Annotated in this window: 56 protein-coding genes and 1 tRNA gene (1 of these 57 only partly in view); 31 read left to right on the top strand and 26 right to left on the bottom strand. The window is 71.3% G+C overall.

Features of this window, described 5'->3' with window-relative positions:
- Positions 1-169: the 3' portion of an RrF2 family transcriptional regulator gene (locus tag ABD086_RS01615; RefSeq protein WP_343905038.1), read on the top strand. The gene continues 290 nt to the left of window position 1, outside the view; only the last 169 of its 459 coding nucleotides appear in the window; its start codon lies beyond the left edge, outside the window; its stop codon occupies positions 167-169.
- A 1-nt stretch (position 170) separates the two neighbouring features.
- Here the strand turns inward: ABD086_RS01615 and ABD086_RS01620 are convergent, their stop codons facing one another.
- A complete protein-coding gene (locus tag ABD086_RS01620; protein ID WP_343905040.1) occupies positions 171-1,019 on the bottom strand; it encodes a hypothetical protein in 849 nt (282 codons plus the stop codon).
- Between the two features lie 83 nt (positions 1,020-1,102).
- Here ABD086_RS01620 and ABD086_RS01625 point away from each other — a divergent pair, with 83 nt between their 5' ends.
- Positions 1,103-1,555 carry a nuclear transport factor 2 family protein gene (locus ABD086_RS01625; protein WP_343905042.1) on the top strand — a complete coding sequence of 151 codons (453 nt, stop codon included), beginning with the start codon at positions 1,103-1,105 and terminating at the stop codon, positions 1,553-1,555.
- A 1-nt stretch (position 1,556) separates the two neighbouring features.
- On the opposite strand, the gene ABD086_RS01630 is transcribed toward ABD086_RS01625, so the two are convergent.
- The 5 genes from ABD086_RS01630 to ABD086_RS01650 form a co-directional block, all read right to left on the bottom strand.
- A complete protein-coding gene (locus ABD086_RS01630; RefSeq protein WP_343905044.1) occupies positions 1,557-2,204 on the bottom strand; it encodes a DUF2461 domain-containing protein in 648 nt (215 codons plus the stop codon).
- A 111-nt stretch (positions 2,205-2,315) separates the two neighbouring features.
- Positions 2,316-3,404, bottom strand: coding sequence for a hypothetical protein (locus ABD086_RS01635; protein WP_343905046.1), 1,089 nt, complete (start codon positions 3,402-3,404; stop codon positions 2,316-2,318).
- Positions 3,404-4,735 carry a hypothetical protein gene (locus ABD086_RS01640; RefSeq protein WP_343905048.1) on the bottom strand — a complete coding sequence of 444 codons (1,332 nt, stop codon included), beginning with the start codon at positions 4,733-4,735 and terminating at the stop codon, positions 3,404-3,406. Before ABD086_RS01640 ends, ABD086_RS01635 begins: the two co-directional genes overlap by 1 nt.
- Positions 4,736-4,934: 199 nt before the next feature.
- A tRNA-Gly gene (locus tag ABD086_RS01645) sits at positions 4,935-5,007 on the bottom strand.
- A 25-nt stretch (positions 5,008-5,032) separates the two neighbouring features.
- On the bottom strand, positions 5,033-5,794 hold the full coding sequence (locus ABD086_RS01650; protein WP_343905050.1) for an SGNH/GDSL hydrolase family protein: 762 nt from the start codon (positions 5,792-5,794) through the stop codon (positions 5,033-5,035).
- 49 nt (positions 5,795-5,843) lie between these two features.
- On the opposite strand from ABD086_RS01650, the gene dcd reads away from it, so the two are divergent.
- Together dcd and ABD086_RS01660 are read left to right on the top strand one after the other, a co-directional pair.
- The gene (gene dcd / locus ABD086_RS01655; protein ID WP_343905052.1) at positions 5,844-6,419 is read left to right on the top strand and encodes a dCTP deaminase; all 576 of its coding nucleotides are present in this window, start codon (positions 5,844-5,846) and stop codon (positions 6,417-6,419) included.
- 31 nt (positions 6,420-6,450) lie between these two features.
- Positions 6,451-7,281 carry a siderophore-interacting protein gene (locus ABD086_RS01660; RefSeq protein WP_343905054.1) on the top strand — a complete coding sequence of 277 codons (831 nt, stop codon included), beginning with the start codon at positions 6,451-6,453 and terminating at the stop codon, positions 7,279-7,281.
- Here the strand turns inward: ABD086_RS01660 and ABD086_RS01665 are convergent.
- From ABD086_RS01665 to ABD086_RS01675, 3 genes are all read right to left on the bottom strand, one after another.
- On the bottom strand, positions 7,278-7,433 hold the full coding sequence (locus ABD086_RS01665; RefSeq protein WP_343905056.1) for a hypothetical protein: 156 nt from the start codon (positions 7,431-7,433) through the stop codon (positions 7,278-7,280). The genes ABD086_RS01660 and ABD086_RS01665 overlap by 4 nt on opposite strands.
- A gap of 34 nt (positions 7,434-7,467) precedes the next feature.
- The gene (locus ABD086_RS01670) at positions 7,468-8,292 is read right to left on the bottom strand and encodes a DUF4097 family beta strand repeat-containing protein (protein ID WP_343905058.1); all 825 of its coding nucleotides are present in this window, start codon (positions 8,290-8,292) and stop codon (positions 7,468-7,470) included.
- Between the two features lie 81 nt (positions 8,293-8,373).
- A complete protein-coding gene (locus ABD086_RS01675) occupies positions 8,374-8,910 on the bottom strand; it encodes a toxin-antitoxin system HicB family antitoxin (RefSeq protein WP_343905060.1) in 537 nt (178 codons plus the stop codon).
- A gap of 143 nt (positions 8,911-9,053) precedes the next feature.
- On the opposite strand from ABD086_RS01675, the gene ABD086_RS01680 reads away from it, so the two are divergent.
- Together ABD086_RS01680 and ABD086_RS01685 are read left to right on the top strand one after the other, a co-directional pair.
- Positions 9,054-10,799, top strand: a complete 1,746-nt coding sequence (locus ABD086_RS01680) for a sodium:solute symporter family protein (RefSeq protein WP_343905062.1) — start codon at positions 9,054-9,056, stop codon at positions 10,797-10,799.
- Between the two features lie 13 nt (positions 10,800-10,812).
- Positions 10,813-11,079: a hypothetical protein gene (locus ABD086_RS01685; protein WP_343905064.1), complete on the top strand. Its 267-nt coding sequence runs from the start codon at positions 10,813-10,815 to the stop codon at positions 11,077-11,079.
- Here ABD086_RS01685 and ABD086_RS01690 read toward each other — a convergent pair.
- The 7 genes from ABD086_RS01690 to ABD086_RS01720 all read right to left on the bottom strand — a co-directional run bounded on the left by ABD086_RS01690 (position 11,064) and on the right by ABD086_RS01720 (position 21,081).
- A complete protein-coding gene (locus ABD086_RS01690) occupies positions 11,064-12,017 on the bottom strand; it encodes a PASTA domain-containing protein (protein WP_343905066.1) in 954 nt (317 codons plus the stop codon). The two genes, ABD086_RS01685 and ABD086_RS01690, sit on opposite strands and share 16 nt — an antisense overlap.
- 128 nt (positions 12,018-12,145) lie before the next feature.
- Positions 12,146-15,307 (bottom strand): heterodisulfide reductase-related iron-sulfur binding cluster, encoded by a 3,162-nt coding sequence (locus tag ABD086_RS01695; RefSeq protein WP_343905068.1) that lies wholly within the window; start codon positions 15,305-15,307, stop codon positions 12,146-12,148.
- Between the two features lie 143 nt (positions 15,308-15,450).
- Positions 15,451-16,506 (bottom strand): HAD-IIA family hydrolase, encoded by a 1,056-nt coding sequence (locus ABD086_RS01700; RefSeq protein WP_343905070.1) that lies wholly within the window; start codon positions 16,504-16,506, stop codon positions 15,451-15,453.
- A complete protein-coding gene (locus ABD086_RS01705; RefSeq protein WP_343905072.1) occupies positions 16,503-17,213 on the bottom strand; it encodes an HAD-IA family hydrolase in 711 nt (236 codons plus the stop codon). The genes ABD086_RS01700 and ABD086_RS01705 overlap by 4 nt, the downstream gene beginning before the upstream one ends.
- A 1-nt stretch (position 17,214) precedes the next feature.
- Positions 17,215-19,143, bottom strand: coding sequence for a transketolase (gene tkt / locus ABD086_RS01710; RefSeq protein WP_343905074.1), 1,929 nt, complete (start codon positions 19,141-19,143; stop codon positions 17,215-17,217).
- Entirely contained in the window at positions 19,140-20,135 is a 996-nt protein-coding gene (locus ABD086_RS01715) for a class I fructose-bisphosphate aldolase (protein WP_343905075.1), read from the bottom strand. Before ABD086_RS01715 ends, tkt begins: the two co-directional genes overlap by 4 nt.
- A gap of 34 nt (positions 20,136-20,169) precedes the next feature.
- A complete protein-coding gene (locus tag ABD086_RS01720; RefSeq protein WP_343905077.1) occupies positions 20,170-21,081 on the bottom strand; it encodes a LysR family transcriptional regulator in 912 nt (303 codons plus the stop codon).
- A gap of 103 nt (positions 21,082-21,184) precedes the next feature.
- Between ABD086_RS01720 and ABD086_RS01725 the strand changes: the two genes are divergently transcribed.
- Genes ABD086_RS01725 through ABD086_RS01735 form a run of 3 tightly spaced genes read left to right on the top strand, consistent with a single transcriptional unit; the run spans position 21,185 to position 24,084 of the window.
- Positions 21,185-22,645, top strand: a complete 1,461-nt coding sequence (locus tag ABD086_RS01725; protein WP_343905079.1) for a form I ribulose bisphosphate carboxylase large subunit — start codon at positions 21,185-21,187, stop codon at positions 22,643-22,645.
- 26 nt (positions 22,646-22,671) lie between these two features.
- Positions 22,672-23,097, top strand: coding sequence for a ribulose bisphosphate carboxylase small subunit (locus ABD086_RS01730; protein WP_343905081.1), 426 nt, complete (start codon positions 22,672-22,674; stop codon positions 23,095-23,097).
- A gap of 3 nt (positions 23,098-23,100) precedes the next feature.
- Complete coding sequence (locus ABD086_RS01735; protein WP_343905083.1) at positions 23,101-24,084, top strand: AAA family ATPase; 984 nt, start codon at positions 23,101-23,103, stop codon at positions 24,082-24,084.
- Positions 24,085-24,097: 13 nt separating this feature from the next.
- Here the strand turns inward: ABD086_RS01735 and ABD086_RS01740 are convergent, their stop codons facing one another.
- Positions 24,098-25,651 carry an NADH-quinone oxidoreductase subunit M gene (locus ABD086_RS01740; protein WP_343905085.1) on the bottom strand — a complete coding sequence of 518 codons (1,554 nt, stop codon included), beginning with the start codon at positions 25,649-25,651 and terminating at the stop codon, positions 24,098-24,100.
- Between the two features lie 300 nt (positions 25,652-25,951).
- Here ABD086_RS01740 and ABD086_RS01745 point away from each other — a divergent pair, with 300 nt between their 5' ends.
- Positions 25,952-26,488: a hypothetical protein gene (locus tag ABD086_RS01745; RefSeq protein ID WP_343905087.1), complete on the top strand. Its 537-nt coding sequence runs from the start codon at positions 25,952-25,954 to the stop codon at positions 26,486-26,488.
- A 52-nt stretch (positions 26,489-26,540) separates the two neighbouring features.
- Here the strand turns inward: ABD086_RS01745 and ABD086_RS01750 are convergent, their stop codons facing one another.
- The gene (locus ABD086_RS01750; RefSeq protein ID WP_343905089.1) at positions 26,541-27,452 is read right to left on the bottom strand and encodes a class I fructose-bisphosphate aldolase; all 912 of its coding nucleotides are present in this window, start codon (positions 27,450-27,452) and stop codon (positions 26,541-26,543) included.
- Between the two features lie 193 nt (positions 27,453-27,645).
- On the opposite strand from ABD086_RS01750, the gene ABD086_RS01755 reads away from it, so the two are divergent.
- Complete coding sequence (locus tag ABD086_RS01755; RefSeq protein ID WP_343905090.1) at positions 27,646-28,719, top strand: class 1 fructose-bisphosphatase; 1,074 nt, start codon at positions 27,646-27,648, stop codon at positions 28,717-28,719.
- An 11-nt stretch (positions 28,720-28,730) separates the two neighbouring features.
- On the top strand, positions 28,731-29,606 hold the full coding sequence (locus tag ABD086_RS01760; protein WP_343905092.1) for a phosphoribulokinase: 876 nt from the start codon (positions 28,731-28,733) through the stop codon (positions 29,604-29,606).
- 38 nt (positions 29,607-29,644) lie between these two features.
- Here ABD086_RS01760 and ABD086_RS01765 read toward each other — a convergent pair whose 3' ends face one another.
- Genes ABD086_RS01765 through ABD086_RS01785 form a run of 5 tightly spaced genes read right to left on the bottom strand, consistent with a single transcriptional unit; the run spans position 29,645 to position 34,365 of the window.
- Positions 29,645-30,412, bottom strand: a complete 768-nt coding sequence (locus ABD086_RS01765) for a CbtA family protein (RefSeq protein ID WP_343905094.1) — start codon at positions 30,410-30,412, stop codon at positions 29,645-29,647.
- A 9-nt stretch (positions 30,413-30,421) separates the two neighbouring features.
- Positions 30,422-30,607, bottom strand: a complete 186-nt coding sequence (locus tag ABD086_RS01770; protein ID WP_343905095.1) for a CbtB domain-containing protein — start codon at positions 30,605-30,607, stop codon at positions 30,422-30,424.
- Positions 30,579-31,817: an MSMEG_0565 family glycosyltransferase gene (locus ABD086_RS01775; protein ID WP_343905097.1), complete on the bottom strand. Its 1,239-nt coding sequence runs from the start codon at positions 31,815-31,817 to the stop codon at positions 30,579-30,581. The genes ABD086_RS01770 and ABD086_RS01775 overlap by 29 nt, the downstream gene beginning before the upstream one ends.
- An 8-nt stretch (positions 31,818-31,825) precedes the next feature.
- On the bottom strand, positions 31,826-33,355 hold the full coding sequence (locus ABD086_RS01780) for an AllF/FdrA family protein (protein ID WP_343905099.1): 1,530 nt from the start codon (positions 33,353-33,355) through the stop codon (positions 31,826-31,828).
- Positions 33,352-34,365 (bottom strand): carbamate kinase, encoded by a 1,014-nt coding sequence (locus ABD086_RS01785; protein ID WP_343905101.1) that lies wholly within the window; start codon positions 34,363-34,365, stop codon positions 33,352-33,354. Before ABD086_RS01785 ends, ABD086_RS01780 begins: the two co-directional genes overlap by 4 nt.
- A 118-nt stretch (positions 34,366-34,483) precedes the next feature.
- On the opposite strand from ABD086_RS01785, the gene ABD086_RS01790 reads away from it, so the two are divergent.
- From ABD086_RS01790 to ABD086_RS01800, 3 genes are read left to right on the top strand one after another with little or no spacing between them, the layout of a single operon-like run.
- Positions 34,484-35,203 carry a hypothetical protein gene (locus ABD086_RS01790; RefSeq protein WP_343905103.1) on the top strand — a complete coding sequence of 240 codons (720 nt, stop codon included), beginning with the start codon at positions 34,484-34,486 and terminating at the stop codon, positions 35,201-35,203.
- Positions 35,200-36,372: an MSMEG_0568 family radical SAM protein gene (locus tag ABD086_RS01795; protein WP_343905105.1), complete on the top strand. Its 1,173-nt coding sequence runs from the start codon at positions 35,200-35,202 to the stop codon at positions 36,370-36,372. The genes ABD086_RS01790 and ABD086_RS01795 overlap by 4 nt, the downstream gene beginning before the upstream one ends.
- Positions 36,369-36,902 (top strand): MSMEG_0567/Sll0786 family nitrogen starvation N-acetyltransferase, encoded by a 534-nt coding sequence (locus tag ABD086_RS01800; RefSeq protein WP_343905107.1) that lies wholly within the window; start codon positions 36,369-36,371, stop codon positions 36,900-36,902. Before ABD086_RS01795 ends, ABD086_RS01800 begins: the two co-directional genes overlap by 4 nt.
- 28 nt (positions 36,903-36,930) lie before the next feature.
- On the opposite strand, the gene ABD086_RS01805 is transcribed toward ABD086_RS01800, so the two are convergent.
- On the bottom strand, positions 36,931-37,908 hold the full coding sequence (locus ABD086_RS01805) for an AIR synthase related protein (protein ID WP_343905109.1): 978 nt from the start codon (positions 37,906-37,908) through the stop codon (positions 36,931-36,933).
- A 76-nt stretch (positions 37,909-37,984) separates the two neighbouring features.
- Between ABD086_RS01805 and ABD086_RS01810 the strand changes: the two genes are divergently transcribed.
- On the top strand, positions 37,985-39,400 hold the full coding sequence (locus tag ABD086_RS01810) for a YlbE family protein (protein ID WP_343905111.1): 1,416 nt from the start codon (positions 37,985-37,987) through the stop codon (positions 39,398-39,400).
- Positions 39,401-39,404: 4 nt separating this feature from the next.
- Complete coding sequence (locus ABD086_RS01815) at positions 39,405-40,193, top strand: oxamate carbamoyltransferase subunit AllH family protein (RefSeq protein ID WP_343905112.1); 789 nt, start codon at positions 39,405-39,407, stop codon at positions 40,191-40,193.
- Here ABD086_RS01815 and ABD086_RS01820 read toward each other — a convergent pair.
- On the bottom strand, positions 40,159-43,335 hold the full coding sequence (locus ABD086_RS01820) for an ATP-binding protein (RefSeq protein ID WP_343905114.1): 3,177 nt from the start codon (positions 43,333-43,335) through the stop codon (positions 40,159-40,161). The genes ABD086_RS01815 and ABD086_RS01820 overlap by 35 nt on opposite strands.
- Before the next feature lie 115 nt (positions 43,336-43,450).
- Between ABD086_RS01820 and ABD086_RS01825 the strand changes: the two genes are divergently transcribed.
- From ABD086_RS01825 to gap, 7 genes are read left to right on the top strand one after another with little or no spacing between them, the layout of a single operon-like run.
- Complete coding sequence (locus ABD086_RS01825) at positions 43,451-44,245, top strand: phosphosulfolactate synthase (RefSeq protein ID WP_343905116.1); 795 nt, start codon at positions 43,451-43,453, stop codon at positions 44,243-44,245.
- Positions 44,235-45,128: an XcbA family protein gene (locus tag ABD086_RS01830; RefSeq protein ID WP_343905118.1), complete on the top strand. Its 894-nt coding sequence runs from the start codon at positions 44,235-44,237 to the stop codon at positions 45,126-45,128. The genes ABD086_RS01825 and ABD086_RS01830 overlap by 11 nt, the downstream gene beginning before the upstream one ends.
- Positions 45,113-46,459, top strand: coding sequence for a class-II fumarase/aspartase family protein (locus ABD086_RS01835; protein WP_343905119.1), 1,347 nt, complete (start codon positions 45,113-45,115; stop codon positions 46,457-46,459). The genes ABD086_RS01830 and ABD086_RS01835 overlap by 16 nt, the downstream gene beginning before the upstream one ends.
- Positions 46,450-47,451 carry a 1-aminocyclopropane-1-carboxylate deaminase/D-cysteine desulfhydrase gene (locus ABD086_RS01840; protein ID WP_343905120.1) on the top strand — a complete coding sequence of 334 codons (1,002 nt, stop codon included), beginning with the start codon at positions 46,450-46,452 and terminating at the stop codon, positions 47,449-47,451. The genes ABD086_RS01835 and ABD086_RS01840 overlap by 10 nt, the downstream gene beginning before the upstream one ends.
- A complete protein-coding gene (locus ABD086_RS01845) occupies positions 47,448-48,965 on the top strand; it encodes an argininosuccinate lyase (protein ID WP_343905121.1) in 1,518 nt (505 codons plus the stop codon). The genes ABD086_RS01840 and ABD086_RS01845 overlap by 4 nt, the downstream gene beginning before the upstream one ends.
- A gap of 52 nt (positions 48,966-49,017) precedes the next feature.
- Complete coding sequence (locus ABD086_RS01850) at positions 49,018-49,368, top strand: hypothetical protein (RefSeq protein WP_343905122.1); 351 nt, start codon at positions 49,018-49,020, stop codon at positions 49,366-49,368.
- Positions 49,369-49,384: 16 nt separating this feature from the next.
- Positions 49,385-50,452, top strand: coding sequence for a type I glyceraldehyde-3-phosphate dehydrogenase (gene gap, locus ABD086_RS01855; protein WP_343905123.1), 1,068 nt, complete (start codon positions 49,385-49,387; stop codon positions 50,450-50,452).
- Positions 50,453-50,479: 27 nt separating this feature from the next.
- Here the strand turns inward: gap and ABD086_RS01860 are convergent, their stop codons facing one another.
- Entirely contained in the window at positions 50,480-51,136 is a 657-nt protein-coding gene (locus tag ABD086_RS01860) for a helix-turn-helix domain-containing protein (protein WP_343905124.1), read from the bottom strand.
- A gap of 142 nt (positions 51,137-51,278) precedes the next feature.
- Here ABD086_RS01860 and nthB point away from each other — a divergent pair, with 142 nt between their 5' ends.
- The 7 genes from nthB to ABD086_RS01895 all read left to right on the top strand — a co-directional run.
- Positions 51,279-51,941 (top strand): nitrile hydratase subunit beta, encoded by a 663-nt coding sequence (nthB, locus tag ABD086_RS01865; protein ID WP_343905125.1) that lies wholly within the window; start codon positions 51,279-51,281, stop codon positions 51,939-51,941.
- Positions 51,938-52,540 (top strand): nitrile hydratase subunit alpha, encoded by a 603-nt coding sequence (gene nthA / locus ABD086_RS01870; RefSeq protein WP_343905126.1) that lies wholly within the window; start codon positions 51,938-51,940, stop codon positions 52,538-52,540. Before nthB ends, nthA begins: the two co-directional genes overlap by 4 nt.
- Positions 52,537-52,890: a nitrile hydratase accessory protein gene (locus ABD086_RS01875; RefSeq protein ID WP_343905127.1), complete on the top strand. Its 354-nt coding sequence runs from the start codon at positions 52,537-52,539 to the stop codon at positions 52,888-52,890. Before nthA ends, ABD086_RS01875 begins: the two co-directional genes overlap by 4 nt.
- Positions 52,874-53,302: an OsmC family protein gene (locus ABD086_RS01880; RefSeq protein WP_343905128.1), complete on the top strand. Its 429-nt coding sequence runs from the start codon at positions 52,874-52,876 to the stop codon at positions 53,300-53,302. The genes ABD086_RS01875 and ABD086_RS01880 overlap by 17 nt, the downstream gene beginning before the upstream one ends.
- A 48-nt stretch (positions 53,303-53,350) precedes the next feature.
- Complete coding sequence (locus ABD086_RS01885; RefSeq protein WP_343905130.1) at positions 53,351-54,700, top strand: FAD-dependent oxidoreductase; 1,350 nt, start codon at positions 53,351-53,353, stop codon at positions 54,698-54,700.
- A 10-nt stretch (positions 54,701-54,710) separates the two neighbouring features.
- Complete coding sequence (locus tag ABD086_RS01890) at positions 54,711-54,968, top strand: hypothetical protein (RefSeq protein WP_343905132.1); 258 nt, start codon at positions 54,711-54,713, stop codon at positions 54,966-54,968.
- Between the two features lie 79 nt (positions 54,969-55,047).
- Positions 55,048-55,524 (top strand): MSMEG_0572/Sll0783 family nitrogen starvation response protein (locus tag ABD086_RS01895; RefSeq protein WP_343905133.1); only part of this gene is annotated, 477 nt, incomplete at its 3' end.

Consider the following 55,524-nt stretch of genomic DNA (forward strand, 5'->3'; position numbering starts at 1 on the left):
GGTCAGCTACAACGAGGCCGCCGACGTGCTCCAGCACGTGTGGATCGCGGCCCGCAGCTCGCTGCGCGACGTGTTCGAGCAGGTGTCGATCCAGCAGCTCTCCGACCGGGCGCTGCCGGACGCCGTGACCCGGCGGACCGCCGACGAGGACGCCTGGCAGCCGCACTGACTCAGCCGGCCGCGGCGAGCCGCTTCTTCAGCTTCTTCCTCTTGCGCTGCAGCTCCGTGTTGCGCTCGGCGAGCGCCGCGTTGTGGCGCCGCAGCCGGGTCACCTCGGCCAGCACGTCGGCGAGCGCGCCGCTGCTGACGACCTCTGCGTCGACGACCTCCGCCCCCTCGACGGGCAGCAGCGCCGCGGAGTCGCCGCGGACGTCGTACCCGCCGTCGGCGAGCTGCTTGCGCCAGCGCTCACCGACCTCGAGCAGGTCCGGGTAGGCCCGGCGGGGCACCGGCCGGGTCGCCGTCCACTGCGGCGCGAGCGGCAGCGCCGCGGTGTCGACGCCGACGATCTCGCCGAGCGCCGTCCACACCGCCCGCTCGGGGTCGGCCTCGGGTACGACGATCACGTGCAGCCGGTCCGGGCGCACCGACGCTGACCACGCGCGGAGCACCTCGCCGAGGTCGGGGCCCACCCAGTCCGGCAGCAGCCGGCCGCCCGGCTCGCGTGCGGTCACGACCACGTGGACCTGGAAGCCGTGCAGGCCGTCGAGCAGCAGGTCGATCTGCTCCGGGGCGCACGCGGCGAGCAGCTCCTGGCTGAACACCACGTCGTGCCGGCCCTTCCAGGCGCGGCGGGCGATCGCCGCCCACGTGCCCTCGACCTCCCGGCGCTGGTAGCCCCACGCGCGGTGGTCGCGGCGGATCTCGATCGCGGCACGGAACATCTCCTCGGCCGAGATCGCGGGATGCCGCACGCCGATCGCCTCGAGGGCGTCGGCGTGCTCGATCAGCGCGGAGTCGAGGAAGCCGCCGCCGGTCCGCGGTAGCCCGATGTGGAGGAAGGCCTTGCGCTTCGTCATGGTCGCAGGCTGGCAGGCCCGGGCGGCCGTCCGGTGAAATCCAGGTGACGACGTCGAGATAGAACGTGTTCTAGCATGACGCCATGATCACGTCGGACGCCATCACGTGGACCGCCCCGAACGACGACCACCCGGCCCGGGCGGCCTCCCAGCGCTCGTACTCCGCCGTCGCGAAGGGCGACCTCGCGGAGTGGCTCACCGTGTACGCCGAGGACGCGGTCCTCGAGGACCCGGTCGGCCCGTCGATGTTCGACCCCGAGGGCAAGGGGCACCGCGGCCACGACGGCATCTCGGCGTTCTGGGACCTGGCCATCGCGCCGATCGCGAGGTTCGAGTTCGAGATCTACGACTCGTTCGCCAACCCGGGCAGCAACACCTGCGCCAACATCGGCCGGATCCGGACGTCCTTCCCCGACGGCAGCCACACCACCACCGAGCTGATCATGGTCTACGTCGTGAACGACGACGGCCGGGTCGCCTCGATGAAGGCCTACTGGGAGCCCGACCGCACGATGGCGAGCTTCACGAAGGGCTGAGTCAGACCCGAACGTGCTCGGCGACCCACTCGACGAACGGGCGCAGCTGCTGCCAGTCGGCGCGCACCAGGTCCAGGAGCTCGGGGGTGTGGATCACCGGCTCGAAGCCCAGCGGGTGGCCGGCGGTGAGCGACTTGTGACGGAGCAGGTCGATCCGCGGGTGGTCGGCGTCGTACCCCCGCGGCGTGGTCTTGAGGCGGTCGCCGCCGATCTCGAAGCCGTGACCGGTGAGCGTGGCCAGGACCCGCTGGAGCTCGGGGCCGAACCGGTCGTGCGCCACGGCCGCGCGGAACGCCGCGAGCCGCGGCCCGCTGGCCTCGTAGAACCCCGCGCCGGTGCGGACCCCGCGTGGCGAGACCTCGACGTACCAGCCGGTGGCCTCGCCGACCCGGACGAACGCACCCTGGTGGGTCTTGTACGGCGTCTTGTCCTTGGCGAAGCGGACGTCGCGGTAGGGCCGGAAGATCTTCGCGGCGCCGAACTCCGGCTCGAGGGCGGCGCACAGCGCGGTCATCGGCGCCTTGACCGCCTCCTGGTAGACGGCCTTGTGCTTCTCCCAGAACGCCTTCGTGTTGTCGACCTCGAGGTCGTCGTAGAAGTCCAGGGCCGCGACGGGGAAGCCGGTGAACCCGGTGCTGGTGTCGGTCACCCGGACGAGGCTAGCCAGCCGGGGGGAGGAGTGGCGACGCCCGCTGCAGCGCCGCCACCCACAGGTCCAACGCAGGGACCGCGAGTATGTGACGGCACGTGTCCCGATTTCTCAGGACAGCGCGGCGGTGACCTGCTCGTCGCCCTGCCCGGCCATCGCGGTGACGGTGATGGCGTCGCCGCCGCAGCGCGGGGCCGACAGGAAGGCCCGGCCGCCCGGGGACTCGTACGCGACCGAGGGGCCGTCGGCGGCGGTCCAGCGCACCAGCGCGGCGGGGTCGCCCTCCTGCTGCGGGTCGCGCACGAACCAGGCGGCGCCGGCGCACCACACCAGCGTGCCCGCCGTACCGGGCCCGAGGTCCTGCTGCCCGTCCGGGGTGGTCGCGTAGAAGTGCGCCTCCTCGATGCGGTGCTCGTCCGGGATGACCGACCAGACGGCGCCGTCCGCGGTGCGCAGGCCGTCCCAGGCCCGGCAGTCCGGGACGCCGTCGAACGGCGTGGCGTCGGCGCCGTCCAGCGCCATCAGCGTGCGGCACGACGGGCGGCCGGAGTCGAAGCTCAGCACCGAGTCGCCGGCCGGCGTCACGTGCGCGCCGTTGAAGCCGTGGCGCTTCGGCGCGCACCAGCCGAGCGTGGACGTCTGCGAGGCGAGGTCGACGCTGGCGAGGCAGTAGGCGCCCTTGCTGACGGTCGCGTGCAGCAGCCGGCCGTCGCCGAGCGCCCAGGTACCGCCGTTCGTGGTGGGTACGTCGGAGCGGCCGTCGATCGTGAAGGTCCTCCCGGTGCTCAGCTCCGTGACCTGGGCGCGGCTGGGCTGCTGCTCGGTCTTGTCCTGCAGCACGACGACCGCCCAGTCGGCGTCCAGCAGGGCGTCGCTGACGCGGAAGCCGGGCTCGCGCCCGCCGGTGGACTTCTGCGGGCCGTCCAGGTCCCAGCTCGCGCCGTCGTTCTTGACGATCACCGTCCAGCCGCCGCCGGCGGTCACGCTGTCCCGGACCGGCCCCGGCACGGGCCGCCAGTCCAGTTCCGTGCCGGGCGCGCTGCTCGACGAGGGCGAGGGCGAGTCGCTGGTCGTGGGTGCGCTCGACGAGGGGGTGTCGCTGGGGGACGGCGTCGGCCCCGGCCCGGCGCCGGGGTCGTCGCTGCTGCAGCCGGCGAGCGCGAGCACCAGGGCCGCGGCGGCGTACCGGGCGACCCGCATCAGACCGCGACGTTGTGCGCGTAGTGGGCCTGGTTGGCGCGGTAGCTCTTGTACGCATCGCGCCACTGGACCCGCGCGATGAACGGCTCCGAGGGGTCGAAGCGCTGCTGGTTCCAGGGCTCGAAGTAGCCGAGCTGGTCCGGCTTCGTGCCGCGCTTGGCGTAGCCCCGCCCGACCTGGAAGTGCCCGGAGGCGTCGTCGTCGAGGTAGGGGTAGAACCGCTTGAGCAGGATCGGGTGCAGCACGACCGGCGCCTTGTAGTCGTGGATGTGCCGCATCATCAGCAGCATCCACCGCGTGAAGCTGTAGTGGCCGATGTCGAGGACGACGTACGGCCCGGCGTGCGACGGCTTGTCCCAGCCGGTCGACTGGTTGACGACCCGTGCCATGTCGTAGACCGACGTCCCGCTGCTCGTGGTGTGCAGCCGCTTGGCCCACCAGTCCTGGGTCTGCCGCCGGTGCCGCCAGCCCCAGACGATCATCTGCATCGTGGTCGGACCGCAGTAGTACGTGCGGCTCTGCTCGGCGACGTCCTTGGGGTCGAGGATCGCCGAGCGGGGCGGGTAGGCGCTCATCGACTTCACCGACGACTTCGTCGGGCTCGCGCTCGGCTGGGTCGGCGTCCGGGTGGGGGACTTGGTGGGGTTCTTGGTCGGCGACTTGGTGGGGGACTTGGTCGGCGAGGGCAGGGCGGTGTTCGGCGTCGACGTCCGCGCGGCCTCCTGGGCGGCGGGTACGGCGGCGCGCGCCTCCGGGTGGTCGGCCAGGAACCCGGCCGGCAGCGGGACGCCCTCGATCTCGTGCCGGAGCAGCCAGACCTTCGCGACCGACCTCGCGGCCATCGTGAGCTCCTGGCGGTCGGCCGCGGCGCGCGCGGCCGGGCTCATCCGGGCCTGGCGCAGCAGCGCCGCCTCGGGGCTGAGGTCGCCGGTGTTCTCCACGGTGCTCGCGCCGCGTGCGGCGACCCGCGCCGCGGTCGCGACCCGGGCCCGGACCTGCTCCTCGGAGTCCTCGGTCCAGCCGGCGCCGAGGCAGTACCGCTGGCCCTCGAAGTCCGCGCACCGGACGAGCGAGCTCGCGAGCTGGGCGGGGGAGGCCTTGCCGGACATTCGCCCCAGGCTGCGGCCCTGGTCGACCACGCGGTCGATCTCGGCCTGCATCGCCGGCGTCACCCGCGACCAGCCGGCCGTGCCGGCCGGCCGGAGCGCGCCGGCCTTGCCGTCCCCGGACGGGAGCAGCGACCCGTTGTCGTCGCCGCGCGGGACGAACGGTGTCAGAGCCAGCAGCAGGACGAGGGCGCCCACGACGAGGACGATGGTGCGGCGGGACATGGTGAGGACCTCGAGACGGGAGCGGGGAAGAAGTCTTCTTACTGTCCACAATCGTCACTGCAATATCAAGTGGCCCCACTGGTCACACGGGTCACGCCGGGACGTCATACGGATGGTGGAAGGGGACGCACTGTCTGTATGACGTCCCGGAGACGCCGAGAGCCCGCCGGTTCGGGACCGGCGGGCTCTTCTTGCGCGGAGCGGATGACGAGGCTCGAACTCGCGACATCGACCTTGGGAAGGTCGCGCTCTACCAACTGAGCTACATCCGCATGCCCCGGACGGGACGCGCAGATACTAGTCGATCGGCGCGAGCGTGGGCCGCTTCGGGTCGACCTGGTCGCCCGACGACCGGCCGGTGAGCCGGCGGTGCACCCACGGGACCAGGAACTCGCGGGTCCAGCGGGCGTTCTCGGCGAGCTTCTCGCGGCGGCCGAGCACCGGGATCGGTGCCAGCGGGGGCGGGGCGAGGTCGTGCCCGACGCCGAGGGCGTCCAGCACCCGCATCGCCATCAGGGTGTGGCCGGCGGTGTTCAGGTGCATCCGGTCGGTGTCCATCACCGCGGGCAGCTCGACGTCGCGCATCCGCCACTGGTCCACCAGGAGCGCGTCGTGCCGGTCCGCGATCTCGCGGACCCACTCGTTGAAGACCGCGAACCGGCCGCGCATGGCGGCGAAGACGCCGGTGGTGCCCGGGTCGAACAGCGTGAACATCACGACCTGCGCGCCACCAGCGGTCAGTCGGCCGATCGCCTCGTCGTACCGCGCGGCCAGGGCGTCCACGTCGACCCGCGGCCGGAGCACGTCGTTGCCGCCGCCGTGGATGGTCACCAGGTCCGGCCCGAGGGCCAGCGCCGGCTCGAGCTGCTCGTCGAGGATCGCGGGCAGCTTGCGGCCGCGGATCGCCAGGTTGGCGTAGTGGAAGTCCGGCTCGAGGGTGGCCAGGTGCTCGGCCACCCGGTCCGCCCAGCCGCGCAGGCCGTTGGGGCGGGACGGGTCGGGGTCGCCGACGCCCTCGGTGAACGAGTCGCCGATCGCGACGTACCGCTGGAAGCTCACCGTCCCATTGTCCCGGTCGGGCACCGGGGGCCACCGGTAGGGTGCGAGCGTGCTGCTGTCAGACCGCGACATCGTCTCCGAGATCGAGGCCGGGCGGATCGCCCTGGACCCGTACGAGCCGGGGATGCTCCAGCCGTCCTCGATCGACGTGCGCCTCGACCGGTTCTTCCGGGTCTTCGAGAACCACAAGTACCCGCACATCGATCCCGCGGCCGACCAGTCCGACCTGACCCGGATGGTCGAGCCGGACGGCGACGACCCGTTCATCCTGCACCCGGGGGAGTTCGTCCTCGGGTCGACGTACGAGGTCGTGTCGCTGCCGGACGACATCGCCGCCCGGGTGGAGGGCAAGTCGTCGCTGGGCCGCCTCGGGCTGCTGACCCACGCGACCGCCGGCTTCGTCGACCCCGGCTTCAGCGGGCACGTGACGCTCGAGCTCGCGAACGTCGCGACGCTGCCGATCAAGCTGTACCCCGGCATGAAGATCGGGCAGTTCTGCTTCTTCCGGCTGTCCTCGCCGTCGGAGCACCCCTACGGGTCGGCGAAGTACGGCTCGCGGTACCAGGGCCAGCGCGGCCCGACCCCGTCCCGGTCGTTCCAGAACTTCCACCGCACCCCGATCTGACCGATAGAGGTTAGGCTAACCTAACCTAGTGATGATCGACGACGAGGTCGCCGTCGTGCGCGCCGAGCGGCTCTCGCCGTCGTTCGTGCGGGTGGAGCTCGGCGGCCCGTGCCTCGCCGACTTCGGGGTGGACGGCCCGCTGTACGACCAGCGGATCAAGCTGGTCTTCCCCGGTGACCAGCGGCGCACCTACACGGTCCGCGACGTCCGCGGCGAGGGTGCGGCGACCCGGCTGGTCGTCGACCTCGTGGTGCACGACGACGCCCACGGCGACCTGGGCCCCGCCTGCCGGTGGGCGCGCGGCGCCGCGGCGGGCGACCGCCTGGGGCTGCTGGCGCCGCGGCGGGGTGCGGCGTTCGGCGGCATCGAGTTCGACCCGGGTACGGCGCGCCGCCTGCTGCTCGCCGGCGACGAGACCGCGCTGCCGGCGATCGCCGCGATCCTCGAGCAGCTGCCCGGGTCGGCGACCGGAGCCGCGTTCGTCGAGGTGCCGCACCCCGACGACGTGCAGGCGATCCGCCACCCCGCGGGGATGGAGGTGTGCTGGCTGCCGCGCGGCGACGAGCCGCACGGGGACCGGCTGCGGGCCGCGGTGCTCGACCACCTGGGCGTGGGGCGGGCGCCGGTCGAGGAGGAGACCGAGATCGACCCGGACCTCTGGGAGACGCCGACGTACTCCTCCTCGGGCGAGGACGTCGGGGTGGGCCCGGGACGGCGCCTCCTCGATCTCTACGCCTGGATCGCGGGCGAGTCGGCCGTGGTGACCGGGCTGCGGCGGGTGCTGGTGCGGGAGCTGGGCGTGGACCGGCGCCAGGTCGCCTTCATGGGCTACTGGCGCCGGGGGACGGCGATGAAGGGCTAGCTGTCGATCCGGTCGGCGAACCGGCGCAGCCGCTGCGCGAGCAGGTGCCGACGCGCGGTGGCGAGGATCCTCGGCGTGGCCGCGCGGGCGACCCGCTCGGCGAGCTGGTGGCGGTTGGCTTCGGCCTCGAGGGCCAGGTTGCCGTACTCCATGACGTGCTCCTCGGATGGTTGCTCGGGTGGGGGCTCAGACCTGGGTGAGGACGATGTCGCCGCTGACGACCTTCGCCCGGACCTCGACGTGGTCGGCGCCCTCCTGTGGCTGGCCGGCGCCCTGGAGGCTGGAGCGGATCTCGCCCGAGACGGTCGAGATGTCGGTCCACACGGGGACGCCGGCGGGCACGCCCACGTGGACGTCGCCCGACGCGCCCTTGGCGGTCAGGCGGCCGCGGCGGGCGGTGCTGACGATCAGGTCGCCCGAGCCGGTGGTCATCGTGACGTCGGTGCCGGCGTCGCCGACCTTCACGTCGCCGGACCCGGTCTTGACGACCGCCGGACCGTGGGTGGTCCACAGCTGCACGTCGCCGGACCCGGTGGAGACCAGGATCGTCGCGCCGGCCTCGACGACGAGGACGTCGCCGGAGCCGCTCTTGGCCCTGAGCTCGGCGCGCGCCTCCTCGACCCGGATGTCGCCGGACCCGGTCTCGACGAGCAGCGGGCCGTCGGCGGTGTCGACCTCGACGTCGCCGGAGCCGCTCTTGAGCTGGCCCGCGCCGACCGCGCCGGTGACCGTGATGTCGGCGCTGCCGGTCTTGACGGCGAGCTCGCTGCCGGTGGGCAGCTCGACGAGGACGTCGAGCCGGTTGCCGTCGCCGCTGAAGAAGCCGCGCTGCCGCGGTCCGATCACGCTGATCTGGTCGCCGTCCTGGCGGACCTCGACCTCGTCGGCGTCCCGGCCGGTGATCTCCACGCGGGTGCCGGTGGTGTCTGCTGCCGCCACCTTGACGGTGCCCTTGCCGATCTCGGCGAACAGCCGCACCGGCTGGTGGGTCTCGAACTGGTACTCGGCCATGTCGTCTCCTGACAGAGGGTGTGCTCGTCCACGGGGCGGGCGTGTTGCCGGTCCCGGGGGTCTGGAAGGGAGGTGGTGGGGCTACACCCAGCCGGTCATCCGGCGGTTGCCCCGCTTGCCGCCGAACGGGTCGGTGCCGCTCAGGAACGGGATGCTGGACAGGTCGATGTCGACGTTGATCGCGCCGTCGCCGCGGGTGGCGGCGCGGACCACGTTGACCAGCCAGGTGTTGAGGGAGTGGCCGGAGCGGGCGGCCATCTCCTCGGCCCGGGCCTTCACCGACTCCGGGATCCGGAGGGTGATCCGGGCGACGTTGCCGTCGTCCTCGGCCTCGTCGGCCGGTGCCGGTCCGGCCGCCGGCTCGGCCGGCGCGGCGGGGGTGCCGTGGACCACGAAGTCGAGCTCGCGGCCGTTGAGCCGGACGTCCACCCCGCCGTTCGGCATCTCGGCGGTGATCTCGGCGGCGGCCTGGCTGACCGCCTCCATCAGGGCGAGCCGGGCGGCGGGGTCGAGGGCGAACGTCAGGCGCTCGGTGGCCTCGCGGGCCTCCGGCCCGGCCGCCTCGGCGGCCGCGAGCAGGTCGCGGCGGAGACTCTCGACGTACGGAGTGATGTCCATGTGCATCACCATGACATCACTATGGTGTCATGTCAAGAGCATGGTGATGTCACGGCACCGTCGTGGTGGTGGCAGACGTTTGTTGCCGATGACAACCGGGCACGTGATCCGGTGGTCCCGTCCCGGGTGTGAAAGGTGCGTCCATGCACAGTCCGACCGTCCAGGCGAGCACGATCATCGATGCCAGCGCCGTGGACTACCTGATCGTCTTCTTGTACTTCGCGGTGGTCCTCGGCATCGGCATCCTCGCCCGGCGCCGGATCTCGGACTCGCTCGACTTCTTCCTGTCCGGACGCTCGCTCCCGGCGTGGGTGACCGGCTTGGCGTTCATCTCCGCGAACCTCGGCGCGGTCGAGATCATGGGCATGTCCGCGAACGGTGCGCAGTTCGGCATCCCGACCGTCCACTACTTCTGGATCGGCGCGATCCCGGCGATGCTGTTCCTCGGCATCGTGATGATGCCCTTCTACTACGGCTCCAAGGTCCGCTCGGTCCCCGAGTTCATGTACCGGCGGTTCGGCACCGGCGCTCACCTGGTCAACGCGATCTCGTTCGCGGTCGCCCAGCTGCTGATCGCGGGCATCAACCTGTTCCTGCTGGCGAGCATCGTGCACGCGCTGCTCGGCTGGTCGCTGTGGGTCGCCCTCATCGTCGCCGCGGCCGTCGTGCTCTCCTACATCACGCTCGGCGGCCTGAGCGCCGCGATCTACAACGAGGTCCTGCAGTTCTTCGTGATCGTCGCCGCCCTGCTGCCGCTGACCCTGATCGGCCTGCACCGGGTCGGCGGCTGGGACGGCCTCAAGGAGGGCATCACCAAGGCCGCCGACGCGAACCCGGACAAGGTCGCCGCGGCCTCGGACCAGCTGAACTCCTGGCCGGGTTCGGCGCTCACGGCGTTCTCGTCCGACTTCCTCTCCGTCGTCGGCATCGTGTTCGGCCTCGGCTTCGTCCTCTCCTTCGGCTACTGGACGACGAACTTCGTCGAGGTCCAGCGCGCGATGGCCTCCAACTCGATCTCCGCCGCGCGGAAGACCCCGATCATCGGCTCCTTCCCTAAGATGTTCGTCCCCTTCATCACGATCCTGCCGGGCATGATCGCCGCCGTGCTCGTGCACGAGATCGCCCAGGTCAAGGCGGGCGAGAAGGTCCCGGGCGGGTCGTCCGGCGAGGGTGTGACGTACAACGACTCGCTGCTCTACCTGATGCGCGACGTGCTCCCCAACGGCCTGCTGGGCGTGGCGATCGTCGGCCTCCTGGCGGCGTTCATGGCCGGCATGGCCGCGAACGTCTCGGCGTTCAACACCGTCTTCAGCTACGACCTGTGGCAGCGGTACGTCGTCAAGGACCGCGACGACAGCTACTACCTGGCCGTCGGCCGGATCGCGACGGTCGCCGCCGTCGTCATCGCGATCTTCACCGCGGCGCTCGCGTCGAACTACACGAACATCATGAACTACCTGCAGACGCTGTTCGGGTTCTTCAACGCGCCGCTGTTCGCCACCTTCATCGTCGGCATGTTCTGGAAGCGGATGACGCCGACCGCCGGCTGGATGGGCCTCGTGTCGGGAACCCTGGCCGCGGTCGTCGTCGGCATCGCCAGCGAGGACGCGCTGGGCTCGCTGAGCCAGGGCTGGATCTCGATCAGCGGCCAGGGCGCGTCCTTCGTCGCGGCCGGTGCGGCGTTCGTCGTCGACGTGGTGGTCAGCGTCGCCGTGTCGGCGGTGACCCGGCCGAAGCCGGTCGAGGAGCTGCGCGGGCTCGTCTACTCCGAGACGCCACGGGAGGACCTGGTGGATCCGGACGAGAAGTCGCACCCGTGGTACCAGCGCACCCTCCCGCTCGCGGGGGTCGCGCTGGTCCTGGTCATCATCTTGAACATCATCTTCTGAGGGCGGAGCAGCCATGGCACAGCGCAACGAGACCGCGGGCGCGTTCGACATCCGCAACGTGATCGGCGGCCTGATCGGCGTGTACGGCGTGATCCTCACGCTGATGGGCATCTTCGGCGACGAGGAGGCCGACAAGACCGGCGGCGTCAACGCGAACCTCTGGTCGGGGCTGGCCATGCTCGCCTTCGGTGTCGCGTTCCTGCTCTGGGCGCGGCTGCGCCCGGTGGAGGTCGAGGCCGACGGGATCGAGCCGGACCGGACCGCTCACGACGCCGGGTAGTACGCGACCGCCAGGATCGCGTCGCCGTCGCGGAACACGTCGAGCCGTACCGGGCAGCCGGTGCGGTCCGGCGACCGCACCAGGACCGCGAACGCGTCGCCGGTGCCCGCCACGGACGGCTCCGGTACGCCGCAGGCGCCGATGCCCTCGTCGGTGCGGGTGATCCGGATGGCCGGGATCGCGTACGTCAGCGGATGCTCATCGACCAGGCCGACCTGGTCCGAGGCCGCCCGCAGGCCCTCGAGCACGCCGGTGCCGGCCCAGGCGTCCGGGTCCCGGGCCGCGGTGCCGTCGAGGACGACCGGTGCGGCGCCGCCGGCGTACACGAACACCCGGTCGGCGAACTCCGGTGCCGGGCCGCGGCCGTTGGCGAAGTCGAGCAGCTGCCACGCGGTCGCGCGGTCCTGGTAGTCGTTCAGGCACACCACGTCCGCCGGGATCGAGGTGTAGACGGTGATCCGGTCCCCGCGGTCGTACGCCGTGCCGGGCGGCGGGTCGCTCGCGACCACCCGGCCGTACACCTCGCAGTCGCGGGTGGGCTGCAGCGTCACGCGGAACCCGCGCGCCTCGAGCGCGCTGCGGGCGTCGGCGCCGTCGTACCCGAACAGCGACGGGACCTGGTCGCCGCGCAGCCGGTCGGGCAGCGGCTCCTCCGGCCGGGTCAGCGCGACGACCACCCCGACGACCGCCAGCGCGGCGGCCAGGGCGGCGACGCCGGGCCAGCGGGGGCGGTGGCCGCTCAGCGGCGGCCCGAGGACGGCGTCGCGCAGCGCCGCGTGGACGAGCGGGTCCGGGTCGTCCGCGCGCCGGATCGCGCGGCGCTGCTCGTCGAGCAGGCGCTGCACGAGCGCGGGCGCCTCCTCCGGGTCGACGCCGAGGTCGGTCGCGGCGCGCAGCAGGGCGTACCAGCGGGCGTCGCGGTACTCCTGGGGGTCCACCCTTCCTAGGGTTCACCCAGCAGGGTCGAGACGGCTACCGACCGCCCCCGAACGCAGAACCGGTCGTGTGCCCCAGAACGCGCCATGGCGCGTCCTCAGGCACACGACCCGTTCGGTCGCGCGGTCGGTCAGAGGTCGAAGAGCGACCCGGACTCGTTGATGTCCACGTCGGTCTTCGGCTGGTGCGCCTCGCCGCTGGCCGCCGGCTTCGGCTTCTTCTCCTCGGCCTGCTCCTGCTCCTCGAGCTCGGGCGCGGCCTCCGGCTCCGACTCGGGCTCCGGCTCCGGCTCCGGCTCCGGCTCGGCGGCGGGCTCGCCGCTCGCGGCCGCGGTGGCGGCGGCGCTGAGCGCGGCCGGGTCGGGCTTCCCGGAGTCGGCGGACGCCGTCGGCTCGGGCTCGGCCTCGGGCTCGGGCTCGGGCGCAGGCTCCTCGGCCCTGGGCTCTGCCGCCTTCGGCTCCTCGGCCGGCGCCTCGATGTCGAACAGCGAGCCGCCGGAGCCGAGGTCGACCTGCGGCTTCTCTTCGGCCTTCGCCTGCTCGGCCTTCGCCTCCGGCTCCGGCTCGGCCTTCGTCTCCGCGGCCGGCGCCGCCGGCTCGTCCGCGGCGATGTCGAACAGCGAGCCACCGGACCCGAGGTCGGCCTTCGTCTCGGCCTTGGGCTCCTCGGCCTTGGGCTCCTCGGCCTTGCGCTCCTCGGCCGTGGGCTCCTCGGCCTTCGGCTGCTCGTGCTCGTCCGTCTTCTGGTCCGCGATGTCGAACAGCGACCCCGGGGTCGCGCCCTCGCTGCCCTTCTGGGCCACCGCGGTCTGCGCCTCGGGCTCGGGCGTCGGCTTCTCCTCGTCGCCGCCGAGGTCGAAGAGCGAGCCGCCGGACGACGCCGGCTTCGCGGCCTGCGCCTCCTCGGCGGGCGACTTCTCCTCGGTCGCGGTCTCCGAGTCGGCGGGCGTGTCGAACAGCGAGGTCCCGCCGGAGGCCTTGGCCGCCGGGCCGGCGTCCTCGGTCGCCACCACGGTGTCCTCGGTGATCGTCTCGTCGCCGGCCTCGGGCTCGGCCTTGGTCTCGACCGACCGCGCCGCCGGCGCGGCGGCGCCGGCACCCGGCGCCAGCTTGGTGGCCTGCTCGCCCTTGACCGACGCGAGCAGCATCTGCGCGACGTCGAGGACCTCGACCTCGGTTCGGGCCTCGCCCTTGGCCTGCTGGGCGGTGAGTCCGTCGGAGAGCATCACGCGGCAGAAGGGGCAGCCGACCGCGATCTGGTCCGCGCCGGTGCCGACGGCCTCGGCGGTGCGGTTCTCGTTGATCCGCGAGCCGATCGTCTCCTCCATCCACATCCGAGCACCGCCGGCGCCGCAGCAGAAGGACCGCTCGGAGTTGCGCTCCATCTCGACGTACTCGGCGCCGGGCAGCACCTGGAGCAGCTCGCGCGGCGGGGTGTAGACGCCGTTGTGGCGACCGATGTAGCAGGGGTCGTGGTAGGTGATCGAGCGCTTGTGGGCGCCGGCGCCCTCGCGGACCGGGGTCAGCTTCCCTTCGCGCACCAGCCGGTTCAGCAGCTGGGTGTGGTGCACGACCTCCAGCTCGATGCCGAACTCCTTGTACTCGTTCTTGAGCGTGTTGAAGCAGTGCGCGCAGGTCGAGACGACCTTCTTGACCTGGTACTCCTTGAACGTCTCCACGTTCTGCTGCGCCAGGCCCTGGAACACGAACTCGTTGCCGGCGCGGCGGGCGGAGTCACCGGTGCAGGTCTCGCCGTTGCCCAGGACGCCGAAGGACACGTCGGCGATGTGCAGCAGCTCGGCGACCGCGCGGGTGGTCTTCTTGGCGCGGTCCTCGTAGGCGCCGGCGCAGCCGACCCAGAACAGCCACTCGACCTCGTCCAGCGACTCGATGGAGTCGCCGACCACCGGGACGTCGAAGTCCAGGCCCTTGGCCCAGTCCATCCGGGCGTTGGGCGACATGTTCCACGGGTTGCCGTTGTTCTCCAGGCCGCGGAAGAGCTGGTTGAGCTCGCTGGGGAAGTTCGACTCCACGAGCACCTGGTAGCGGCGCATGTCGACGATGTGGTCGACGTGCTCGATGTCGACCGGGCACTGCTGCACGCAGGCGCCGCAGGTGACGCAGGACCACAGCACGTCGGGGTCGATGACGCCGGAGCCGTCCTCGGGCATGTAGAACCACTCGTCGCCGGTGTCGCCGACCAGTGGCCGCTCGACCTCCTTGACCAGGGTGTCGCTGCCCTCGAGGACGGCCTCGCGCTTGTCCTCGGCGGCCAGCAGGTACGGCGCCTTCTTGAAGGTCGCGTCGCGCAGCGCCATGATCAGCAGCTTCGGCGACAGCGGCTTCTCGGTGTTCCAGGCCGGGCACTGCGACTGGCAGCGGCCGCACTCGGTGCAGGTCGCGAAGTCCAGCACGCCCTTCCAGGTGAAGTCCTCGACCGCGCCGACGCCGAGCTTGGCGTCCTCGTCGAGGTCGTCGATGTCGTCGAGCGTGATCGGCTTGCCGTCGGAGATCAGCGGCTTCGCGGCACCCAGCGCGATCGGCTCGCGCCCGAAGAGCACGTTGATCGGCGCCATGAAGATGTGCAGGTGCTTGGAGTTCAGCACGAAGATCAGGAAGACCAGCATCACGCCGATGTGGAGCAGCAGGCCGATGCCGATCAGCGCGGTGCTGTCGGGCAGCACGGTGCCGAGCGCGTAGGAGACGAACGCCGCCTTGCCGTAGCCGGTCTCGCTCCCGGTGGCGTGGACGCGCGCCTCGACGGCTCCGCGGAACAGGAACATCGTCCAGATGACGTTGAAGATCATGAACAGCGTGAAGTACGCCGGGCCGAGGTGCGAGCCGAAGAACCGGGACTTGCGGCCCAGCTGCTTGGGCTGGTTGCGCAGCCGGATCGCCCAGAAGACGACCAGGCCGAGCGTGCACATCACCGCGATGAAGTCCTGCAGGAAGCCGAGGAAGGCCCAGTTGCCGAAGACGAGCCAGCTCCACTCCGGGTCGCGGGTGACCAGGACCGCGTAGGCCTCCACGTAGACCGTGGCGAGGATGAAGAACGCCCACATCACGAAGAAGTGGGCGGTGCCGGGCACCGTCCACTTCAGCATCTTGCGCTGGCCGAACACCTCGACGACCTCGCGCTTGATGGCGGTGCCGAGCCGTGCGGTGACCCCGGCGATGCGGTCCGGCGCGGGCTGGCCGCTGGCGATCAGCCGGTACAGGAACCAGATCCGCTTGCCCGCGATCGGCAGGGCGATCGCGTTGATCACCAGGCCCAGGATCAGCGTTGCAGTCACTCGTCGACTCCCTCTCGGGTGGGTGTTCGGATGCGTCGGGGACGCGCCTCGCGAGCCTATTGGCAGCGGCAGACCGCGTCATTCCCCGGGCGGCGTGAGAAGAATCCTACCCACAGGTAACTTAATCGCGTCCGTCGGCCGCCCTACGCGACGGCGACCGGGACCCCGGCGAGGCCGAGCTGCTGCTCGACGGCTTGCCAGGTCTCGCGGTCGGCGGAGACCGCGAGACCGGCGTCGAGCGCGGTCCACGCGGCGGTCACGACGGCGTGCAGCCTGCCGCTCTGGTCGCCACCGGCCGGGACCCGGGGCACGCCGGTCGGGGCGAGCGGGGCCGGGTCGGGCGGGGGCGCGTCCAGGCGCAGTCCGGATCGTCGCAGTCCCGACAGGTCGGCGGCGACGTACGTCGGACGCTGCGGCCCCGTGGCGAAGGCCAGGTCCTGCAGGCGAGAGGCGCCGGACAGGACCAGCAGCGAATCCAGGCCGGCCGCGGTGGCACCGGCGATGTCGGTGTCCAGCCGGTCGCCGCAGGCGATGGTCCGCTCCCGGGACGTACCGAGGCCGGCGCGAGCCAGGTCGAAGAGAGCGGGCCCTGGCTTGCCCACCACGTGCGGCACCGCGGACGTGGCGGCGCGGACGGCGGCCACCAGCGCTCCGTTGCCGGGGGCCGGGCCATCCGCGGTCGGGAGGAACAGGTCGAGGTTGGTCGCCACCCAGGTCACCCCGCGCTGGGCGAGGTAGCCGACCTCGGCGAGCTCGCGCCACGTGACGTCGACCCCCAGCCCCTGGACCACGGCCTCGACGCGGGTGTCGGTGAGGTCGCGGACGCGCAGTGGCACCAGTCCCACCTCGGTGAGGGCCTTCGAGACGCCTGGCCCTCCGACCGCCAGCACAGGGGCGTGGGTCCGGAGCCGCTGGGCCAGGTACGCCGCGGCGGCCTGTGAGCTGGTCACCACCGACCAGCCGTGCCCGTCGACCCCCAGCTCGCGCAGGTGCGCGGCGACCTCGTCCGGCGGGCGCGAGGCGTTGTTGGTCGCGAAGGCGACTCCGACCTGGTCGGCCGCGACCTCGTTCACCGTCTCGACCGCGCCGGGCACGGCGGTCGGCCCGCGATAGACGACGCCGTCCAGGTCGCAGATCACTCCGTCGTAGGCCGCGACGAGAGAGTCGGTCCGGCGTCGGGTCTGCCGGTTCTCTGTCATGGGCGGCCCCGCCACCGGCGAGGGAGGCGCTGGTGGAACCACGCGACCAGCGCCGGGTCGGTGAAGCCGTCGGCGACCAGCACCGCCGACGACAGGTCGTCGTCCCGGGTGTAGTCGTTGTACGCCGCCACGCAGCGCAGGCCGGCACCCACCGCGGCCCGGACCCCGTTGGCCGAGTCCTCGACCGCCACGGTGCGCTCGGGGGAGCAGCCGGCCAGCTCGAGCACCCGCAGGTACGCCGCCGGGCTGGGCTTGAGCTCGGTCACCTCGGTGCCCGTCACCACGGTCCGGAACCGGGGGCCGAAGACGCGGTCGAGCAGCGGCTCGACCCAGGCTCGGGCTCCCGTCGTGGCCACGTGCACCTGGACGCCCTCGGCGTCGAGGTCGTCGAGGAGCTGTCCGACACCGGGGCGGGCGCGCACGTGTCCGTCCTCGATCAGCTGGCGCATGATCTCGGTCTTGCGCCGGTGCAGCCGGGTCGCGAGCTCGCGCGCATGCCCGGCCGGTGCGCCCTTTGCCTCGAACCAGGCCGCGAGCCGCCTGGTGCCACCGGTGATCCGGAGCAGCCGACCGTAGGTCGCGACGTCCCAACGGTCGGTCAGCCCCGCTTCCTCGAACGCCGCGTTGAACGCGAGCCGGTGGCCGTCGCGCTCGCTGTCCACGAGCGTGCCGTCGACGTCGAACACGACGGCCTCCAGGAGCCCCACGTCAGGTCCCGCGGTCGAGGTGCCGGCGGACCCGCGCGAGCACCGCGTCGGTGGTGAACCCGTGGTGGGCCATCACCTCACCCCCGGGGCCGCTCGCGCCGAACTCGTCGATGCCGATCGCGACGTCCACGAGGCCGGCCCAGCCGGAGGTGCTGCCGGCCTCGATGCTGACCGTCGTCGCCGAGGCGTCCGGCGTGTACCGGCCACGGTCGAGGGGCGACACCACGCGCACGCCGTATCCCTCCGTGCGGAGCGCAGCGGCGACGCTCGCGGCCAGCGACACCTCGGAGCCGGTGGCCACGATCTCCACCGCGACCGGACCGTCGACCTCGAACCCCGCTCCCCGCAGCTGCGGCACCGGCTGGCGGGAGAGGATCAGCGCGGTGGGCCCGTCGGTGCGTTCGAGCGCCAGCCGCCAGGCCACAGCGGTCTCGGCGTCATCGGACGGCCGGAGGACCTGGAGCCCCGGGATGACCCGGAGCGACTCGATGTGGCCGATGGGCTGATGCGTGGGGCCGTCCTCGCCCACCGCGATCGAGTCGTGGGTGAACACGTAGACGACGGGTTGGCGCATCAGCGCGGAGAGCCGTAGTGCCGGCCGCAGGTAGTCGGCGAAGACCAAGAACGTGCTGCCGAAGACCCGGTACCCACCGTGCAGGCTCATCCCGTTGAGGACCGCGGCCATGCCGAACTCCCGGATCCCGAACGCGATCGCGCTCCTGGAGTAGTCGTCGCGGGTCACCGGGGCGCCGTACTCGGTGCCGGTGGAGCCGGCCAGGTCGGCGGACCCGCCGACCAGCTCCGGCAGCACCGCGCGGGCGGCGGTCAGGCAGGCCTGCGAGGACTGCCGGGTGGCGCGTGCCGCGTCACCGACGGTGCCGTCGAGGGCGGTACCGAGCCCCGCGGGCAGCACCCGGCCCTGGGTACGGCGGAACTCGGCCGCCGCCTCCGCGTGTTCCCCCTCGAACACGTCGAAGCGGGCCTCCCACGTGGCGTGCGCCTGGGCGCCGGCCTCGGCCAGCCCGGCGCAGACGGTGCGCACCGGCTCCGGCACGCTGAAGGGCGGGTGGTCCCAGCCGGCCAGCTCCTTGGTCCGGGCCAGCAGCTCCTCGCCCAGGGGCGAGCCGTGTGCCTTCGAGGTGCCCTCGACGCCCGGGACGCCGTGGCCGATGACCGTCCGGACCGCGATGAAGCTGGGCCGCGGGTCGGCCTTGGCACGAGTCAGCGCCTGGTCGATCGCCTCGACGTCGGTGCCGTCCGCCACCGACGCGGTGTGCCACCCGTAGGCGGCGAACCGGGCCAGCTGGTCGTCGCTGCAGGAGCGGCCGACCCCGCCGTCGATGGTGATGTCGTTGTCGTCCCAGAGCACGACCAGCCGGCCCAGGCCGAGGTGGCCGGCCAACGACGCGGCCTCGTGGCTGATGCCCTCCATCAGGCAGCCGTCGCCGACGATCGCGTAGGTGTGGTGGTCGGTGAGCTCGGGGTAGCGGGCGTGCGTCATCCGCTCGGCCAGGGCCATGCCGACGGCCATCGCCAGCCCCTGGCCGAGCGGGCCGGTGGTGCACTCGACGCCCGGTGTCTCGCCGTACTCCGGGTGTCCGGGCGTCCGGGAGCCCAGCTGCCGGAAGTTGCGCAGCTCCTCCACCGGGAGGTCGTAGCCGAACATGTGCAGCAGCCCGTAGAGCAGTGCCGAGCCGTGGCCCGCCGAGAGCACGAAGCGGTCGCGGTCCGCCCAATCCGGCGCCGCCGGGTCGTGGCGCAGGTGCCGGCTCCACAGCGTCCAGGCCATCGGGGCGGCGCCCATCGGCATGCCCGGGTGTCCGGAGTCGGCGGCCTCGACCATGTCCGCCGCGAGGAAGCCGATCGTGTCGATCGCCAGCCGGTCGGTGTCGACGGACGGGATGCCGGGCCGGTGCAGGACGTCGGTCATCGGAGGGCGTCGGCAGCTTCGCGGCAGTTGTCCAGGAGCCGCCGTTGGGCGGCGGTGACGTTGGCCGGGTCGCCGGCCCAGGCGCGGAGGGCGTCACTGACCAGCGCCCGCCCGAAGGAGAAGGTGACGTTCCACGGACGCTCGGGAAGGGCGTTGAGCTCGGAGAGGAACGCGCACACATCGGCGGTCGGGTGGCCTCCGGACAGGAACGCGATGCCCGGCACGGTGGCGGGGACGGCGCCGAGGAGGACCTCGAGGGTCGCCGTGGCCACGACGTGGGCGGATGCCGCGGGGGCGTCCAGGCCGGGCGTGACGAAGTTCGGCTTCAGGACGATCCCCGACAGGTCCACGCCGGCCACCGCGAGCTCCTCGAACACCGAGGAGAGCGCGAGCCTCGACACCCGGGCGCAGGTGGCCAGGTCGTGGTCGCCGCCGCAGAGCACCTCCGGCTCCACGACCGGGACGATCCCGTTCTGGTGGCAGAGCGCGGCGTACCGGGCGAGCGCCTGCGCGTTGACGTGCATCGCGTACTCGGTGATCGTCGTGATGTCGATCACCGCGCGCCACTTCGCGAAGGCAGCTCCCCGTTCGGCGTACGACGCGAGTCGGGCGCCCAACCGGTCGAGACCCTCGGTGATCAGCGCACCGCCCTGCCCGGGGAGCAGCGAGGTGCCGGTGTCCACCTTGATGCCGGGCAGGATGCCGAGCTCGCGGCAGGCCTCGGGGAACGGACGTCCGTCGCTCAGCTCCTGGCCGAAGGTCTCGTCAGCGAGGATGAAGCCGCTGACGAAGTCGGACAGCCCGTCGGCGGTGAGCAGCAGCTCGCGGTAGTCGCGGCGCGTGGCGGCACCTGCGGGGATCCCCTCCGCCTCGAGCCGGGAGGACATGGTCGCGATCGACTCGTCGGCGGCGAGGACACCACGGCCACCGCCGGTCATCAGCTGCGCGGTCTCGGCGAGGGTGGGCTGGACGGTGCGAAGCGTCGTCGTCATGTCGGCAGGATGTGACCCGGAGATCCGGAAGGACTCACCCCTGCAGGCGAGACCTGGTGTGAAATGCCGCGTCGCCCACCCGGTCGGGGTCACACACGTGCCGCAGGAACAGGCGCGTCGCGGCCGTGGGCTCCGAGGGGGTGCACAGGTGCCACGGGCGCTCCAGGGGTGTCCCGGTCAGTGGGTACGTCGCCAGCTCGCCACTGTCCAGGTGCGGACGTGCGGCCTCCTCGTGGACGAGCGTGACCCCCAGGCCCTGGCGCGCGCCCGCGACCGCCGCGCCGGCCGTGCCCAGGGTGAGCAGTGGTGGCGCGGCCTGGAGCCGGCTGAGCAGGGACAGCGTCGTGTCGCGCGTGCCCGAGCCGAGGGCGGTCAGCAGCCAGGTGGTGGTGAGCGGGTCCTGCCACTGGCCGGGCCGGCCCACGAGGACCAGACGGTTCGGACGACGCGCCCTGGTCACGAGGCCGGATCCCCGTGGCGGGCGGCCGGCGAGGACGACGTCGACGGCGTGGTCGGCGGCGAGAGCGAACACCTCGTCTCGGGGCAGGACCGACACGGACAGCTCGACATGCGGGTGCTCGGCGACGAAGGAGGCCATCAGTCGAGGCAGGAGGTACTCGCTGGCCGTGGCGACGGCACCGATCCGGACCCGGCCCCGGTCGGCGTCGTGCACCGCGCCGGCCGCCTCGGACAGCAGTCCCAGCAGCTTGCGGACATAGCCCGCGAAGACCTCGCCGGAGTCCGTGGGCACGATGCCCCGCCCCGCCCTGCCGAAGAGCGTCGCCCCGAGTGCCGACTCGAGGGCCGAGACCGCGGCCGAGACCGCGGGAGGTGTCACGTGGAGGGACTCGGCGGCGGCCCTGACGCTGCCGGTCTCGTAGACCGCCATGAACGTCTGGAGCCGGGCCCAGGTCGCGGCTGCCGGCAGGTCGGGCGATGCTCGCACAGTTAAATGATGCCTTATCGAACTGCGGAAGAGACTCAATTGTGGTTGATCAGTTCCTCCTCCAGGCTGGGGCTGCCCCGTGGGGCGGACGAAAGGAAGGGCGATGACCACCATCGAAGGCACCGTCGAGACCAAGGAGCGCTGGGATCCGGGCGTGCAGAGCTACGCCGGGATGGGCTACTGGAACCCTGACTACGAACCGAAGGACACTGACGTGCTCGCGGTCTTCCGGGTGGCACCCCAGGACGGTGTCGACCCGATCGAGGCCGCGGCGGCCGTTGCGGGGGAGTCCTCCACCGCGACCTGGACCGTGGTGTGGACCGACCGGCTGACCGCCAACACCCACTACCAGGCCAAGGCCTACCGCGTCGACCCGGTGCCGGGGCGACCGGGTGAGTACTTCGCCTACGTCGCCTACGACATCGACCTCTTCGAGGAAGGCTCGATCGCCAACCTCACCTCGTCGATCATCGGCAACGTCTTCGGGTTCAAGCCGCTCAAGGCCCTCCGGCTCGAGGACATGCGGATCCCGGTCGCCTACACCAAGACCTTCCAGGGCCCCGCGCACGGCATCGTCATGGAGCGCGAGATGCTCAACAAGTACGGGCGTCCGCTGCTCGGCGCGACCGTCAAGCCGAAGCTCGGCCTGTCCGCGCGCAACTACGGCCGCGTCGTCTACGAGGCCTGCAAGGGCGGTCTCGACTTCACCAAGGACGACGAGAACATCAACTCCCAGCCGTTCATGCGCTGGCGGGACCGCTTCCTCTTCGCCATGGAGGGCGTCAACAAGGCGATCGCCGAGACCGGCGAGATCAAGGGCCACTACTTGAACGTGACCGCCGGGACCATGGAGGAGATGTACCGTCGCGCGGAGTTCGCCAAGGAGCTCGGCAGCGTCGTGCTCATGATCGACCTGACGATCGGCTACACCGCGATCCAGTCGATGGCGCACTGGTGCCGGCAGAACGGCGTGCTGCTGCACCTGCACCGCGCCGGGCACTCGACGTACACGCGTCAGAAGACGCACGGCGTCAGCTTCCGGGTGATCGCGAAGTGGGTCCGCCTGATGGGCGTCGACCACGTCCACGCCGGCACCGTCGTCGGGAAGCTCGAGGGCGACCCGGCCACCACCCGCGGGTTCTACGACACCCTGCGTGAGAACGAGCTCGGGGCGAATCCGGAGAACGGCATCTTCTTCGACCAGGACTGGGCGTCGATGCCAGGTGTCATGCCGGTGGCGTCCGGTGGCATCCACGCCGGGCAGATGCACCAGCTGCTCGACCTGTTCCAGGACGACGTGATCCTGCAGTTCGGCGGCGGCACCATCGGCCACCCGTACGGCATCGCCGCGGGGGCCGAGGCCAACCGCGTCGCGGTGGAGGCCGTCGTCAAGGCGCGCAACGAGGGCAGGGACCTGCTGCGCGAGGGCCCCGACGTGCTCCGCGCCGCGGCGCGGACCTGTCAGTCCCTGGAGGCCGCGCTGTCGACCTGGGGTGACATCACCTTCGACTACACGAGCACCGACGCACCGGACTTCGTCCCGACCGCGTCACCGTCGGCCTGAGGGCCGCTCACCGAAAGGAGCGCGTGATGAAGCTGCGCTACGGCACCTTCTCCTACCTGCCCGACCTCACGGACGACGAGATCGCGGCCCAGGTCAAGTACGCCCTCGACCAGGGCTGGCCGGTCTCGGTCGAGCACACCGACGACCCGCACCCGCGCAACGTCTACTGGGAGATGTGGGGCCTGCCGATGTTCGACCTGGCCGAGCCCGACGGCGTCCTCGCCCAGATCACCGAGTGCCGCAGGGCCTTCCCCGGTCGCTACGTCCGCGTGCTGGCGTACGACGCGCGCCTGGGCAAGCAGACGACCGCCCTGTCGTTCCTGGTCCAGCGTCCCGCGGAGGAGCCCGGCTTCCTGCTCGAGCGGGTCGAGGGGCCTGACCGGACGCAGCGCTACGCGCTGAGGTCCTACGCCACCGACAAGCCGGCCGGAGCTCGGTACGCGGGCGCGTGACGGATGAACACGTCCCAGGGATTCGGGTTCCCCCGACCGTCGACCGACCCGGCGACGGTGGCCCGCACCGAGGAGCTGCCGGCCGAGCCGGTGACCCTCGCGGACGACGCGGAGCTCGACCTCTCGGTGGACGAGGCGGCAGCGAGGGTCGAGCAGACCCTGGCCGCTCTCGACGCCGAGCTGGTCGGTCTGGCGTCGGTCAAGCGGCGAGTTCGGGAGATCGCCTCGTTGCTGCAGGTCGACCGCGCCCGGGAGCGGTTCGGGCTCACCTCGTCGAGGCCGACGCTGCACATGAGCTTCACCGGGGGGCCCGGCACGGGCAAGACCACGGTGGCCATGCGGATGGCGAGCATCCTGCACGCCCTCGGCTACATCCGGGCGCCGCGGGTGCACGTCGTCACGCGCGACGACCTGGTCGGCCAGTTCATCGGCCACACCGCGCCCAAGACCAAGGAGGCGCTCGCCCGGGCCGCGGGTGGGGTGCTCTTCATCGACGAGGCCTACTACCTCTTCCGGCCCGAGAACGAGCGCGACTACGGACAGGAGGTCATCGAGATCCTGCTCACCGAGATGGAGGACGAGCGCGGCGACCTCGTGGTCGTCTTCGCCGGCTACCCGGACCGGATGGCCAGGTTCTTCTCGGCCAACCCGGGCCTGAGCTCTCGGGTGCCCCACCACATCGAGTTCAAGGACTACGACCACGCCGAGCTGGTCCAGATCGCCGACCTCATGGTCGCGGCGGAGAACTTCCGCTTCGACGAGGAGGCGCGCGGGGTCTTCTCGGAATACCTCACCCGTCGGATGGAGCGGCCGAACTTCTCCAACGCGCGCAGCGTGCGCAACGCGGTCGAGCGGTGCCGCCTGCGCCAGGCCCGCCGGCTGGTGGGCCTGAACCGGCCGCTGCGCAAGGAGGACCTGGTGACCCTCACCGCAGAGGACGTCCGGGGCAGCAGCCTGTTCGCGGACGACGAGGGCGCGGCGGTCTAGGCGAGGCGACGCGTCACTCGGGGGCTCCGTCCGGCGCCGGCGCGCGGACGGTGGGCGCCGGATCCTGCTCGCCCACCCGCGACAGGGTGTGGGCGACAGCGGGGTTGATCACGGCCAGGAGCGGTTGGGGGAAGAAGCCGAGCACGACGACCAGCGACAGCACCGGCGCCAACGCGACCACCTCGCGCGGCCGCAGGTCGGGTAGCCCGGCGACCTCCTCGCGGACGGGACCGGTCATCGTGCGCTGGTACATCAGCAGGATGTAGGTCGCGGCGAGCACGATGCCGGTGACCGCGAAGGCGGCCGCGACCCAGCTGTGCGCGAAGGCCCCGACGAGCACCAGGACCTCGGAGACGAACGGCGACAGGCCGGGCAGCGCGAGCGAGGACAGGCCGGCGACGAGGAAGAACCCCGCGAGCACCGGCGCCACCTTCTCGACGCCGCCGAAGTCGCTGATCAGCGCAGAGCCGTGCCGGGAGATCAGGAACCCGGTGACGAGGAACAGCGCCGCTGTGGAGAGGCCGTGGTTGAACATGTAGAGGTTCGCACCCGCCAGGCCCTGGCTGTTCATCACGAAGATGCCCAACACGATGAAGCCGAAGTGCGACACGCTCGTGTAGGCGATCAAGCGCGGGATGTTGTCCGAGCCGATCGCCAGCAGAGCGCCGTAGACGATGCTGACCACCGCGAGCACGACGACCGCCGGCGTGGCCCATCTCGACGCCTCCGGGAACAGCTCCAGGCAGAACCGGACCATCCCGAAGGTCCCGATCTTGTCGAGCACGCCGACCAGCAGCACCGAGGTGCCCGGGGTCGCGTTCGCGGTGGCGTCCGGCAACCAGGTGTGCACCGGGAACATCGGCGCCTTGATCGCGAACGCCACGAAGAAGCCGAGGAAGAGCCAGCGTCCGACGTCGGTGCCGACGTCGATGCCGGCGAGCTCCGAGACCAGGTACGTCGCGCCGCCGGACGCCCCCGCTCGTTGCCGTGCGGACTCGACGTACAGGCCGATCACCGAGGCCAGCATCACCAGGCCACCAGCCAGCGAGTAGAGCAGGAACTTCACCGCGGCCCGGGCTCGGTCGGCGCCGCCGTACCCGCCGATCAGGAAGTAGACCGGGATCAGGCTCGCCTCGAAGAAGACGTAGAAGAGCAGGACGTCGGTGGCCGCGAACACGCCGATCGAGAGGCCCTCCAGCGCCAGCATCCAGGCGAAGAGCCCGCGTGGCCACCAGCGCCCGTTGTCGCCGTCGTCCCAGGACGCCAGGATCACCACCGGGGTGAGGATCACGCTCAGCAGCACCAGGGTGAGGCCGATGCCGTCCACGCCGAGCGCGTAGTGAGCCCCGAGTGCCTCGATCCACTCGGCGTTCTCGGTGAACTGCATGCCCCCCTTGGGGTCGTACTGGGCCGCGATCGCGGTGCCGAGCGCCAGGGTCAGCAGGCTGACCCCGAAGGCGACCTGCTTGGGGAGCGCCGCCGCTCCGTTCTTCGGCAGCAGCATCAGTGCGACCCCGCCGACGACCGGCGTGAGCATCAGCACGCTCAGCCAGGGGAGATCGCTCATGCGGAGCCCGCCGTACGCGTCATGGCCCTGGCCTCCGGTGGTCCTCGGCATCGTTGGAAGCAGCGAGTCTGTACGGGGGGTCCGAGCGGGACAAGGCTGAGATCCACCTCACCCCAGGCCTCACCCCACCCACGATCGGCCGGTTGCGCGGGGCTGCGACGGCGGTGCAACAAGACGTGCCTGGACGGGCACAGCAGGAAGTCGGATCTCGGCACGGCCGTCTGTTGACGCGGCCCCACCGCGCCTCTACGTTACGACGCATGCGTGTCGTATCGTAAACACATAGACGGGAGTTGCCCTGTGCCACCGATCACTGTGGTCTTCATCGCCAGCGGCTTGGCTGTCTGGCTGAACGCGTTGTACTTCCTCGGCATCGGCGCCAAGCGAGCCGCTGCCGACGGCCCCGATCCCCTGGTCAGCGTGGGCTGGGTCTCCCTCGCGGCAGGCATCGTCGACCTGCTCTCGGCGACGTACATCCTGGCGGCGCGCCCTGCGCCTCTGGGGGACGCGGCCGTGGTGCTCGCCGGGCTCGTCGTCTTCTACGGGATGTTCTTCATCGCCCTCGGTGTCACCGAGGTGAAGGGCCTGGACCTGCGACCGATCGGCAACCTCGCCGTCGCAGTCGCCATCGTGCCGTTGTTCTGGTGGAAGTTCTTCGAGGGGGGCTGGATGTTCCGCTCGATCCTGGTCGTCTGGCTCGTCGCGTTCTTCGCGATCGCCGCCACGACGTACGGGAAGTTCAAGGCGAGCGGCCTCGGGGTGGTGCTTCTCGTCACCGCGGCCTACACGTTCTTCGCTCCGGTGGCGATCCTGGCCCTGGGCCGGACCATCCCCTGAGCGAGGCCTGGTCACGCCGAGCGCGGCCGGGCCGACCCTGGCCGCGCTTCGCTCACGCGACGGTGTCGTCCGAGACGCGCGCCGGCTCCAGGGACTCGCTCGCACGTCGGGCGCTCTCCACCACGAGCCGGGCGGCCTCGGCGGTGTCGCCGTTGGAGAATGCCTGGGCGGCGTCGCGGACCAGCGGTCGGCAGAAGCTGAAGGTCACCGGCCAGGGCCTGGCTCGTCGCGCGGCGAGCGCCGAGATGGCCCGCAGGTTCGCGCACGCCCGGTCCAGCGGCTGACCGCCCGAGAGCAGCAGCACGCCGGCGGTCCCGGGGAGGCATCGCTCCAGCACCAGGAGAGTCAGCGCAGCGACCTGCTGCGGGTCGTGGGGTTCCGGATCGGCCTCGCCGGCGACGACCATGTTCACGCGCAGCAGCAGCCGAGACGCGTCGGCCCCGGCTTGGTCGAGCTCCTCGCGCAGCGCCACCAGCGCGTTGCTGGTCACCGCCTGTGACAGCCGGATGGTGGCCTGGGTGAGATCCGGCATCGCCACCGTCAGCACGGGGACGATTCCCTCGGACTGAGCGGCTGCGGCGCCGCGCGCCAGTATCCCCGCCTGGATGTGCACGGCGCCCCTGGACACCTCGTGCGGTGGGACGTGCGCTCGCCATTCGACGAAGGAGGCGCTGGTGCGGACCAGGTCGCTGAACCCCGTCGCAGGGTCGGACCGGGTGTCGAGCCGGACGCCGACCAACCGGTCAGCGGGGAGGCGACCGGCGACCGCGTCGAACGTGTGGCGGGTCAGCAGGACGGAGGACACATGGCCGGCAAGCTCGGGCGTGCTCAGGACGAGCTCGGTGAATCGGTGCGCCGGCTCCCTGTCGCCACGACCCCCGACGAGTGCCTCGGCATGCTCGTCGATGACGAGCATCCCCTTCGCCGGCGACAGGATGGTCGCGATGGTCTCCTCGATCGTCATGACGGGACTCCCTCACGGATAGGCGGCCTCGTCTCGACGCTAGGAGCCGCCCCCGCGAGGAGCCTCACCCCCGAGCCTGAGACGCGGGGTGAAGTGAGCGGCGACCACCCCCGAGCTCACCCCCGCGGTTGATGTACGCCGCCACGCGCGCTGGTGTGCTCGTCGCAGCCACCACCAGCTGCGAGGAGTGCACGTGCTGACCGAACGCTCTACGCTGGCCCAGTTCCTCATCGAGGAACGCCGGCGCCACCCCGGCTCGAGCGGCGACCTCAACTCGCTGATCCTCGACGTCGCCCTTGCCTGCAAGGCGATCTCGAGGCGCATCGCGTCAGGGGCACTGACCGGAGTGCTCGGTTCGGCCGGGGCCACCAACGTGCAGGGCGAGCGGCAGCAGAAGCTCGACGTGCTCGCCAACGACATCTTCCTGCGCGCCAACGAGTGGGGCGGACAGCTCGCAGGCATGGCGTCCGAGGAGCTCGAGGCGCCGTACGCCATCCCCGTGGAGTACCCCCGGGGGAAGTACCTGCTGGTCTTCGACCCGCTCGACGGCTCGTCCAACATCGACGTGAACGTGTCGGTCGGCAGCATCTTCTCGATCCTGCGCGCCGCCGCTGGTGGTGTGGGCGCCGAGCCGCAGGACTTCCTGCAGCCCGGCACCGCACAGGTGGCCAGCGGCTACGCCGTCTACGGCCCGTCCACGATCCTGGTGATCACCGTCGGCACCGGCGTGCACGGCTTCACCCTCGACCCGAACCTCGGCGAGTTCTTCCTGACCCACCACAACATCACGCTGCCGGCCTCGACGGCGGAGTTCGCGGTGAACAGCTCCAACCACCGGTTCTGGGAGCCGGCCGTGCAGAGGTACATCGATGAGTGCCTGGCCGGGACCTCGGGTCCACGCGAGAAGGACTTCAACATGCGGTGGGTCGCGTCCCTGGTGGCCGAGGCGCACCGCATCCTGATCCGGGGCGGGGTCTTCCTGTACCCCCGTGACTCGAAGGACCCCGCCAGGGAGGGCCGACTGCGGCTGCTCTACGAGGCGAACCCGATCGCATTCCTCATCGAGCAGGCGGGTGGGCGCGCGACCACCGGGCGACAGCGGGTGCTCGAGGTCCAGCCCACCGACGTGCACCAGCGGATCGGTCTGATCTTCGGCTGCCGTGACGAGGTCGAGCGCATCGAGCGCTACCACGAGCGCGCCGACGGGTCCGACGACCAGGGCAGCCCGCTCTACGGCTTCCGTGGCCTCTACCGCGTCACGGCCTGACGGGGGGCGTCGTGTCTGCCGAGCACCCCGTCGTCGCGATCACCGGCTCGTCCGGTGCGGGAACGACCTCGGTGATGCGTACGTTCGAACAGATCTTCCGTCGCGAGGGGGTCAACGCCGCGTTCGTGGAGGGTGACAGCTTCCACCGCTACGACCGCGTGGGCATGACGGACGAGATGGCCCGGGCGTTCGCCGAGGGGGACCACACCTTCAGCCACTTCGGGCCCGACGCGAACCTGTTCGAGGAGCTCGAGGCCTTGTTCCGGGAGTACGGCGAGACGGGTGGCGGCCGGGTCCGCAGGTACCTCCACGACGAGGCGGAGGCGGCGCCGTACGCCCAGGAGCCGGGGACGTTCACGCCCTGGCAGGACATCGACGCGGGCACCGACCTTCTCTTCTACGAGGGCCTGCACGGCGCGGTGGTGACCGAGAAGGTCGACGTCGCGCAGCACGCGGACCTGGTGATCGGCGTCGTGCCGGTCATCAACCTCGAGTGGACGCAGAAGCTGCACCGGGACAAGGCACAGCGCGGGTACTCGACCGAGGCCGTGACCGAGACGATCCTGCGGCGCATGCACGACTACGTGAACTACATCTGCCCGCAGTTCTCCCGGACCCACGTCAACTTCCAGCGGGTTCCAGTGGTCGACACGTCGAACCCGTTCATCGCACGCACCATCCCGAGCCCCGACGAGTCGATGCTCGTGATCCGCTTCGCCCGGCCCCAGGGCATCGACTTCCCGTACCTGCTCTCCATGCTGCACGACTCGTTCATGTCACGCCCGAACACCATCGTCTGCCCCGGCGGCAAGATGGACCTGGCGATGCAGCTGATCTTCACCCCCATGCTCTGGCGCCTGCTGGAGCGCCGTTCCCGGGCGCGCTGAGGCGCGTCCTCGGGACGAACCGATCCGGTGTCGGGCCCTCACCAGCTGGTGAGGGCCCGCCGGGCATGAGCCGTGGCGCGGTCCGCGCGTGACTGGCGGGCCAGGAGGGTGCCGCTGACCAGACCGATGGTTGCCCAGAGCAGGGCGAGCATGCCCAACGACTGGACACGGAAGCGCCAGACCAGCCCCGCGCCCACGTCGGCCGGGATCGCGTCCGGGCTCGGGGGCAGGCCGGCGAAGAGCAGGACGCCGCCGGCGGTCATCACGGCTGCCACGGTCCAGCAGGTGCGAGTCGCCGACCACCGGTGGCGACGCGCGGTGCCGGCGACCACCAGGACAGCCACTGCGACGAGGGCCGCGAGAACGACCGAGCCGACGTACAGCGTCGTACGCTCGGTGACCGTGGCCGGGTCGCCGACCGCGGGCGGGTTCGCGGGGTACTTCACGCCGGGTGCGAGAGCGAAGACCGCGAAGCACCCGAGCGCGACCAGGAGTGCCCCCTGCAGCTCACCGACGTTCCAGGCACGCCGGAAGCGGGTCAGCACCACGGAGTAGATCAGCGAGAGCAGCAGGGCCGAGACGAGCACGGCCAGCGCACCACCCACCTGCTGCCAGCCGCGGGTGACCAGCACCGTCTCGTGGACCATGTCGCCATGCCCGTGCGCGGCGGCACTGCGAGCGTCCTCGATGGCCAGCGCCAGCTTGATGGTCGGCTCCAGGACGAGGAGCGTGAAGGCCGCAGCCACCCCACCGGCTGCGAGCCCGCCGAGGAGTGAGGCGCGGAGGCTGGTGCGCCACAGGCTCATCGCGGGCTCCTAGTGGCAGGGCACGGCGAGCACGTGCCGGCCGTCGTGGGTGAACTCGTGGACGTACGGCGCGACGTTCGACAGCACGGCGCCGTTGTCCTGGAGCAGGAGGTACAGCAGGCCGAGGGCGAGCAGTGCCATGACGTAGGCCCAGGCCGGGACCCGGTCAGTCGTGGTGGTTACGGTGTTCGACATCGTCGTGATCTCCTTCGGTTGCGGGTGTGAGTCCGGGCTGCGGCGGTGCGCCGGCATGCAGCGCCCGTCCGTAGATCTCCAGGTGCTGGGCGGCCGTGGCGGCCCACGTGTACTCCGCCGCCACCTGCGGTCCGCGAACGCCGAGCCGCTCGCGGGTGGCCGGGTCGTCGACGAGGCGCGCCAGCCCCTCCGCGAGCGAGTCCGCATCGCCGGCCCGCGTCATGAGCGCGTCGCGCTCGCGGGTCAGGAACTCGTGGAAGACCGGGATGTCGGACGTGACGACAGGGAGACCGGCGGCCATGGCTTCGAGGACGACGAGGCCCCAGCCCTCCTTCATCGAGGGGAACGCGAAGCCATCCGCGGCTCCGAACCACTCAGGCAGCTCGGCGTCGGCCACGGTTCCCAGGAGTACGACGTCCTCGCCGAGCACCAGGCCGTGGTCGTCCAGCGAGGCGAGCACTCGTTCCCGGTAGGCACGGTAGTCCTGGAACGAGTGGCCGCCGATGATCGCGAGCGTGGGCGGGTCCGGACGGGTCGCCTTGAGCTTGGCCAGGGCGTCCACCAGGTGGGCCGTGCCCTTGCGGGGCTCGATGCCACCGACGGTGAGGTAGACGAAACGGTCGGCCGCGCCGATCCGGTCCCGCAGCTCCTGTCGACGTCCGGGCGTGATGCCCGCGCCGAACCGATCGCTGCGAACACCGTTGGTGACGATCTGTGCGCTGACGCCGTAGTCGACCCGCAGCTGCTCCTGCCACAGCCTGCTCACCACGAGCACGTCGTCCGGCTCGAGGATGGCGTTGCGCTGGCAGTCGACCAGGGCTTGGGTGGTGAAGTCGTCGACGTGGTGCACGGTGCGGACCAGCCGGAACGGGGCGCCCGCATCACGCACGCGTGCCGCGGCCCGAGCGGAGATGCAGTCCTGGCTGTGGACGACGTCGAACCGGTGACCGATCTCGGTCAGACCCGATGTCAGGGCCGCGATCGACGCGAAGACCCGCTCCTCCAGCGTGGCAGCGCCGGCGGGTGCGTCGACGAGATGCACGGGGACGTCGACCGTCCGGAAGAAGCCACGACCCTGCTCGGACAGTGCCACGACGGTCACCTCGACCCCCGCCGCCTGGAGTGCCTCGGCCAGCTCGAGCGTGTGCACGACGCCACCGCGTGGCTTGACCGAGTACGTCGTGAGCGCAACGCGCAGCGCGTCTCCCACCCCGTCTCCTAGAGCTCTGTCGCAACGAGAGCGGGATCGCGCAGGGCGATCGCCGAGGCCGCGAGCGCGGCGCGGGCAGCGGTCTCGGTGACGATGCAGCCGGCCCGGCGCAGGGTCTCCTGCTGCTGGTGGAGGTCCTGCGGATCGAGCGCGGTGCCGAGCACATATGCCACGACCACGGCGCCGGAGCCGACCACCTTCTCGATGGCAGGAGCGAGCATGCCGGCCGGGTCTTCATGCGCCCCGTCACCGATGACGACATCGAGGAGGACGGCCGCGACGCGCTGGTCGTCGACCTGCTTCTCCAGGAGCTCGATCCGCGCCTGGGGGTCGATCATCGGGTGCGGTCGGCCCTTGGTGTACTCCTCCTCGCCCAGGTCCAGGAAGAGGTGGGACTGCGGCGTGGCCGCCGCGACGGTCAGCGACTTGTCGAGCGGCACGTTGGAGTGGATCGGGCCGATGTGGTCGGTCGCGATCGTGAGCGCCTCGTAGCAGAGAGTGCCGCCGCTGTAGAGGCCCACCACCTTCGTCCGCGACGGCTCCAGGCCGGTGACGATGCCGGCGACGTCTTCGGCGAGGCTTCCGACCAGGTCCGGCTCGGTGCCGCCGACGATGGCCAGCGTCTCAGCCGCTCCCCGCTCGAGCGTGTTCACCACGATCACGTTGTCGGAGGTCGACAGCACGTCGCGCAGGCCCATGAGGGCAGCGACGGTCGGCTTCGAGGGGATGGCGAGCAGCCGCTCCGCCACGTCGCGGGCCGGCGGCTTGGACACCAGGAGGATGGCCTGAGTTCGTTCGTCGGCGTCGAGTGCGCGCAGGGCGGACTCGGCCATGAGTCCACCGACCTCGGGCGAGAGGTCGCGCCCGCCCACGCCGATGACGTGGGAGACTCCGGTGCCCCAGCGGTCCAGCAGGCTCATGACCTCCTGGGCTCCGGTTCCGGCGGCGGCGACGATGCCCACCGGACCGGCGGTCACGCGGTTGGCGAACCCGAGGCCGGCGCCGGCCAGCATCGCGGTACCCGCTCCGGGTCCCATCACCAGTCGTCCGAGGTCGCGGGCGCGCTCCTTGAGCGCGACCTCGTCCTCGAGGGGGACGTTGTCGCTGAAGAGCAGCACGTCCAGGCCGGCGCTGAGCGCCTTGTGGGCCTCGAGGGCGGCGTACGGCCCGGCGACGGAGATGATCGCGACGTTGGCGCCGGGGTGTTCGGCCAGGGCGGCAGCCAGGTCGGTAGCGGTCTCGACGGTGCCCTCCTCGGCGCCCGCGTTCGCAGCGAACAGGGTCGCTTCGGCGGTCTCGAGGGCGGCGGTCGCGGACTCGTCGTCCGTGGCCTGCACGGCGAGCACGAGGTCGTTCGCTCCGGGCGTGCCGACCTCGTCGGTGATGCCCTGCTCGGCGAGGGTTTCGAGGTTGGCCGGCGTCGCCATGAGGGCCCACCCCCAGGAGACACCCGAGGCGCCGAGGATTGCTCGGGTGGCCTCGAGGAGGCGGACGCTGTCCTTGTACGAGTTCTTCCGCACCGTGACGCGGGTGCTCATCCGACCAGCTCCTTGGTGTCGATGAGGGTGGGGAGGGCGGCAGCGAGGATGCGCGTGCCGCGCTGACCCTCGACGACGCCATGGGGCTCGTCGAGGGTCGCGTAGACGAGCTCCGGCGTGGTGATGGCCGCGAAGCGGGGCGGCTCCTCCGGCGAGGTCCGGCCCTCCACGAACTTGATGGCGGCGCTCATCTTCGGGCCCATGCTCCCGGGCGGGAACTGGCCGTCCGCGAGGTGCTGCCGCGCCTCCGCCACGGTCATGTCCTCCACGGACCGCTCGTGTGGCTTGCCGAAGTCGAGCTTGACCGAGGGGACGCCGGTGACCATGACCAGTGCGTTCGCGTGGGCTGCTGATGCGATGCGCTCCGCCGCGAAGTCCTTGTCGATCACGGCGTCCACCCCGCAGAGCACGCCGTGGTCCTCGACGACCGGGATGCCGCCGCCGCCGGCCGCCACGACGATGTGGCCGGCGGCCGTGAGGGCCGCGATCGCGTCGGCCTCCAGGGTCGCTTGTGGCATGGGGGAGGGGACGACCCGGCGGAAGCCGCGGCCTGCGTCGGAGACCATCGTCCAGCCGCGCGTCTCGGCGAAGAGCTCGGCCTCGGCCTCGGTGAAGAACGGACCGATCGGCTTCGTCGGGGTCGCGAAGGCGGGGTCGTCCCGGTCGACGACGACGTGGGTGATCACCGACACCGCCCCGGAGATCTCGGTGCCGCACACGTCGTGCAGGGCCAGGCAGATGAGGCTGCCCAGTGCGCCTTGCGTCATGGCACCGAGGGAGAAGAGGGGCTGGGCCGGCACCAACCGGGCACTCTCCTCGTGCTGGATCGCGAGGTTGCCGACCTGGGGGCCGTTCCCGTGGACGATGATGATCTTCCAGCCCTTGCGCAGGAGCGACCGGACCGACTTGGCCATGGTCCGCGCGTTCTCGTACTGCTCCTCGAGGGTGCCTCGCTGGTCCTCGCGGGTGAGTGCGTTGCCTCCCACGGCGATGACCGCGATGTTGCTCATCTACTGCTCCACTGTCGGCGGGTCGTCGGAAGTCTCGGCCTGGATTGAGGCCGATAAGATAGCAGACGCGCGTATCGTATAGTAGACACGTCAGGAGACCGACTCCCCGGGATGTGCCATGACCGACGAGCTGACCGCGAGCGCCCTCCGCACCGCCTGGCGGGCGGCGGAGCAGTCCCTCTACTCGCTCGGTGGCGGCGATGTCGACCGCTACGAGCGTGCGATCAAGCTGGTGAGAGGCGTGGTCGACGCCCTGCAGGACGCGCACACCACGGCTGAGCTCGTCGAACGTTGGTCGGAAGCTCGGCAGGTCCTCGAGACCGCCGTGCGCTGCACCGGGGTCGAGCTGGCTTCGTTGCCGGCGCACCAGGTCGCCGGCGCGGGATTCGCCATGCGCCATGCTGCCCTCCAGGCGGAGGAGGCCCGCCGGGCGCGGCTGGATCTCGTCTCCGCAGCCCGGGCCGAAGGCGCTGACTGGGTGCTGCTGCACGAGAGCGGGGATCTGCTGGCCGGGTTCGCGGACCCCTACGGCTCCACTCGCCTGCACCTCGAGTCCGGTCTCGCGATCGTTGCGGGCGTCGTCCCGGATCCGGCCACGGGCGCCGCCGTGCACACCTTGACGGTGGTGCGGCTCGACCCCGAGTCGGGCGACCTCGTCGACGGCGACCCAGGTCTCGCGGACATCGCGTACGTCGACTGCGCGTCCTTCCGGAGCGGGGAGATCGCTCTGCGCGGCATGGTCGAGGAGCTGGCTTCCCGCAGCATGTCGGATAGTAGACGGACCAACACTACCAGAGATAGCATCGACACACGGCACGCTCGGAAGGACTCCCCTTGACGCAGACGGCAGATACCCGGGTTCCCATCACGAACGTCGACGACGGCAGTCGGCTCAGCGACCTGATCCTCGAGCTCCAGGAGAAGGGCCTCGCGGTCAAGGGTCCTATCGAGCGACGTCCGGGAGGTGCTGGGCCCTCGGATGCGGGCATGATCTGGGTGGAGGGCACTCCGGTCACGGTTCCCGTCGACGCGGCGTACGTCGCCAGCTCGCCGTACTCCCTCGAGGCGGAGGACTCCGGGCACGGGATCTACCGCGACGGCGTGCGCATGGCGTCGGCGACGCCGGCCGGCCGGCCGCACTTCTATGACCTGGAGACCGCGGACGGCACTCCCTACTGGAAGCTCGCGCTCATGCACCTGGACTCGCTGGCCAGCACGGTCCTTCAGACCTGTGCCTACTGGGGAAACTCGGACCAGTGCACCTTCTGCGGCATCGGCGTCTCCCTGTCCTCGGGCAGCACCGTGAAGGTGAAGCGCCCCGAGCAGCTCGCGGAGGTCGCCGTCGCTGCCCGCGACCTCGACGGCGCCGTGGACATCACGCTGACCACCGGATCGACGTGGGGCAAGGACCGTGGGGCGTACTACGTCAGCAAGTGCGGCAAGGCGATGAAGGAGGCCTCGGGTCTTCCCGTGGAGGTGCAGTTCGAGCCCCCGACCGACCTGGCCGTCATCGACAAGGTGCACGACCTCGGCATCGACTCGCTCGGCATCCACGTCGAGTCGTTCGACCCGCAGGTGCTCGCCCGGGTTGCGCCGCCGAAGGCCCGGACGGGCATCGAGCGGTACTTCGAGACGTGGAAGTACGCCGTCGAGCGCTTCGGTGAAGGCCAGGTGTCGACCTACGTGATCCTCGGGATGGGGGAGGACCGCGATGTCACGCTCGCGGGAATCCGCCGGGCCATCGACATCGGCGTCTATCCGTTCATCGTCCCGCTCCGTCCCGTCCCCGGCAGCCTGATGGCCGACGCGGTGCCGCCCAGCCGGGAGTACACCGAGAGCATCGCGAGGGTCGTCGCGCCGGAGCTCGTGGCGCGCGGGCTGACGGCGGACAAGGTGAGCGCCGGCTGCGCGCGCTGTCAGGCGTGTTCGGCGCTCGGCTCGCTCGAGCGGACCGTCCAGCTGGGCATGCCGGCCCTGGGTGCGCTCCCGGTCTCGAGCGCCTCATGAACCGGGCGGCCGGGATCAGGATCTGGCGCGCGAGCGGGTCCGACCTCGCCCATCACTACGCGATCCGCCATCGCGTGTTCGTCGTCGAGCAGCGCGCCCTCGAGGTCACCGACATCGACGCCCGCGACGTCGAGCGGAGCACGATCCACGTCCTGGCGGCGCACGGGCTCCAGGTCGCCGGAACGGTGCGGCTGTATCCCCTGCGCGACGGATGGTGGCAGGGCGATCGACTGGCCGTACTCGCGTCGCACCGGTCGACGATGGTCGGCGCCGAGCTGGTCCGTTTCGCGGTCGCGACCGCCGCGGCACGAGGCGGCCACCGCATGCGCGCGCAGATCCAGCTGGCGAACGTGCGGTTCTTCGAGCGGCTCGGCTGGGTCCGCGACGGCGACCCGGCGCCGTACTGCGGCTTCGACCACCAGCCCATGCTCTTCGACCTCGCCCAGGCCCCCGACCTGCACTGGCCGGGCCGGCCCGCGACGGTGCTCCTCGAAGGGGACCTCGAGGGAGCTGGCCCTCGGGCCGGCTGACCGGGACGTTCGCGCCGGTCCGACCCGGCTACGACGCCCACAGGCCGGTGATCGACTCGGTGGCGAGGTCCAGCAAGTGGGCCTGGCGGCCTCCGGATCGCACGGTCATGCGGGTGGACTCGTTGACGGCGCCGACCTGTGCGCAGGCGAGCCCGTGCTGCTCGAAGACTCTCCTGCAGTCGGCTGCCCGGTCCTGGGGTGCGGCCAGCCAGAAGCCGTAGGTCGGGAAGGCGATCAACCACCGCAGCGGGTCGGTGTCGGCGGGGACCGGCAGCCGGTCCAGGTCGACGTCCACCCCGTGCCGGGTGAACTCGAGCAGCATGGCCAGCGAGCCCAGGGCGCCTGCCATGGAGACGTCCTTGGCGGCCACGGCCGCGCCCAGGTCGGCGAGACGAGCGAGCAGCCTGACGTCGCGCGCGAGGGTCGGGCGCTGCTGGGCGATGGAGGTGAAGAACGGGAAGTCGGTCCGCATGGTCCCGTCGAGGCATGCGGCGAAGAGCACCGCCTGACCCGGGCGCACGTTGGCCATCGAGAGCGGCGTCCGCACCTGCCCCAGCGCGAACGCGGACAGCGCGGCGTCCGAGTCGGCACCGGTCAGATGGCCTCCCACGATCGGGACCTCGTACATGTCGGCCGCGTCGCGCATGCCGCGCAGCACCTCGGACAGATCCGCGTCACGACCGATGACGGTGTTGACGATCGCCTTGGGCACTCCGCCCATGGCGGCCACGTCGTTGACGTTGGCCAGCACGCTGGCGATGCCCGCGCCGTACGGATCACTGCGAACGAACTGTGGCGCGATCGCCTCACCGCAGACGACTGCGCGCGCACCGTCGAGTTCGACGACGGCCCCGTCGTCCCCGGGGCCGTGCACCGGGTCGCTGGGGTCCACGAACCCGGCCACCGCGGCGATCGCGGCCTTGCCGGACACGCCGGCGTGGCGGCGGACGATGTCGACGACCTCTCGGGGATCGGTTCGAGTGACGGTGAGTGGTGGACCGGCCATGGGGCGTATCCTATAGTAGATGCGCGTATCGGCCGAGAGACGCGAGCCGTCGCGCCCCATCCCGAAAGGCTTCCTGATGAGTGTGACCCCTGTGGTCGAGTTGCCGGAGGCCGTGGACGTGGTGAACATCGGGCTTCCCCTGTTCGAGAGCGCCCTGCGGAGCCAGGGGCAGCCGGTCATCGGTGTGGACTGGCGGATCCCCGGCGGCGGAGAGCCGAGGATCGTCGCGGCCCTGGCCCGCCTCCTCGGACCCGGGACGGACCGGATCGACCGCGCCAACGCCGAGGTGCTGCGCCGGCTCGACGAGGGCGTCCCGATGCTCGTGGGCATCGACCGCGCGGGCGCTGTGATCGAAGGGATGGGCGAGCGCGACATCCTGCACTGCGGTCCCGCCATCGCGTGGGAGGACATGCCCGACCCGTTGCAGCGGTCGGTGCGTGCGGCCGTGGTCGCCGAAGGGTGGGCCGACGACGTCGACGGCGCGGGCGGCCTCGTCGAGGCCGGCGAAGTGCACCTCCGGCCGGCGAACGAGCACCGCACGGTCGTTCCGATGGCGACGTCGATCGGCCCCTCCGCCCCCGTGTACGTCGTGCACGACGAGGCGGGCAGCAGCACGGCGTACTCCAGCATCAACCAGGGCTCCGGCGCCGTGCAGTGGTTCGGTGTGGACAGTGACGCCGCGATCGACCGGCTCAGGTTCGTCCGCGACAAGCTCGGGCCGGTCCTCGCCGAAGCCCTGGCGACCAACGGCCCGGTCGACGTGTTCGCACTGGCCGCCCAGGGCGTGCCGATGGGCGACGACGTGCACATGCGCGTCCAGGCCACCACGAATCTGTTCCTGCGCGACCTGCTGCCCTCCCTGGTGCGGAGCACGCACGCGGCGGCCGCCGAGGTGGCGACGTTCCTCAGCGCGAACCACCTGATGTTCCTCAACGTGGCCATGGCCGCGGCCAAGTCGTTGGTCGAGTGGGCGTCGGAGGTGCCCGACTCCAGCATCGTCACGACGATGTCGCGCAACGGCTCGACGTACGGCGTCCGCCTGGCCGGTGGTGGTGACTGGTTCCTCGCGCCGTCGCCGCCGGTCCAGGATGCGCTGTACTACCCGGGCTTCGGGCCGGAGACGAGCGCGCCCGATATCGGTGACAGCGCCGTGCTCGAGCTGGTCGGGCTCGGCGGCCCGGCGGCGGCCAACTCACCCGCGGTCGCCGGCTTCCTCGGGGGCCGGATGTCCCACGCGATCGCGGCCACCCGCAGCATGCAGCGCATCTGCGCGGGCGAGAGCGCCCGGTTCCGTCTCCCGATCCTGGACAACGTGGGCACCCCGCTCGGCGTGGACGTGCGCAAGGTGGTCGAGCTCGGCATCACGCCGGCGGTCAACACCGGCATCATCCACGCGACGGACGGCAGTGGTCAGGTGGGAGCCGGAGTCGCCTGGGCGCCCCTGGGGTGCTTCGTCGACGCGCTGCTCGACCTCGACCGGCGTCTCGCCTGAGCCGATGACGCGGCACCTGGTCCCGGTCGCCGTCGGATCGGGTGTAGCCGCCGCCCACGAGGGCGGAGCGCTCGGGACCGTCGTCGGAACCTTCCGTCACGGCTTCTACGTGCGAGCCGAGGGCAGGCTGTACGCCGTGGCCGGCCCCTCGGTCGCGCCGGGGCCGATCCATCTGATCCTCGAGAGCCCTCCGGCCGGTGTGCCGGAGGGCCTCACCGTCTGGATGGACGGCGGCATGCTCTGCTCGACGGAGTGGCGGATCGGACTGACCGGGGCGCCTGTCTACGCACCCCTGCTGCCGGGACCCTCGGCCCTGCGTCTCGCGGGGCCGTACCTCGGCGAGATGCTCGACCGCCTGACCGTGCCGCCGGACCTCCGCTCGTCGTGGGACCAGGTCCGGCAAGCGGTTGCCGCAGGTGATCTCCCGCGGAGCCGCGCGCTGCTCGAAGGCAGGGGAGGGGGGCTCACGCCGACCGGAGACGATCTCCTCTCGGGAGTCCTGCTCGTCCACGCGTGGAACGGTGGTGACCGCCAGAGCCTCGGTCGGGTCGCGGAGGAGGCCGCGACGACGGACCTGAGCCGGTCGTTCCTCGTCTGGGCGGCGAGAGGTCAGAGCATCGCGACTGTCCACGACCTCGTGGCGAGTGCGGCACTGGAGGAGGCGGCGGACTTCGAGGAGGTGGTCGCACAGGTGTCAGCGATCGGAGGCTCCTCGGGCATCGCGCTGCTGTGGGGCATCGGTCTCGCCGTCGCGAGCGTCACCACAGCCGGGGCAGCCTCCCCGACTGCCTGAAGCTCGTCCTGAGCTGACGGGGAAGCGTCACCTCCAGGCGCTTGAGCGCTTCCCGGGCCTCGGCCGGGTCGCCCACCTCGCCGAGCAGCAGGAGCGACCCGGTCTGCCGGGCAAGGGCCGCCGCTTCCTCTCCGCGTCCCAACAGGTGGAGCGCCAGGGACTGGTACTTCACCGAGCCGGCCGCCCGGGCGGCCTCGAGCAGTGCCTCGGGATCGGTCAGGCCGAGCCGGGAGCCGATCTCCTGGATACGCAGGTTCGCGCGCCAACGGAACGGCAGCCAGTGCTCGATGAGCGCCGTGGCGGCCTCCAGTCGCTCGGCGGCGAGGTCGGGGCGGCCGTCGAGCCGCTCGCTGTCGGCCAGCGAGCACAGCGCGTGCAGCTCCTGCTCGATCTGGAGGCAGCCGGCCTCCACCTCGCGCGACTGGTCGAGCGCGAGCTCCGACAGGTCGTGGGCCCGGAGTGGTTCGCCGAGCTCGCGCCACACCCAGGCCAGCGTCGTGTTGGTGCGCGCTCGGTAGAAGGAGACGTGGTACCGCTCGAGGATCGCTGCCTTGGTCTGCAAGGCGGTGAGGGCGCCGGACAGGTCCCCCGCGTTGGCCCGCGCGAGACCGGCGAAGAAGAGGCCCCGGAGCAGGGGGTGGAACGCGCCGATCCGGTGCGAGACCGCGACCGCGTCGTCGAGGACTTCGATCGCCTCGCCGTAGCGGTCGGCGTGGGCGAGCAGGGCACCGAGGCAGCTCAGCACCGAGACGCGCACGGCCTCGTCCTCGCTGCCGACCTCCTCGAGGGCGCGTTCGTAGGCGCGGTAGGCGGCATCGAAGTCACCCGCCCAGTGCTTGGTCCGCCCGAGCAGGTTCCAGGCGCCCGGCCCCGCACCGGGCATGTGGGACGCCTCGTCCGCGCGGGCGACGGCTTCGTCGACGTCGCGGCGGTAGTACGCCGTCCACCCCAGCCGCTCGACCGCCGTCGCACGTAGCGACCGGTCACCGCTCGCGACGGCGAGCGTCTCGGCCTCCTGGTGGTCGTCGGTCGCCTTGTCGAAGTCGCCGAGCTCCTCGTACGCCGTGCCTCGGCCGATCAGGCTGAGGCCCTCGATCTCGCGGTCGCCCGCCTGGCGTGCCGCTGCCAGAGCGGAGGAGAACAGCCGGACGGCGTCGGCGTTCGCGAATGCGTGGTGCGCCAGGGTGGCTGCTTCGTACCACGATCGGGCGGCCGCACCGGTGAGCCCGGCGCGCTCCTGGTGGAGGGCGCGGAGCTCGGGCCGGTCGGACAGGATCTCGGCCAGCTGGCGGTGGCGGAGCACGCGGATCGGGCCGGGCAGGTTGTCGTAGAGGGCCTGGCCGAGGATCGGTGGTGAGAAGACGAACAGGTCGTTGCGCGACGCGACCAGGCCCGCGGCCAGTGCCTTCTGCAGCGTCGGCATCAGGTCGATCGCGGGACGTCCGACCAAGCGCTCGAGCGAGTCGAGCTCGAACGCCGTGCCGATCACCGAGGCCGACTGCAGCAGCTCGTCCACGTCGGTGCCGCTGCGTCGTACGCGCCCGAGAACGACCGACCGCAGAGTGCCGGGGACATCGGACTTGCTCTCGCCTCGGGACAGCGCGGCCAGCACCTCGATGACGAACATCAGCTGCCCCAGGGTGAGCTCCCACACGAAGGCCGCGTCGGCTGCGACCCCCGCCTGGGCCGCGAGCTGGGCGACCTCGGCCTCCGTGAGTGGCCCCAGCTCCACCAGGAGGCCGCTGTCCGCGAGGGCACGCAGCTCCTCGTCGAGCCGGTCGGACGGGGCCGTGGCAACGACCAGGAGGGGCGCGCTGCCGAGGTTGTGCAACAGCCACAGCAACGCCTCGATCGTGGCGGTTCCGGCCAGGTGCAGGTCGTCGAAGAACAGCAGGAGCGGCTGCTCCTCCGAGGCGCTGGCGAGAACGTGACGCATCGTGTTGAGAATGCGCTGGTGCTCGATCTCCGGACTTGCTCGCTGGTACTCCAGCGGACCGATCACGTCACGCAGGTCCGGCACGAGCTCCAGCGCCGTGTCGGCCCAGGATCCGAGCAGGTGGGTGAGGCGGTCGGGTGCGCTCGACAGCAGGAGCCGGCTGAGCACCGTGATGAGGGGCTGGAGCGGTGACGAGCGCTCGCCCTCGAAGCAGTCGACGCGGATGGCCCGTGCGCCACTGCGGTCGGCGTAGTCGGCCAGGTTCTGGGCGAGGGACGAGCACCCGGAGCCCGGGTTGCCGGTGACGAGCACCGAACCGGCCGCTCCGGCGGCGGCCGCGTGCCAGCGCTCGACCAGGGAGGCGAGCTCGGTCTGCCGGCCGACCAGTGAGGAGATGCCGGTGGCGGGAGGCCCCGGCCGGGACGGGATCGGCCCGGGCTCGGCGCCGCTGACGATGGCGCTGAACAGGGCGTCGGTCTCCGGGCTCGGCTCGACGTCCAGGTCCTTGCGCAGCTGGACCCGCAGCTCGTCGTACGCGCGGAGCGCGGAGGGACGGTCGCCGAGATGCCACGACGCGTTCATGAACATCCGGCTCGCCAGCTCGTCCTGCGGAGCATGGGTGAGCACCGTCTCGGCCTGGCTGGCGATGTCGCCCCACATGCCCAGCTGGGCCTCGGCGTCCCACCGGGCCCGGTTCAGGCGTCGCACGAGAGCCTCGACGTGGCGTCGCTGTTCCTCGGCCCAGCCTCGCCGCGCGAACGTCGGGGGTAGTTCGGGAGCGCCGCGCGCGAGCAGGGCGAACGCGCGGCGGGCAGCGGTGAGGGCGACCGCCGGGCTCAGGGCCGCTCGTGCCTGGGCCGACTTGGTGAGCCCCTCGACCATCGCGAGGTCGCTGGTCCACAGCGGCCCCGCGTTGAAGCGGTAGCCCGTCGAGGAGGAACCGGTGATGACGTCGGAGCCGATCGAGCGGCGGACCCGGCTGACGAGGGAGGCGATGATGCGGTCCGCGGCCAGGGGAGCGTCGTCATCCCACAGCGCGTCGACCAGCGTGTCGATCTCGACCAGTGCGCCGTCCGAGGCGACGAGTCGCCGCAGCAGCACTTCCGCGCGTCCTGCGGGGACCGGACCCAGCTCGTGCCCGTCCGGATCGGTGACGGTCAGCGTGCCGAGGACGAAGACGGTCGAGGCCGCTCTGCTCGTCGACATCGCGGATCGCTCTCCCCTCTCCGGACCTGGCCGGCATCTCCGATAGTATAAACTTGTTGCTGATGATGGAGGACGTCGGTCCCGTCGGCGATCCAGAGGGAGAGGACCGGAAGCGATGGTCGGTGCAGGTCCCAGCTTTCTCACGCTGCCGGAGCGACCGGCCAAACCCAGGTCCCGCGGCCTCACCCATGTGCTGGACAAAGGCTATTGCCTCGACCGGGTCGAGTCGGTGCTTCGCGTGTACTCCGATTGGATCGACGTCTGGAAGTTCGGTTGGGGCACGGCCTATGTCGAACCCGCGCTGGCCGAGAAGGTCCGCCTCCTCCGGGATCGCCAGATCAAGCCGTGCACCGGCGGAACCCTTCTCGAGATCGCCTGGCTGCAGGACCGGATCGCGGAGTTCTTCGAGTTCGCGACCTGGGCCGGCTTCGAGTGTGTCGAGGTGTCCCGCGGTTCCACCGACCTGCCCCGCGGTGCCAAGGCCGAGATCATCGCGCGGGCCAAGGCGCTCGGGTTCGAGGTCTTCGCCGAGGTCGGTCGCAAGGACCCCAGCGAGCTCGTCTCCGCGGACGAGTGGATCGCGGAGCTCCAGGCGGACCTCGATGCGGGTGCGACCTGGATCGTGGCCGAGGGGCGCGAGAGCGGCACCGTCGGCCTGTACGACGCGAACGGGCTGGTGCGCGAGTCGCTGCTCGCGCGGCTCGACTCGTCCGCCGCGTCGCCGTGCATCATCTACGAAGCCCCGCAGCGGTCGCAGCAGGCCTACCTGCTGCGCCGGTTGGGGCCGGACGCGAACCTCGGGAACATCGCCCTCGAGGACGTGATGGGGCTGGAGACCCTGCGCCGCGGCCTGCGCTCGGACACCATCGGCATCGGCAACCTGCTGGAGGCGTCGGGCCGTGCTCGGTGAGCCGAACGTCGTGCCGTCGCGCTACCGCCAGGTCGCAGTGGCCGCCGTTCCGAGCCTCGAGCCGGCCTGGCTGGCCGCGCACTTCACCGGCCGCGAGGTGTACTTCCGCACGCGGTTCGTCGTGGCACGTCACGGGCAGCAGGTCGCCCTCGTCGAGGTCGAGCGGGAGCAGTCGGACGAGCTCTTCGCGCACACCATCTCGGCACGGGTGGTCGCCGGGCCGGACGCCTGTGCGGTCGTGGTCGACGAGGCCCTCGACACCGCAGTCCCGTCGCAGCTCGCCACCGCGGCGGAGCGCGTGCCCGGCGCGCGATGCGTCGTCGTGGAGGGCCGGTACTCCCACGTCAGCTTCATCCTCAACCCGGCTCCCGTCCGGATCAGGCTCGTCGACGTCGTCCCCCCGGAACCTGCGAAGCTGCTCGACCAGGTGCAGCGGGTGCTGTCCACGGCGGACGATCTGCCGCCGGTGGTCGTGGCGCCGGACCTGGTGGACAGCCGCGAGCTCCTCGCGACGAGGTACGCCGACCCGCCGCGCCACCTGCTCATCCCGTGCCGGGGCTCGGGGATGGACTTCCCCGGGAGCACCGTGTCGTTCCTCGACGAGCGGCCTCCCGAGCGTGCGTGGACGTTGTTGGGCTGTGAGCGGTCGAACCAGATCCACCAGTGGTTCTACGGCTCCGCTCCGGACCGCGTCGACACCTGCCCGCGCCAGTGGATCGCGGCCGGCCAGCCCGCGACTCTCACGCGCTGCTGCCTGCTGCAGGAGGGCGTCGAGGACACCGATGCCGCGACCGTCGTGCCGTGGGGCGCGTCGCTCGCCGAGGTCCGGACCGCGATCGAGGCGGTCGTCGATCGGGTGGGGGTGGCATGGACGCACATCTGATCGACTCCCAGATCTTCGGCCACCAGTGGAGTACGACCGAGAGCCGGGCGATCTTCTCCGAGCCCGCCCGCGTCAGCCGGTGGGTCGACGTGGTCATCGCGCTCGCCGAGGCCCAGGCCGAGGTCGGCATCATCCCCGCCGAGTCGGCTGCCGCGATCGCAGGCCTGCGCGGCTGCCCGCTCGACCTCGCCGAGATCGCCGAAGGCACGCGCGCCACCTCGCACTCGACGCTCGGGATGATCCACGCCATGCAGCGACTGCTGCCGGCCGCCGCGGCGGAGCATGTCTACCTCGGCGCGACGGTGCAGGACGTCTCCGACACCGCACTGGTCCTGGAGCTGGAGCTGGTCTCCTCGCTCCTCTGGCGCGACCTGTCGGCGGTCGAGACCGCGCTGCTCGATCTGGCCGAGGCCCACCGCGAGACGCCGATGGTCGGTCGCACGCACGGGCAGCCGGGGGCGCCGATCACCTTCGGCTTCAAGGTCGCGACGTGGGTCGACGAGACCGGCCGGAGCCTGGACCGGCTCCGCGAGAGCCGTGACCGGTGGCGGGTCGGGCAGCTCGGGGGCGCGGTCGGCGTACTCGGGTTCTTCGGGTCGCACGCGCTGCCGCTACGCGCGGCGTACTGCCGGCGGCTGGGGCTCGCCGAACCCGCGGTCTCCTGGTTGACCGCCCGGGACCGGCTTGCCGAGTTCGCCTCCGTCGTCGCCTGCGCGACGACGGCCTTGGCGCGGATCGCCAACGAGGTGTACGCGCTCGCGCGCCAGGAGGTCGGTGAGCTGCGCGAACCGACGAGTGCGACGACGGTCGGCAGCATCTCGATGCCGCACAAGCGGAACCCCGAGGTCAGCGAGCAGATCGTGACCCTGGCCCGGCTGGTGCGGTCCTCGGCCGGCGTGCTCGGCGACACGATGATCGGCGAGCACGAGCGCGACGGCCGATCCTGGAAGACCGAGTGGGTCGTGGTTCCGGAACTGTGCCACTACGCCCTCGCGGCCACTGCGATGACCCGCTCCCTGGTCACCTCGCTCGAGGTCGACGCCGACCGCATGAAGGCCAACCTCGAGGCCACCGGCTCGGCCTCCTCGGAGCGACTGCTCAGCGCGATGTCGGCGAGGCTCGGCAAGCATCGGGCCCAGGCGATGCTGCACGACGCCTACCGCGAGGCGCTCGAATCCGGGCGAACCCTCCCCGCCGTGCTGGAGGGACGCGCGAACGCGGACGAGCTCGCCGAGCTGGCCCGGATCGACACCGGTGCGGCAGCAGCGATGGTCGACGAGGTCGTGGCCCGCGCCCGGCGCCGTCCGGTGGAGAGCGAGCCATGGGGCTAGTCGACCTTCCCAGGGTCCCGCTGGGCATCTTCCCGACCCCGTTCGCGCGGGTGTCCGACCTGGCCGGGGAGCCCGGGCTCCGGGAGCTCTACCTCAAGCGCGACGACCTCACCGGCTTCGCGTGGGGCGGCAACAAGGTGCGCACGCTGGAGTACGTCCTCGCCGACGCGCTGGCGCGGGGATCGGACACGGTCGTGGTGGCGGGCGGTCCCACCTCCAACTTCGCGGCCATGCTGGCCGTGGCCGCGTGCAGGTACGGGCTCGGGGTGACGCAGGTCTGCTACGGCGATCTCCGGGAAGGCGCATCGGCGCTGAAGGTGTCGCGACGGGCGGGCGCCGTGGTCGAGTTCACCGGCGGCCCCGACCGGGGCGGGATGGAGGAGCGCGCCGCCGAGATCGCCGAATCCCAACGGGCTCAGGGCCTCACCTCGTACGTCGTCCCTCGTGGCGGTGCCACGGCTGTGGGTGCCTGTGGTTTCGCGGCGGCCGCGGTCGAGCTGCTGGAGCAGCTCGACGAGCACGATCTGGCCGAGGTGACCGTCGTCCTTCCCGTCGGATCGGGGGGCAGCATCGCCGGGCTCGTGGCGGGCCTCGCCCTGGCCGGTGCCGGCGACCGCGTCGACGTGGTCGGTGTCTCGGTCTCCCGGCCGGTCGCCCTGGCACGGCAGGAGATCGCCGAGCGCGCCGAGGCCTGTGCCCGGCTGGTCGGAGCGACCGGTACGCCCGCCCGGTGGCGCCTGGTCGACGGTCGGGGGCCCGGCTACGGCAGCAGCTCGGCGGAGGCCGACCGCCTGGCCCTCCGGGTGCTGTGTCACGGCGGTCTGCTCGCCGATCCCGTCTACAACGCGAAGGCGCTGCTCTGGCTCTCGCAGCATCGCCCGGAGCTCCGCCGACCCCTCGTCTATTGGAGTACCGGCGGGGCCCTGGCCTCGGCTGATGAGCTCACATCCACGACAGCCGGCGCCGCCGTCGGCGAGGAGGCACGTTCATGACCGCCGCCAACGCAGCCCGCCGGCTCGAGGGCCCGTCCAAGGACCGGCCCGCACCCGCTCTGGTCGAGGCTGGGTTCGCGTGGGAGATCGCCGACGCGCCCTTGCTGCACCACGGCCTCAACCTGGCCGACATGGCGCACGTGCTGGACCTCCGGCATCGCAAGGTCATCCCGGAGCGGGCCGCGGCGGGGTTGCTCGGCGTCCTGCTGGAGACCCATCGCACCCGGCCCGAGGACTTCCCGTACGACGCGGCCTACGGCGAGCCGTACAACTCGCGGGAGCGCCACTTCGTGGAGCGGATCGGCGACGACGCCGGCTGGCTGCACGCGGGACGCCCGCGGCGGGAGGCGGCGCGCGTTGCGCTGCGCATCGTGCTCCGCCGCCTGACCGCCGAGCTGGGCGTCGCGGCCGGCGAGTTCGCGGCGACGACGTCGCGCACGGCTGCCCGCAACCGCGAGGTCTTCATGCCCGACCAGACCTACCTGCAGCAGGCGCAGCCCTCGACGTTCGGTCACTACCTGCTCGGGTTCGTGCCGCCCGCGCTCCGCGACGGCGAACGGCTGATGAGTGCCCTGGGCCAGATCAACACGAGCCCGGGCGGCGCGGGCTGCGTCAACGGGAGCCGGCTGCTGGACGACCGCAGGGTGATCGCGGACCTGCTGGGGTTCGACGACGTGATCACGCACACGCGGGACGCGATGTGGCAGACCGACACCTTCGTGGACGTGCTCGCCACCAGCGTCAGCCTGCTGTCCAACCAGTCGAAGCTGGCCGAGGACCTCGAGATCTGGTCGAGCCAGGAGTTCGACTACGTCGACCTGGCGGGTCCCTACACCCGTGCCTCGGTGCTGATGCCGCAGAAGCGCAACCCGTACGCACTGTCGATCGTGCGCGGTGGGGGAGGCGTGCTGATCGGGCGCCTCACCGGGTTCCTCGCCGTGGTGAAGAGCCCGTCGGCGCGCAGCGACAACCTGATCTTCGCCTACGGCGAGATCCCCAAGGCGCTCGAGTTCGCGACCCGCATCACCGTGCTGATGGACGGTGTCGTCGACACCCTGACCGTCAACGAGGAGCGCATGTGGCAACGCCTTCAGGAGGGCTACACGCAGGCCACCGACCTGGCCGAGTTCGTCATGATGCGCTGCGAGGTCGACTACCGGGCGGCGTACCTCATCGTCGGGGAGGTCGTTCGGCACGCGAGCCAACGCGGCGTACGCGGAGTCGACATCACGCCGGTGGACCTCGATCTGGCGGCCAGCTCGGTGATCGGGCGGCCGCTGGGGCTGGACGCCGAGGAGGTCAGCGCCGTCCTCGACCCACGGTCCATCGTGGCCACCCGGACCGCGCTGGGAGGGGCGGCCCCGGCGGCCGTTGCCGAGATGACCGAGACGTACCTCGCGAAGGCGGAGGCGCTGTCCTCGCGGGCCAGGGACGAGCTGCAGAAGTACGCCGCCGCGGAGGCTCGCCTGCTGGCCGAGGCCGAAGAGGTCGCCGCGGCAGGCGGAGCCTCCTGAGCGCTGCAACACGGTGCAACGGCTGTGCAACGACAGGTCCCACGATCCGTCCATGAACAACGTCGACCACGAAACCGTTGACTGCCGGTGCCGGTTCGCGCAGCTCGCGCCCGGCCACCACCGCCGCCTCGTCTCGCTCGAGGCGCACCCGCTCACGTCCCTCGTCGAGCTGATCGAGATGGCGGCGACCTGGGGGGAGATCGAGTACGGCGAGACCGAGCCGGTCATCCCGCCGAGCGAATGGATCGAGTTCGCCGAGGCGCACGTCTGGTCCGACGGGGACCGCGTGTTCGACGCGTTCGTGGCCCTCGCCTCGCTGCCGCCACGGGCACGGCCCCTGGCGACGGTGACGCCCCTCCGCAGAGCCACCGACGAGGCCGAACCGGCCTTGGCGTCGGTCTGACCGGGCAACGACCCTCATGACCCACGCTCCCCGGATCGCGATCAACGGCCTCGGCCGGATCGGGCGCTCCCTGCTTCGCTCCATCCTGGCCCGCGACTCCTTCGTCGAGGTGGTGGCGGTCCACGACCTCGCCCCGGCCTCGACCCTGGCCTACCTGCTGCAGCACGACTCGGTCCACGGACGCCTCGGCGTCCCGGTCGAGTTCACCGATGACGAGCTGATGGTCGGCGGCCGGCGGATCAGGGTGCTGCACTCCAACCATCCGGCGAACCTGCCGTGGGCGAAGCTCGGCGTCGACGTCGTCGCCGAGTGCAGTGGCCAGTTCACCAGCCGGGACCGTGCTTCCGGTCATCTCCTCGCCGGCGCGAACCGGGTCATCGTCTCGACGCCCACCGACTCCGCCGACGCGACGATCTGCCTCGGTGTCAACGAGGCCACGCTCGACCCGACCACCGACCGGATCATCTCCAACGCCTCCTGCACGACCAACTGCGTGGCCCCGATCATCGCCGTCCTCGACGAGACGTTCGGGGTCGAGGGAGGGTGGGTCGACACGGTGCACGCCTTCACCAACGACCAGGAGCTGTTGGACGTGCCGCACCATGACCTGCGACGGGCGCGGGCGGCCGGCCAGAACATCGTCCCGACCGGCACGGGCGCCGATCGTGCGCTCGCTCTGGTGATACCCCGGCTCAAGGACAAGGTGCACAGCGTCGCCGTGCGGGTGCCGGTGCCCGACGGCTCGCTCAGCAACGTCGTGTGCACGCTCACGCGCGAGGCCACCACCGAGCAGGTGCGGCAGGCCTTCCGCGCCGCTGCCGAGTCGCAGCGCTGGGCAGGCATCGTCGGGGTCAGCGACATGCCGATGGTCTCGACGGACGTGCTCGGTGATCCACGGTCGTGCGTCGTCTCGCTGCAGGACATCGAGTCGCACGGCAGCGCGGTGCGGGTGTTCGGCTGGTATGACAACGAGTGGGGCTATGCGAACCGGTTGCTCGACCTGGTCGAGATGGTCACGTTGCGCAGCAACGAGCGGCGCCCACCGGTCCACCTGCACAGTCCGCGGCCCGCCGCCGTCGGGTGACGGGCCGTCCGGCGACGGGCGGCGTCCTCAGCTCCGACGCTCCGGGAGCGACACCCACACGACCTTCGTGGTGCGGGCCGTGGGGTTGCGCCACGAGTGCTCGTCCTCCGAGCGGAAGTGGAGTGAGTCGCCGGGAGCGAGTCGGAAGAGCTGCCCGCCGACGGTGACCTCGAGAGTCCCGGACTGAACGTAGATCAGTGACTCACCCGCCGGGAGCCGGGCCTCGTCGGCGGACCGGGCACCCGCGCCGATCTCCGTGAGACTCGCCGCCACGTCGAACGGGCCGGACTCGGCGGACAGGGAGCCGACCACGACGTCGCCGTCCGGTGACCGGCGTACGCGACGCTGTTTCGCGGCCGTGTGGACGACTGGTGTGGCAGGGGTGTCGGTCTCGTCGATGAAGTGCGCAACCGGGACATGGAAGGCCGCCGCGAGCTTGAGCAGCGTCGTGATGGTCGGGACCATCGTGCCCTGCTCGACCTTGTGGATGGCGGCCGGCGAGACGTCCGAGCGATCCGCCAGCTGCTGGAGCGACAGGCCGTGTCGCCCGCGCAGGGACCTGAGCCTCGGCCCGATGCCGGAGACCACCGCGGACAGATCCGCCTCCGACAGGGGAGCGGCGGCGAGTCGGTCGGCGGGCGAGTCGTTCCCTCCGCCGGCGGCGGGTGTGGCCTGGGGAGTCACGGACTCTCCTTCCTCTCAGCCGGGAGACCCGGCGTTTAGTAGAGGGATTCTATCCGATGGTTGACGAGCCCAATCATCTCTCATACGGTAAATCCGTATCGGATACGAGATATCGGCCACACCAGACGCTGAGGAGCTCGCAGTGGACGGCATTCACGACATGGGTGGTACCCACGGCTGGGGCACGGTCACCATCGACCCCGCCGAGCCCGTCTTCGAGGAGGACTGGCACGCGCGCACCTTCGCGCTCGGTCTGGCCTCGATGGGTGCCTCGGGCACCAACCTCGACGCCTTCAGGCACGCACTCGAGCGGCTGCACCCCCTGGAGTACCTCGGCGACGGCTACTACGGACGGTGGCTCCGCGCCGCTGAGACGCTGCTCGTCGACAGCGGGGTGCTGGCGGCTGGGGCTGTCGAGGCCCGGGCCCGCAGGTTGCGCGGCGAGGAGGTCGTCGAGCCGGCTGACGTGGAGGTGCATAAGCCGTCGTACGAGCGCGGCGGCGCTGGGTCCTTGCGCCAGATCGACGACGAGCCCGCCTTCGTGGCCGGCCAGCAGGTGCGGGTGCGCGACCTCCACAAGCCAGGACACACCCGGATGCCGGCGTACGTCCGCGGGCGCGTGGGCGTCATCGAGGCGCGCCGCCCCGCCGCCGTGCTTCCGGACAGCACGGCCCACTTCACCGGGGAGGACGCGCAGCACGTCTACACCGTTCGCTTCGAGTCGACGCAGCTGTGGGGCCCGAACGCAGAGCCGTCGACCGTCTTCGTCGACCTCTTCGAGAGCTACCTGGAGGAAACCCCATGACAGCCGACCCCCGTGCCGCTGACCGGCCCCCCGCAGCCCTCCGCGCACAAGCGCTCGAGGAGCTGCTCACCGAGCGCGGCGTGGTGAAGACGGAGGTCCTGGACGGCTTCATCAACCGCTACGTGAACGACGTCGGACCGCTCAACGGCGCCAAGGTCGTCGCCAAGGCGTGGGTGGATCCGGACTATCGCAGCCGCCTGCTCGAGGACGGCACCGGAGCCATCAAGGAGCTCGGCTACGCGGGTCCCCAGGGCGAGCACATCGTGGTGCTGGAGAACACGCGCGAGATCCACAACCTCGTGGTGTGCACGCTCTGCTCCTGCTACCCGTGGCCGGTGCTGGGCCTGCCCCCGAACTGGTACAAGGACCCGGCGTACCGGGCGCGTGCGGTCCGGGAGCCGCGCAAGCTCCTCGCTGAGATGGGCCTCTCGCTCGACGACGACGTCGACATCAAGGTGTGGGACTCGAGTGCCGAGAACCGATACTTCGTCCTGCCGCTCCGGCCCGAGGGTTCCGAGGGACTGTCCGAGGAGGAGCTCGCCGCGCTGGTCACCCGCGACGCGATGGTGGGCGTGGCCGCGGTCGAGGTCTCGTCATGAGTGAGACGCGGGAGCTGGACGCGACGTCGGTCGAGGGGCTCCCCCGTGCGAACGGGGAGCTCGTCTTCGAGCAGCCGTGGGAGAGCCGGGCGTTCGGGCTCGCGGCAGCGCTCGCCGACCAGGGGCTGTTCACCTGGAAGGACTTCCAGGACGGCCTGATCGCCGAGGTGGCGGCCGACGATTCGCAGCCCGGAGAGTATCGCTACTACGAGCGGTGGCTCGGAGCCCTCGAGGGGCTGCTGCTCGAGCGCGGCGTGGTCTCGGTGGCCGACATCGACGATCGGGCCGACGTGCTCTGCCACCGTCCCGCGGGTCACGACCACCGCCACGAGCATGACCACGAGCACTGACGGTCGGGTGAGTGCCGGCAGGACGGTCACGGGCGTCTGGAAGGGTGGCTATCACTGCACGATCCAGGCCGGGTCCTTCGACATCGAGGTCGACGAGCCCGTCGAGGTCGGGGGGACCGACCTCGGGCCACAGCCGACCGACCTGTTCCTGTCGTCGGTGGCCTCCTGCTTCCTCCTGGCGCTCAGCCATGCGGCCCGCAAGCGGGCGCTCGATGTCGATGGCATCTCGGTCGAGGTGACGGGAAGGTACGACGGGCTGCGGTTCAGCGCCGTGCATGTCCGCGCGCTGGTCGGCGTTCCCGATTCCGAGCTGGATCGACTCGTCGAGGCGGCGGAACGCGTCTGCTACGTCACGAACACGTTGCGCACCGGCGTGACGCTCACGACCGAAGCGGTCGCGGCACGCCCTTGACGGCCCGTTCTGCCCGATTTACTATCCGAAACGGCCATTGAAGATGCGATGCATGGCAGAGAGCGAGCGCTGCACGTGAAGATCGTTGTGATCGGGGGCGGAGCCGCGGGGCTCGGGGTGGCCGGAGCCGCGAAAGGGCAGGACCCCTCGGTGGAGACCGTGGTCTACACGGAGTACGAGGACGTCGCGTACAGCCCGTGTGGCATCCCCTTCGTCCACGGGAAGGAGATCGAGTCCTTCGAGAAGCTCTTCCTCGCCACCAAGCAGCAGTACGTGGATGCGGGCGTCGACGTGCACTACGAGACGACCGTCGAGAGCATCGACACCAGGTCGAAGACGATCAAGGTCAGCGGCGAGGGCGAGGTCGGCTACGACAGGCTGGTGCTGGCCACCGGGTGGAACTACGACACCCCGGACGTCCCCGGGACCGACCTCGGCGGCATCTACCACGTGAAGAACATCCGTGAGGCGATGCAGTGGGACGAGTTCATGGACACGGTGAAGTCGGCCGTGGTCGTGGAGTCCGGTCCGATCGCCATGGAGATGGTGTCCGCCCTGCAGCACCGCGGCATCGACGTCACGCTGGTCGACCCGGGCCCGTGGCCGATGGCCGACGTGATCGACCCCGACATCGTCGAGCCGGTTCGCGCCGACTGGGAGCGGTCGGGTGTGCACCTGAAGTTCGGCGAGCGCGTCACGGCGTTCCGCGGCACGAGCACGCTCACCCACGTCACGACGTCCTTCGGTGACGTCGAGGCACAGCTGGCGGTCATCGGCAGCCACAAGGTGGCGAACAGCGCGTTGGCCCATGCCGCGGGCATCACGCTGGGGAGCACCGGCGGCATCGTGGTCGACCCGCACATGCGGACCTCCGATCCGGACGTCTACGCGGCCGGCGACTGCGCCGAGATCCCGCACGGCGTCTCCAACGTCCCGCTGCAGGGGTTGTCGGGCAGCCACGCGTACGCCCAGGGCAAGACCGCGGGCATCAATGCAGCCGGTGGGAACCGGGTGCACAACCCGGTGTTCGTGCCGTGGGGCATGCTCGCCGGCGAATGGATGATCGGCGGTGTCTCCTTCGGTGAGACGTTGGCGACGGCTCTCGGCCTGCCCTTCGTCACCGGGGTCGCGGACGGCATCACCCGCGCGCGCTACTACCCGGGCGTGAAGCCGATCAAGGTCAAGCTGCTCGCGGACCCCGGCACCCGGCGGCTCATCGGGGCGCAGATGATCGGCGGTGAGGGGATCAAGGAACGCGCCGACTTCCTCGGCATCGTGGCGCGGACCGGAGTCACGGTCGACACGCTCGCCACCATGGAGAACGTCTACTCGCCGGCGATCGGCGCCCTGAACGAACCCATCGCGATGGCGGCGCAAGCCCTCGTGGCGAAGCTCTGAGGCGGGCAGCGTGTCGTTCTCACGATGGCTCCGCTCCAACTCCGAGCACGCGCTGCTGCGTGATGCGCAGGGCCGGATGGCGGCGAAGTACGGCGCCAACCCGCCGGCCCGTCCGCACGGCCTGAAGGACCGCTGGTGGCGACAGGTGTTCGCTCCGGTCTACCGCGTCCTCCCCTGGCGGTTCCGCAGGGTCGCCATGCAGTCCATCCCCGGGAGCCACCGGAGGGGGTGGCCCAAGCCGGAGTACCTGCCGCCCGGCCAGCAATGACCCCCTGCGTGCCGGCGTGAGCCGGAGGCAGGTCAGCCCCAACCGGCTCGCATCGCCAACCTCTGCAAAGGAGCATCACATGCCGAAGACAGTCACGATCGACCCGCCCCAGGAAGGCGACATCCTCTTCAACATCGAGGAGAAGGTCTTCCCCGACTACAAGGCCAACGAAGGCGACAAGGCCTACGTCTTCATGCACACGGTCCCGTTCGAGGGCTCGGTCGGCCTGGTCAACATGCTCACGGCCACCCGCCTGCAGCGGAAGGGATTCGAGCTCACCTTCATCCTCTACGGCCCCGGCGTGCTCATGGCGTCGGCCGCCCGCGGCTACCCCTCTGTCGGCAGCGAGGGCTTCCCGGGCAACCTCGGGTACAACAAGCAGCTCAAGACCCTCATCGACGAAGGAGCCAAGGTCTACGCCTGTCGCTTCGCGATGGGCGCGCTCTACGGCATGCGCGAGGACGACCTGATCAAGGGCGTCACCCCGTTCAACCCGCTCGACGTGCTCGACGCGAACATCCAGGCGTGGCGCGAGAAGGCCCTGGTGCTCTCGACC

Origin of the sequence: Nocardioides aquiterrae, from assembly GCF_039526625.1 — a bacterium.
GTDB lineage: Bacteria > Actinomycetota > Actinomycetes > Propionibacteriales > Nocardioidaceae > Nocardioides > Nocardioides aquiterrae.

What these genes read in the sequence shown, in the direction of transcription:
- ABD086_RS01620 (WP_343905040.1), bottom strand. Translation starts at nt 1,019, where the DNA reads ATGACGAAGCGCAAGGCCTTCCTCCACATCGGGCTACCGCGGACCGGC.
- ABD086_RS01625 (WP_343905042.1), top strand. Translation starts at nt 1,103, where the DNA reads ATGATCACGTCGGACGCCATCACGTGGACCGCCCCGAACGACGACCAC.
- ABD086_RS01635 (WP_343905046.1), bottom strand. Translation starts at nt 3,404, where the DNA reads ATGCGGGTCGCCCGGTACGCCGCCGCGGCCCTGGTGCTCGCGCTCGCC.
- ABD086_RS01640 (WP_343905048.1), bottom strand. Translation starts at nt 4,735, where the DNA reads ATGTCCCGCCGCACCATCGTCCTCGTCGTGGGCGCCCTCGTCCTGCTG.
- ABD086_RS01660 (WP_343905054.1), top strand. Translation starts at nt 6,451, where the DNA reads ATGATCGACGACGAGGTCGCCGTCGTGCGCGCCGAGCGGCTCTCGCCG.
- ABD086_RS01665 (WP_343905056.1), bottom strand. Translation starts at nt 7,433, where the DNA reads ATGGAGTACGGCAACCTGGCCCTCGAGGCCGAAGCCAACCGCCACCAG.
- ABD086_RS01670 (WP_343905058.1), bottom strand. Translation starts at nt 8,292, where the DNA reads ATGGCCGAGTACCAGTTCGAGACCCACCAGCCGGTGCGGCTGTTCGCC.
- ABD086_RS01675 (WP_343905060.1), bottom strand. Translation starts at nt 8,910, where the DNA reads ATGGACATCACTCCGTACGTCGAGAGTCTCCGCCGCGACCTGCTCGCG.
- ABD086_RS01680 (WP_343905062.1), top strand. Translation starts at nt 9,054, where the DNA reads ATGCACAGTCCGACCGTCCAGGCGAGCACGATCATCGATGCCAGCGCC.
- ABD086_RS01685 (WP_343905064.1), top strand. Translation starts at nt 10,813, where the DNA reads ATGGCACAGCGCAACGAGACCGCGGGCGCGTTCGACATCCGCAACGTG.
- ABD086_RS01700 (WP_343905070.1), bottom strand. Translation starts at nt 16,506, where the DNA reads ATGACAGAGAACCGGCAGACCCGACGCCGGACCGACTCTCTCGTCGCG.
- tkt (WP_343905074.1), bottom strand. Translation starts at nt 19,143, where the DNA reads ATGACCGACGTCCTGCACCGGCCCGGCATCCCGTCCGTCGACACCGAC.
- ABD086_RS01715 (WP_343905075.1), bottom strand. Translation starts at nt 20,135, where the DNA reads ATGACGACGACGCTTCGCACCGTCCAGCCCACCCTCGCCGAGACCGCG.
- ABD086_RS01725 (WP_343905079.1), top strand. Translation starts at nt 21,185, where the DNA reads ATGACCACCATCGAAGGCACCGTCGAGACCAAGGAGCGCTGGGATCCG.
- ABD086_RS01730 (WP_343905081.1), top strand. Translation starts at nt 22,672, where the DNA reads ATGAAGCTGCGCTACGGCACCTTCTCCTACCTGCCCGACCTCACGGAC.
- ABD086_RS01735 (WP_343905083.1), top strand. Translation starts at nt 23,101, where the DNA reads ATGAACACGTCCCAGGGATTCGGGTTCCCCCGACCGTCGACCGACCCG.
- ABD086_RS01740 (WP_343905085.1), bottom strand. Translation starts at nt 25,651, where the DNA reads ATGAGCGATCTCCCCTGGCTGAGCGTGCTGATGCTCACGCCGGTCGTC.
- ABD086_RS01750 (WP_343905089.1), bottom strand. Translation starts at nt 27,452, where the DNA reads ATGACGATCGAGGAGACCATCGCGACCATCCTGTCGCCGGCGAAGGGG.
- ABD086_RS01765 (WP_343905094.1), bottom strand. Translation starts at nt 30,412, where the DNA reads ATGAGCCTGTGGCGCACCAGCCTCCGCGCCTCACTCCTCGGCGGGCTC.
- ABD086_RS01770 (WP_343905095.1), bottom strand. Translation starts at nt 30,607, where the DNA reads ATGTCGAACACCGTAACCACCACGACTGACCGGGTCCCGGCCTGGGCC.
- ABD086_RS01780 (WP_343905099.1), bottom strand. Translation starts at nt 33,355, where the DNA reads ATGAGCACCCGCGTCACGGTGCGGAAGAACTCGTACAAGGACAGCGTC.
- ABD086_RS01785 (WP_343905101.1), bottom strand. Translation starts at nt 34,365, where the DNA reads ATGAGCAACATCGCGGTCATCGCCGTGGGAGGCAACGCACTCACCCGC.
- ABD086_RS01790 (WP_343905103.1), top strand. Translation starts at nt 34,484, where the DNA reads ATGACCGACGAGCTGACCGCGAGCGCCCTCCGCACCGCCTGGCGGGCG.
- ABD086_RS01800 (WP_343905107.1), top strand. Translation starts at nt 36,369, where the DNA reads ATGAACCGGGCGGCCGGGATCAGGATCTGGCGCGCGAGCGGGTCCGAC.
- ABD086_RS01805 (WP_343905109.1), bottom strand. Translation starts at nt 37,908, where the DNA reads ATGGCCGGTCCACCACTCACCGTCACTCGAACCGATCCCCGAGAGGTC.
- ABD086_RS01810 (WP_343905111.1), top strand. Translation starts at nt 37,985, where the DNA reads ATGAGTGTGACCCCTGTGGTCGAGTTGCCGGAGGCCGTGGACGTGGTG.
- ABD086_RS01815 (WP_343905112.1), top strand. Translation starts at nt 39,405, where the DNA reads ATGACGCGGCACCTGGTCCCGGTCGCCGTCGGATCGGGTGTAGCCGCC.
- ABD086_RS01820 (WP_343905114.1), bottom strand. Translation starts at nt 43,335, where the DNA reads ATGTCGACGAGCAGAGCGGCCTCGACCGTCTTCGTCCTCGGCACGCTG.
- ABD086_RS01825 (WP_343905116.1), top strand. Translation starts at nt 43,451, where the DNA reads ATGGTCGGTGCAGGTCCCAGCTTTCTCACGCTGCCGGAGCGACCGGCC.
- ABD086_RS01835 (WP_343905119.1), top strand. Translation starts at nt 45,113, where the DNA reads ATGGACGCACATCTGATCGACTCCCAGATCTTCGGCCACCAGTGGAGT.
- ABD086_RS01840 (WP_343905120.1), top strand. Translation starts at nt 46,450, where the DNA reads ATGGGGCTAGTCGACCTTCCCAGGGTCCCGCTGGGCATCTTCCCGACC.
- ABD086_RS01845 (WP_343905121.1), top strand. Translation starts at nt 47,448, where the DNA reads ATGACCGCCGCCAACGCAGCCCGCCGGCTCGAGGGCCCGTCCAAGGAC.
- ABD086_RS01850 (WP_343905122.1), top strand. Translation starts at nt 49,018, where the DNA reads ATGAACAACGTCGACCACGAAACCGTTGACTGCCGGTGCCGGTTCGCG.
- gap (WP_343905123.1), top strand. Translation starts at nt 49,385, where the DNA reads ATGACCCACGCTCCCCGGATCGCGATCAACGGCCTCGGCCGGATCGGG.
- nthA (WP_343905126.1), top strand. Translation starts at nt 51,938, where the DNA reads ATGACAGCCGACCCCCGTGCCGCTGACCGGCCCCCCGCAGCCCTCCGC.
- ABD086_RS01875 (WP_343905127.1), top strand. Translation starts at nt 52,537, where the DNA reads ATGAGTGAGACGCGGGAGCTGGACGCGACGTCGGTCGAGGGGCTCCCC.
- ABD086_RS01880 (WP_343905128.1), top strand. Translation starts at nt 52,874, where the DNA reads ATGACCACGAGCACTGACGGTCGGGTGAGTGCCGGCAGGACGGTCACG.
- ABD086_RS01885 (WP_343905130.1), top strand. Translation starts at nt 53,351, where the DNA reads ATGCATGGCAGAGAGCGAGCGCTGCACGTGAAGATCGTTGTGATCGGG.